The following is a 57,671-nucleotide window of genomic DNA, read 5'->3' as shown; positions in this document are numbered from 1 at the left end:
AAACCATAGCATTTATGGGTGCCAGGTTAAAAAACCTGCGTACACTTGGCGAGCAATCAGCAACAGGTATGGACCGGATAAGAGGGGTACTGGTGTCGTCGGTTGCCCGTGGTTCGGCTGCATCGCAATTTCTTCAGGCTAACGATGTGATATTGATGTGGAATCGCAAGCAGGTTAATAATCTTAAAGACTTATTGGAAGCGAAGAATGCCGCTATTGGAAAAGATGCCGAAGTAATTGTTTTTCGCAACCAAAAGGAATTAAGGCAGCAGATTAAATTAAAGATGCAATAAATATGAATTTGATGAATAGATTTTTTTTATGGGGAATAGTTTTGTGTTTAACCCCGGCGGTGTTTTGCAAGGCTCAAACCGCACCCAAACCAGTTGGCCCTTTGCCAAGCAGCAACCAAATGCGTTGGCAACAAATGGAATCCTACGCCTTTGTGCATTTTTCATTGAATACCTATACCGATCAATCCTGGGGATTTGGAAATGAAGATGTGAAACTGTTCAATCCAAAAGAGTTGGATTGCCGTCAGTGGGCACGCATCTGCAAAGAAGCGGGCATGAAGGGGATTATCATCACAGCCAAACATCACTGCGGTTTTTGCCTTTGGCCATCCAAATACACAGCGTATTCAGTTGAAAATGCACCCTGGAAAAATGGGAAAGGGGATGTGGTTAGAGAAATGGCCGACGCCTGTAAAGAATATGGTTTGAAATTAGGGATTTATTTATCACCCTGGGACAGAAATAGCGCGGATTATGGTAAGCCCGAATACATTACCTATTTCAGGAACCAGCTCACGGAATTGTTAACTAATTATGGCTCCATTTTCGAAGTATGGTTTGACGGTGCCAACGGTGGCTCGGGTTACTATGGCGGCGCCAATGAAACCCGGACTATTGACCGTACCACCTACTACGACTGGAAGAACACCTACGCCCTTATCCACAAACTACAACCCGATTGTGTGATCTGGAACGATGGCGGCGACAGGGGCGATCTGCGCTGGGTGGGAACTGAAGCGGGGTTTGTAGGCGAAACCAATTGGAGCCTGCTTAATGCTACAGGCGAAGTTACCTGGAATATGTTGCACTATGGTTTAGAAAACGGTAACGCCTGGGTTGCTGCCGAGGTAAATACGTCCATCAGGCCCGAGTGGTTTTATCATCCCGGTGAAGATGGTAAGGTAAAAACGCTACCTCAGTTAATGGATACCTACTATCACTCCGTTGGCCGCAATGCTACTTTGCTGCTTAACTTCCCCATTATGCCCAATGGCTTAATCAATAAAAGAGATGAAAAAGCAGCCCTTGAATTTGGCAAAACAGTTAAAGAAACATTTGCTGTTGACCTGGCTAAAATGAAGCAAGCAACTGCTTCTGATATTCGTGGCAACGGCAAAAAATTTGGCGCCGACAAAGCTGTTGATAATAACAACGATACTTATTGGGCGCCAAACGATGATATTACAACTGCTTCGCTAACCATCGATTTGGGTAAGCCAACCTCGTTCAACCGGTTTCTTGTACAGGAATATATTCCGCTGGGCCAAAGGGTAAAATCGTTCACGGTTGAAGCATTAGTTGGCGGCAACTGGAAAGAAGTAGCCAATGCCACTACTATAGGGTATAAACGTATCCTTGTTTTCCAAACGGTAAGGGCCACCAAGGTGCGGTTGAAAATTACCGGTTCAAAAAGCACCCCTCTTATTTCCAATATCGGTGTTTACGACGCCAAGCAGATTTTGACCGCTCCAGCTGTAATCAGGGACCAATCCGGTAAAGTAATGATAATCCCGGCCGACAAAGAATCGCTAATATATTATACCTTGGATGGAAGTGTGCCCACAACGTCGTCGAAGAAATATGCGGGGCCATTTCAAACCGATGGTAAATTGAATGTAAAGGCAATTGCCTGCGATGCTTCGACGGGAAAAAGCAGCCCGGAAGTAGACGAAAAATTTGATCTGCCCCGTAAGGACTGGAGGATTTTAGGTGTAGATGAAGAAAAAGCAAAGGCTATTTTAGATGGAGATCCGGCTACGGTATGGCACCAAAGCCAGGATAAAAAAATGCCGGTTGATTTGGTGATCGATTTGGGAAAAGAAGAAAGCTTGGTTGGTTTTACTTATCTGCCCGATCAGGCTTTATGGAATCCTGGCATCATTACCAAATACCAATTTTATGTTTCACAAGATAATGTGACATGGAAATTGGTTGATGAAGATGAATTCTCCAACATTAAAAATAACCCGGTAATACAAACTAAAAAATTTGCTACTCAAAAAGCACGTTATATCAAATTGAGGGCTTTGAAGAATACCGAGGGTAACGATAATACAGGATATGCAGAAGTGAATGTCATTACAAATTAAACTAAATAGAACAGGTAAATAAAAATGAGTCATGATAGAAGGAGAGAATAATTTTTCAGGTAATCGCTATTGTAAAACAATGGAACTGCGTAACGATCCAGCATTAATTGAAGCCTATAAATTAGCACATGCCAAAGGGGCAGCATGGCCTGAAATAACCCAGGGTATGCGGGACGTAGGAATTATCGATATGGAGATCTATCTTCTTGGAACCAGGCTTTTTATGATTATGGATACCGTGACTGAGTTTGACCATGATAAAGCAATGGCCGAACTGGCCCTTAAGCCTCGGCAAAGCGAATGGGAAGCGCACATGTCGCGATTTCAGGATAGCAATGCAGAAGCAACTGCCGACCAGAAATGGCAACTGATGGAGCGCATTTACAAGATGGATAGTAAATAAAAACAAATAATTTTGATGAACCGGGTGTTTAAAAAGTGGCTTTGGGGAGGCGGGTTGTCGTTTCTTTCTGTTTTATTTTCTGTTGAGGCCTCAGCACAAAATGGCTTAACTCCCTTGTCGGCAAGGGAGAGGGAGAATTTTGATCTTAGTTGGCACTTCCACAAAGGCGATATAGCTATCAAACGTGCTGTTAAAGCTGCCGGTTACGGTGGGCTAACAGATATCAATGTCAAAGTTGAAACCAATAAAGAAGCTGTGATTGCTTATACCGATGTGGATAAAGCATCTGCGTTTAAACCTGAAGACTGGAGGGAGGTCAATCTTCCGCATGATTGGTGCGTGGAGGGAACCTTTGTTAATGACAGATCAATCGGGAGCGCACCTGCTGTAAGCGGATACTTGCCCGGCGGGATAGGTTTTTACAGAAAAGAATTTGAAATACCCGAAACAGATAAAGGAAAAAAGATAACGATAGAGTTTGACGGGATCTTCAGGAATAGTACCGTTTGGGTTAATGGCCAGCTCATGGGTAGGCATCAAAGTGGCTACACACCATCAAACTATGATTTGACTGATATCTTACGTTATGGTAACGAAGGTAAAAACGTTATCCTGGTGAAGGTAGATGCTACCGAATACGAAGGCTGGTGGTATGAAGGGTGTGGAATTTACCGCCATGTTTGGCTCAATAAAACCGACCGGCTTCATGTTGACCGGTTTGGTACTTATGTTACTACAGTGGTTTCGCCCAACGAAGCTGCCGTAACCATAAAAACCACGGTAAAAAACGAATATAAAGCAGCTAAAAACATAACGCTCATCTCTAAAATTGTAGATAAAAAAGGTGTAGTACTTGATACAAAAACATCATCTCAGTTAATTGCGCCTTTGAGTACAACCGAGTTTTCGCAAAAAGGTGCTATCAAAAAGCCCCTGCTTTGGTCGCCCGAAACGCCAGACCTTTATAAAGTACTGACTGAGGTTTCTGAAAACGGGAATATCATCGACACCTATGAAACCACATTTGGCGTACGAACAATCGAAATCAACCGGAATGGAGTGTTTTTAAACGGAAAACTTTATCCCGTAAAGGGCACCTGTAATCACCAGGACTTTGCCGGCATCGGCGTTGCCCTTCCCGATAAAATAAACTGGTATAAATTAAAGCTGCTCAAAAATATGGGCAGCAATGCCTATCGTTGCTCTCATCATCCCCCTACGCCTGAACTGCTGGACATGTGCGACAGCCTGGGTTTGCTTGTGTTGGATGAAAACAGGCTTTTGTCGAGCTCGGAAGAAGGGATAAACGATTTAACCACTATGCTATACAGGGATCGCAACCATCCATCCATATTTATGTGGAGCATGGAAAACGAAGAAGCGATACAAGGCACAGTAACCGGGGCAAGGATACTTGAAACCCTGGTTAAAACTACCCATCAAATTGACCCTACACGCCCTGTTACCGCTGCCATGAATCATGGCCGGAACGAAGGCGGGTATAGCGATGTGCTGGATGTTGTGGGTTATAACTACGGAGATAAAGGATTGGCTTATGTAAAAGATCATGAAAAATATCCCAACCGGATTGAGTTTTGTACAGAATCTACCAGTTTCATATCCACCCGTGGCGAATATCAAAACGATTGGGGGAAAGGTTATGTTTCAAACCTGAGGCTATGGCAACCCAATTGGGGCCCGCTGCCGGGCGAAGACTGGGCCGACATTGTTAAATACCCCTATCTGGGAGGCTTGTTCGTTTGGACAGGGTTTGACTACCGGGGCGAACCTACGCCATACCAATGGCCCTGCGTTACCTCTCATTTCGGCTTTATGGATATATGCGGATTCCCCAAAGACGGGTACTACGCATACAAGGCGGCCTGGACAAACGAACCGGTAGTTCATATTTTTCCGCATTGGAACTGGCCCGGTAAAGAAGGGGAGAGCATACAGGTGCATTGTTATACTAATTGCGACGAAGTAGAGCTATTGCTCAACGGCAAAATAATAGGTAGGCAAAAGGCAGTTCCCTATACTAAACTGATATGGAAGTTGGTATACCATCCTGGTAAACTCGAGGCCAGGGGCTATAAAAACGGCAAGCTGGTAACCAAAGATATTGTTGAAACAACAACAGCCCCCGCACAGTTGGCGATGCAAAGCGATTGCAAGATGATTAAAGCCGATGGTACCGATGTGGCTGTGATACAGGTGGCCATTCAAGATGCCAAAGGTAGGGTTGTGCCTACAGCCGGTAACCTGGTTAAGTTTTTTATAGAAGGCCCCGGGCAAATTATTGGCACAGGCAATGGTAACCCCAGCAGCCATGAACCGGATAAAGCCAGCCAGCGCACAGCCTTCAACGGGTATTGTTTGGTGCTGGTTCAATCCTACAAACAGGCCGGGGAAATCAGGTTAAAAGCTTCTTCCGAAGCGCTTAAAGGGGGCGAGGTTGTTATCAAAGTTAAATGACGTTGAGCTATCAGAATATAGCCGGTCCGGTCAGCAGGGTTTTGCAATAAACCCGGAACCAGGAATATATTCCAGTTTTAATAACTATAACACGTATGAAATTAATTATAAAACTCGGTTTCTTATTATTCATTACGGCTGCGGCTACAGCACAGTCTGTTGAGCAAACGAAGAATACGCTGCATGCCGGTTATGTGTCGCTCGAAGGGCAATCGTTACCCAAAGGCATCCCTGCTGATGCCGACGGCAATGTACGCTGGGTTAGCACGCCTATGCTCAGGCTGATACGCACAACATCCAAATCGGCCAGGGGGACTATATTGCTGATGCCTGGTGGTGGGTACCAACTGTTAAAATTAAAAAACGAGGGTATAAAAACGGCATCGTACCTTAACGCGCAAGGGTTTGACGTGGCTATACTTTACTATCGTGTTGCCGCGGAGCAGCAAACCCGTAACATGGCTTTGCAGGATGCCCTAAAGGCATTTAGGATGCTTAAAGCAAACCGGGCGTCCCTCGGCTTGCGTGGCCTTCAACTGGATATGATGGGTTTTTCATCGGGCGGGCATCTTGCTGCCCGGACTGTACAGCGCCTTAGCCCAAACGAGCAGCCCGATAAGCTGATATTAATATCGCCTGAATATTTGGATGAAACCTTAGCCGGAACTGTTTTCCCGGCGGTTATGCCTCCGCTTAATCCGGGCCCGGTATTGTTTGCCACTTTTTCGGCTAATGATAAAAAAGCCTGCATTGCCAGTTGCAGCGAATATGCTAAAACATGGAAGGGATACGATGGCGAAGAAACTTTTACCTTGCTGCCCGATAGTGCCTATATTTTGGGCACAGATACTAACCCGTTTGATAAAAAACTAAAATTACCGGGTTTACTCCAAACTTTTTTAACAACCACGCCGCCTGTTAAAGTTGAAGATGTGAACCCGTCTTCCATCCCTGTTGAAGGGTATAGCCCAAAACGCCATGCCGAAAAATCAGCAGCCGTTGCGAAAGAAAAATTCGACCTCATTATGCTCGGTAATTCCATTACCAATAATTTTGAAAAATCGGCCTATCAATCCGTATGGAATCAGTTTTATGCTCCTCGGCATGCCATTAACCTGGGCTTTAGCGGTTACCGCACCGAAAACATACTCTGGAATATACAGCATGGCGAACTTGATGGCCAATCGCCAAAGGTATTGGTGCTCGAAATAGGCACCAATAATATTGACGAAAAAAACTATCCAACCCGACATACGGCAGGCCAGCTTGCGGGCGGTATAGCTGCTATTGTAAATGTAGTTCGCCAAAAATTACCCTTTACCAAGATCATTATTTTAAGGTGTTTCCCGGGTTGCTATGGAGGGCCAAACCCTACGTCGCACCGTGCTATTTTAGAACGTGCATCAAACATCGTATCCAAAATGGCCGATGGGGAAAATATTTTTTATTGCGATGTAAACCATGTGTTTTTGAATTTTGACGGCTCCATCAATCGCGACTTAATGCCCGATTACCTGCATCCCAGCCCAGCCGGTGCCAAACTATGGGCACAGGCCATGGAACCACTGCTCAGCAAGCTAATGGGCGATCAATCTTTAGATACCGATGTCCCTGCCAATACCGCCATTGTTCCGGTTATAAAGTTAGAGAATGATAGTTATAACTGGTTTGACCGCCATGCCGAAGTCCTTCGGATTAAGGATTCCATCAATCCGCAAATTGTGCTGATCGGTAATTCTATTACCCACTTTTGGGGAGGCGAGCCAAAACTGAAACATGCCGATGGTACACCCCGGAAACCGAATGGCCCAAATTCGTGGGCGGGTTTATTCGGGCAGTACAGGGTACTTAACCTGGGTTTTGGCTGGGACCGCACTCAAAATGCACTTTGGCGGTTAGACAACGGCGAGGTTGACGGGCTCCATCCACAAACCGTGGTAATTGATATCGGTACCAATAACACCAGCCAGACCGATAATGCCCGGATGAATACCGCACCCGAAATTGTTGACGGGATCCGCGCTGTTTGCCTGCGTGTGCGCTCAAAACTGCCGGGTGCACAAATTATATTAATGGCGGTTTTCCCCCGCGAACAAAATCCGGATAACCCGCGCAGAATACTGATCAACGAAATAGATAAGTTACTGGAAGCCTTTGCCAAAGAGCAACATTTAACCTACGTAGATATTGGCCCTAAATTACTGGCAGCCGACGGTACCTTTCTGCCCGGAATGATGCTCGATTTTACACACCCGACAGACAAAGGATACCAGGTATGGGCCGATGCCCTGCGTCCCTTAATTGCTGAGCCTTGATGGTGTTGATATTGATGAAAATTGAACTTCAATAGGTAGGAGATGATTTAAGCTTATCGCTGCACAACGTGAGGAGATCTTTACAATCAGTGTACTTGTTTCACCATCCGGATATATTTCTGGTCGCAGGCATCAAGTTGAACATAATGGTTCATGGCATTGCCCGAATTTTGGATCATGATCTCGTTGTTTGACCACGAACCGCTTATACCTACCGGCAGTTTAAGCGATTTGGGTTCTTCATCGTCTTTGAGCTGCGAGATATCGCCTTCGTTTAACGCCCAGGGGATGCCTGTGAAAATAATATATCTAACCCCTTGATTGTTTGAATGTGAAACTTTGAGAATACCCTTGTGAACCTTGCCTGCTACGTATAATTTATAATGGTACACATTTTTTACTTTTGTAATGTCTGCATTTATATCGCAGCTATCATCAAAACCCTCTATAGCCCTGGCTAAATAATGCCCTTCAATACTCAAGCCTGCAACGGCGGATTGGGTAATAGCTTTTCCTTTTTTTGGGGCTGTCCGATTGACTTGCCTGTTTGAAAGCGTAGCCATATTTGATGTGCTTGCCAACTTAGCTTCCAATGGCTGTGCCGTAGCACCTAAAAAGGCTGCGTTTAAAATGAAAAGTAAACCTAAAACCTTGATATTGGTTATATACATTTGACGCTTATGTGAGTAATAGCCTATGCAACGCTTAGCTATACAATATGTTTGACTAAAGGCTTTAGTGGCACGGCTATTACTCCATCGCAGGTAAACATTGGCTTCCTATCAGCGTTACAACTATATCCATAAAGCATTGCAACTAAGCGAGTGATGATAATTGATGATATTAAAATAAAATACCTGACTGATTTTGAACGCATAGGAAAAGAGGCATTAACTAATTGCGGTTTTACCTATGAGATGCTGCCTGCCGCCCCACATTTCCCGGAGGGGTTTGAGATGCTGCTCAAAAAAGGTAGCATTAACTATCTGTTATCTTTTTCTACCCATCATCTGGACTTTTCGGACGGCGTAATGGTTTGCTTATCTCCGGACCAGAAAATCCATTATGAATTTAGGGTTTTGCCGCCGCCAGGAAAAGATTTTGCTGAAAACAGGTATGGTTATAACGATAAGGAAATTGAGCGACTGGTACGCGATATTTGTTTATTGTAGCTGTGTAGTAAGATACAGATACGCCAATGGGCGATGTGTTACGATTTTGATTTTACTCGGCAACCATGTAGGTGCCTGTAAGTTCGTTTATTGTTTTTTTAGTCTGGTATATCATCTTATCTGCTTTCAAGTCGCGGCTGGTTTTATACAGCCCATTATCGGTACACCAGTAATAATAAAAGCCATTGGCATAATACATCATACCAACCATATCGTTTTTAGTGAGCCTTTTTTGTCGTAATATTTTACCATTTGCAGCATCGAGCACAAATATACCATTTGCGGCCCCCACGCTGATCTCATTTCCAGCAATCGCCAAAGAGCGGGCTATAACATCACCCGGTAAGGTAGCCTCCCAGTCCGGTTTACCTGTTTTTTTATCCAATAGTATAATCGAGCGGTAGCCATACAGCAATTTATCCTTACTTGTAATAACCTTGCTGCTACCTGCATCTGCGTTTTCCGGAATAGACGTCCATAGCTGGTTCAGGTTGCTGTCAAAGCCAAAAGCTTGGCCATGTTCATCTGCTACATAAATGCAATCGCCGTCAACGGTGGTTTCGTTCGGTATGGGGGTTTTAAAATCTAATGCTTCCAATTGCTTACCCGAATTTGGGTCCAACGTCATCATCCGGTAGCCTAAGTTAAGCACCAGTTTATTTTGAACTACAGAAGGCGAAAAATCAATCGGAATGTTCAGCTGGTGTGTCCATAACACCTTTTTTGATGCCAGGTCTACAGCTTTAATTTCGCCTTGTGTACTGGCATAAATCATTCTGTTTTGATAAATTACCGGATATTGTGAAAAAAAGGCATCAATCACTTTGTCCAGGTCGTAATGATAATAAGCATGGTTTTCGGATAGCTTATCCTGGTAGCTCCAATTGATTTTACCGTTTTGCTTATTTACCTCAATGATATGCTTATCGGTATAAGCCTTGATCAATTTATCGCCTTTTAAGCTGAAGAAGGATAATTCCGTTCTTCCGGTGTCGCCGGGAATGCTCCAGTTCAATTGGTCGGTTTTCAGGTTAATGCTATACAAGTCGTCATTACTGGTGCTAATGTATAAGGTTGACCTGAGCGGATCTTGCTCTTTACACGAAAATAGGCCCAGGCCTATTAGTGCCAGAATGATATATTTAAATTGATGCATCGTGCGGGTATCTATCGTTTGTTCAATTTATAATCGAAAGGGATAGTTTGGCTGTAATCCGTTACATACCAGGTATTGGGGTCGCTTTCCAGTTTTACAAAATCATAAACAATGCCCAGCGGCTGTTGTATATTGCCTATGTTTTCATTTTTGTTGTTAAATGCCGATACCATGCAGGTTACCCTGGCTATTTCCTGATGATGATTTGGTGTTTGCTGGAGAGGGGCGTTATAACACTGGCCCGCCCTGATGTGTGCCTGCCGGGGCCGAATTAAGTTAATAAGTTCTTCTCCATAACGCCTCACCAGCGCCTGCTCTACTTCCTGATCGGTAGGTTTATCAGTTGCCTTCTGCAATTTTGAAAAATCTGTTTTCCTGATACGCTCCAGGTCTTCTTTATAGCTGGGCGGTACATAGCCACCTTGCTTAATTTGCGCGGCCAGGAACACCGTGTCAACCGGCTCCATGGGGGCGGGCAACGCTACATCTGTAATAACAGTATCCGCCGTGTTTAATGCTGCTTTTTGCGCTTCACTTAAATTTTCCGTACGATCATGTCTATTAAACAAGCTTGTTATCATACTATAAAGCTCGCGTACATGCTCCGGCACATGCCGAAAACCAAGCCAGTTGGCAAATGCCAGCATTAAAAGCAGAAAAATGACACCCGCTATAATGGTCTTTTTGAATCGTTGGAAAAAAGATCTTTTTTGGTTCATCATAAAAGGTTGTGTTGATGGTTGAGCCGGAACGTAAGTTAGGTACAACGATAGGCCGTAAATAAAAGCTTTTTGGGTTTAAATTATATGGCTTGGCGTTACGGCAAGCATTTTTGTAATAGAATGGATTTGCTTTAAAAATGTTTCCGGGGAGATGGATTTTGTTGGCAAATTGTTGATATAGAATTAAATAAAAGGCTGAATTAATGTTCCGGCAGCAATCGGTATGATGTTAAATCATGATTGTTTTGGCTGATGCGGTATCATATCCGGATACCAGCAGCAGTAATTTGTTATAGATAAACGGGAAGCCATTCGTGATCTCAACCCTACAATCGGCTTATATACTCCAAAATACCTACAGCAAGGGGTGTTCGATACATCTATGCTATATAATTCGACAATCGTTCTATAGGAGGTTTTGCTGCCTGGTTACATTTGCCTGGTGAGAAAGTGGGGTGATGAGGTTTACTTTTTAAAATTAAAACGTATGATCAGCCAGCGACGATTGGCGAATCAATACGTGACTATAACCTATGATATGATGTTAAAAAAAAATATAATCCGTTGTTTGCTGATTGTTGGATTAACTATTGCCGCTGCCTCTGCCGATGCGCAGATTCAACCCGGCAGCATTCCGCAATATATAGTCCACAACAGAACAGTGGCAGCCTTTCCTATAGTTTCCAACGGCAAGGCTGCTACCATCGTGGCTGACCCCGAAGATTGGAAAGGAGTAATACGTGCAGCAAACGATCTGGGGGATGATATACGTAAAGTGACAGGCATATTGCCTGCGGTGGTGCAAAGCCAAACTTTAAGCCAGGGCGCTATCCTGGTGGGCACTATCGGCAAAAGCCGCATCATTGATAAACTTATTGCTGATGGTAAGATCAACGTTTCATCGGTAAAAGGACAGTGGGAATCTTTTGTGATACAAACCGTAGGCAAAAACCTGGTTATTGCCGGGAGCGATAAAAGGGGCACTATATTTGGCATTTATGATGTTTCTGAAAAAATCGGCGTATCACCGTGGTACTGGTGGGCCGATGCTCCTGTAAAAAAAAGCAGCAACCTGTATGTAAAATCAGGCAAGTATATCCAGGGTTCGCCTAAAGTAAAATACCGAGGTATTTTTATCAATGATGAAAGCCCTTCGTTTTCAGGCTGGGCTAATGCAAAGTTCGGCGGCATCAATTCCAAAATGTATGTGCATATGTTCGAGCTGCTGCTGCGCTTAAAGGCAAACCTGCTTTGGCCGGCCATGTGGGGCAATGCCTTTAACGAAGATGACCCGATGAGCCCTGTACTGGCAGATGAATATGGCATAGTGATGGGAACTTCGCATCATGAACCCATGATGAGGGCTCAGAAAGAATATACCAAGCGAAAGGATGAAATAGGGCCCTGGGATTATACTACCAATGCTGAAAAGCTGCAAAAATTTTGGTATGACGGGCTGGAGCGAAATAAAAACTTCGATAACCTGATCACCATAGGTATGCGCGGCGACGGAGATGTGCCCATGGGTAAAGGGGAAGATGAGGCGAACATTAAAACATTACGCTCAGTAGTAGCCGATCAGCAGGATATTATCGGCAAGGTTTATGGTAAATCCCCGTCGTTAGTGCCCCAGGCCTGGGCTATATTTACCGAAGTGCAACGCTACTATGACGCCGGTTTAAAGGTGCCGGACGACGTTACGCTGTTGTTTTGTGATAACAATTGGGGATACATTAGGCGAATCGGTCCGGAAAAGGAAAAAAACCGCAAAGGAGGATTAGGGCTTTATTATCATATTGATATGAACGGCGGACCGTGGAGCGACCGCTGGATAAATACCACCACACTGCCAAAATTGCACGAGCAGCTCAACCTGGCCTATCAAACAGGGATCAACAGGGAGTGGATCATCAACGTGGGCGACCTTAAACCTAAAGAGCTGCCCATCGACTTTATTATGCATTATGCCTGGAATCCCGACGCTATTCCGGCAAGTCGAATTTCAGACTATACGATAAATTGGGCCGAAGGCATTTTTGGAAAAACACATGCTCAAGAGATTGCTGATATTGTTGCTAAATACGCCAAGTATAATTTGTGGCGCAAACCCGAAGTTCAGGATCCACGCTTATTTAGTTTCGTAAATTATCATGAAGCAGACCGCCAGTTTAAGCTCTGGAGTGATCTGGCCGCTAAAGCGGAAGCGATCGAAAAGCAAATACCGGCTGAAGCAAAGGATGCTTATTACCAGTTGGTACTTTACCCGGCCAAAGCATCTGCTGGCGTTGCCGAGATATACCTGGATGCAGGGCGTAACAACCTTTATGCCCGGCAGGGGCGCGTAAGCGCAAATGACTATGCCAAACAGGCGCGTGATTTGTTTGAACTGGATCAACAATTAAGCAACCGTTACAACGACTCGATTGCCGGTGGTAAATGGAAAAACATGATGCTGGATGTACACATCGGTTACAAGCAATGGTCCATGCCGCGTCAAAACCAGTTACCGGAGCTAAAGGAAGTCAGTCCGCTTGCTTCTCCCGCAATGGGTATTGCCGTTGAGGGCAGCGAACAGGCATGGCCCGGAACCGAAGCCAGGGCGGAACTACCTGCATTTGATGTGATTGGTAAGCAGCGTTATTACATCGATGTTTTTAACCGCGGGAGGGGAGCCTTTCAATTTACAGCAAGTGCCGATCAACCCTGGATTAAATTGACCGCGACAAAAGGAACGGTAGAAAAAGAAATCCGGCTGTATGTTGATATCGACTGGAAATCTATAGCCGATGGTAAAGTTAAAGGTAACGTTAAAATCCAACAGGCAGATACAGCCATAACGGTTGCCATAACGGCTATAAAAATAAATTTACCGCATACCGGGCAGCCTTATTTTGGCGGTTGGGGTGAGTTTTCTATCCCGGCTCAAAAATTTAGTGTTAATGTACCCGGGCGGGATGCTCAATGGATACCCTTGCCAGATCTTGGCCGGTCGGTGGCCTGCATGGGCATTAGCCCGGTAACGGCTCCCAGTGCCAACGCTGAAACGGCTGCAAGGCTTGAGTATGCGATATTTCTGCCCGATACAGGCCTCGTTAAGGTATGCCTCGGTATTTTGCCTACACAGGATGTAAATCCTCAAAGAGGTTTAAGGATAGCTGTTTCGATAGATGATCAGGCACCCCAGATTCTTGATGCGCGTAAAGGATTTCACGATGAGTTTAGAGAATATACCCGGGCCAGCCTCGCTATGTCTCCGGGCTTAAAGCCACTGCCGCCGATCGGAGAAAATTATGCCCTGGTATCACGTGGTAAACCACGCCGCGATGAGGTTTTTGATAATTTGAGATGGCTCGACGTTAAACTGGATGTTAACAAAGCGGGTATGCATAAGCTCAAAGTGTTTATGATAGACCCAGAGGTGGTGTTGGATAATATCGTTATTAATCCAGACGATAAATATCCGAGTTATTTTGGTGCACCGGCTAATGAGCACCAGTAAGGGTTTTGTTCTTAGTTCGGTAAATCCTCGGTCACGCATTATCCCAGCATAAGGCGTTCTTTCCTCGCCTTAAAACGATATCAGGAACCGGTCATCGCTTTGCTATTATAGACCATCGGGACAACTCCCGGTGGGTTTCACGCTCATTAATCTTGCGCCAGCCTTCACCGCAGCTTTTTCCTGGTAAAACAGTTGATCTAATAAAAACTAACTAATCCATGCTCTTTTCGTATTCGTTCTCCATATCTTTAAATGCCCAGGATGCCATAGCCTCTATAACGGGAAGCAAACCTATCCCGGATTTGCTGAGCGTATAGGTAACATACGGCGGAACCACCGGCCTGGCATGCCTGATCACCAAGCGATCAGCTTCCAATTGCTTCAGGTGCTGTATCAGCATTTTCTCTGTAACAGCTGGTATGGCCTTTTTTAGTTCACTGTAGCGTTTGGCACCTGCCGACAGGTGATATAGGATAATGGGTTTCCAATAACCGCCAATTTTTTCCATTACATACGTTACCGGGCATTGTTCCAAAGCAAATTGCTTATTTGCCTGTATAGTTGATGTTTCTTTAATAGCTGCCATGGTTACTTACTTTGGGGTATGTACTTGTATAAAAGTAAGTTCAAATATACCTTTGTTGTGCAATAAAAATAAATCAAATATGAAAATTACCATCGCAGGTTCATTAGGGAATATAGGAAAACCGCTGGCAGAAAATTTGGTATCCGCCGGACATTCGGTTACCGTGATCAGCAGTCGGCAGGAAAGAGAAAACGACATTGTAGCATTAGGGGCCACCGCGGCAATAGGTTCGGTGAATGATGCCGGATTTTTAACCGGTGCATTTAACGGCGCCGATGCCGTATTTACCATGACTCCGCCAAACATGGGCGGAGCACAGGTGATTGCTAATACCATTGATGCCGGTAAAGCTTTTGCAGCAGCCATCAAATTATCAGGGGTGAAGCGCGTGGTGATGCTGAGCAGTATCGGTGCCGACTTGCCGGAAGGGAACGGCCCCATTGCCGGATTACATCACATTGAAGAGATATACCAGGAGCTTGATGGAGTATCGGTAACATTTCTGCGGGCCGGTTTCTTTTACAATAACTTTTATAACGATGTGCCTTTGATCAAAGGGCAGGGCATCACCGGGGGCAATTATCCGGGTACTGTTAGTATGCCTTTGGTTCACCCAAGGGATATTGCCAAAGCAGCAGCCGAAGAATTGCAGCAGAACACCACAGTTAAAAATGTACGTTATGTGGTAGGGGATATTCGTAAACCTAACGATGCTGTCCGGGTTTTAGGGGCCGCAGCTGGGCTTCCGGAATTGCCTTGGATTGAGTTTACAGATGAGCAAAGTTTCCAGGGAATGGTTCAGGCCGGGCTGCCAGATGAAATTGCGGGTTTATACACCGAGATGGGAGCCGGTTTTAGAAAGGGAATGATACAGCAAGACTTTGAAAAGAATGGTTCGCCTGTAAGCGGGCAGATCACTTTAGAAGATTTTGCGACTGAATTTGCCAAAGCTTTTAATTGACCGCAAATTTTTAATCCCTCAACCGGCTTATAATGGCATTAATGTAAGTTGTTGATTTTCAGTGCTAAATTTCTCTCCACCATGTCATTCCGACGGGAGGAGGGATCTTCTAAAAGCGGTAAGTATGCGTCATGTTCGGTGCGCTGGTTATCAATGTGCTATCTTTGCTGAGATAATCAGTATTCATAATTTAGAACATCGGCACGCTCAATCGCCGCGTGAAGGGCTTATTACTTTTTGTCTTGATACAAAAAGTAACCAAAAAAATCAAGACTGCCCGATCCTTCTACCCACAGGCCAGCTCCCGGCCCGGCGTGCAGTCAGGCTTTTGCGCACTTTTCCTATCTGCGCAAAATAGCCTACAGGTTTCAAATGTCATCCCTGTTTTTTTCGGGGTGAGGCCCGGTGGGATACTCATGATGATGCGGATTCAACATCCGCTTGAACGGTAAGCGCATAAAACCGCTTGAATTATGTACATGATATCGGTTAAAGGGTTTGCAAAAGACAACCCTTTAACTCATATTTTTTTGAGAATTTATTTTTGCGACAATGGCGGCTTTTTGCTTGTGATACCAGTAAACGCCGATTTAGTACTTGCTCCAAAGCCTGAACCCTAAGCGCACTACGGGCGATATATCTGCAGTTGGTACTTTATAAGTAACACCATTAAAATCAAGGCTGTTTTCTTTCCTTAAATAAAGATGAAATCCTGGCTGAACATAAAAGCAGCGGCCTAAAAAAAATTGGTAGCTTGCACCTAAGCCAGTGTCTGTGCTCCGCAAATCCTGTTGGTTACCGGTGCTTTTTTGCGTAATGGTAAATTTGTGAAATTCCAGGTAGCTGTAAAGTTCAAGGTTTTTCCATACGTTATAACCGTAGAAGATGCCCGGCGACGTATCATAATACCGTTTAAAGTTTGCCGAAGAATTGTTGATGCCGGCAGGTTCGGCATTGTAGGTACCACCATTTATGATACTTGCTCGCAGCCTGAATTTTTTATAACGGTAGCCTACCGCAAAATGATAGCCGCCTGTAAAAAACATCGGTACCAGGCTTTCAACTTCTATAGCCTGTTTTACTTCGTAATTTGGTGGATTTGGATGCCAGAATGTATTGGTTTGGGCTATGGCGCAGGTAACAGGCAAAAATAATGCGATGAGGGAGATAATGCCTTTTTTCATGTGAAGGTTTGAATTAGGAGTGCTTTGTAAGGAGGTTATAAAGGTGTTTTTACAAGGCCGCTCATGTTATGCAATTTTAAAAAGCGTTACACATTTTTAGGGGTAAATTTTTCATTAACACATGCCAATAGTTAACTTAAGTTGTGTTTGGCCGGATAAACCAATCAACAGGGCGCCTTAACGAAACTGGTTGGGGGTAATTTTTCACATAGCCCGTCCGTAAAACAAATTGCACCGTATCGCTTATCCCGGTGATTTGATTGATGGATTGTTTGTTGTTGGTTTCTTCTAATATTTGTGTCATCGGGTGGATGGCTATGTTTCTGCCCCGCACATCCACAAAAAGCCTTTGCATACGCATTCCTGTTTCAAGCAATTGGTTTACACTACTGCCTTTGCTGCTTATTAATAGCCAACCCGCAGACTGTGATACCTGCCGTTTCACCTGATCAATGCTCTGCTGCCTGAAAGCGCTTTTCATCACATCCGTCTTGTCATAAAAATTGCGCAAATACCAGGCAGTTAAACCTTCAATTTCCATCCCCGCAAGGGTAAGCCCATCACGATAGCGCTCTGTATCTTTACTTGTAAAACGGATCCAGGTAGCCAGTTCTGCCTGCGCCGCATTGCGGTAGGCTTGTTGCCGGTTGGCTTCAATGGTTTGCTCGTTGATGAGTTTGTATTCTTTTGCGGTATTGGGTACAAAGTGGAGAAAGTCTGTCTGCCCGTTTATTAAATAAGCAAGGTCTTCTTTGCTTAATGCATCCACAAGGTATTCTGACCTGATTGTTCTGCGTAGTTTAATTTTTTGAATATCATACTGAGCTGTGTTGCCAGTTTTTGTTAATATCACATTTAGGATATTTTCGTCCTGGTTGGTTGCTGCCAGCATGGTAAACTTACAATAGTAACCCAGGTGGTGAGCAGCATACTCCAGGTTTTGAACAAAAGCGCCGATAGATAAAATAGTTTCACGCTGTTGCGGGTCAACGCCCGGCAGCCATCTGCCTCTGTCGTTACAGATCAACCAATGATAGGGTTGAACATATTTGATGAACCAGGGCTGTGTATTGTGCCCGCTTGGGGCGAGCGAGGCCAAAAACAAAATCGCCTCCTCGTCGGCCTTTAAAGGGAATTTTTCTATTTCACCAGGGTTAATATCATCACGTACCAAATTGCTTGTGTCGCTTGTTAAATAGTAAGCAGAACCTGCAATCAGTACAGCACCTGCCGCAATCCCTAAAAAACGTTTCCGGTCCATCGTTTTGGTGCTAATGCTGTTGGGCGGGGTTAAAAAACTGTTCATGGGATTTTAAGCAGGATGAATTAACATCTGTAAAACTGCCCAATCTTTTTGTTGCATGGAATGATTAGTGTTATGTTAACTAATGATTCCCGGCAGATTGTCCAAAGCTGGCACACGCCAAAGGCGTGTGCCTTAACAGGTTAAATTACATATATTTCATTTGAGCATTTAATACCCCAATTATGATTATGCAACATCAAACCCGGCATCTTTCCAGGCCTTAATGCCGCCATCTAAATGAGCAACATGATCATATCCCATTGATTTTAACGACTGAACCGCCAATGCCGAACGTCCACCTGAGGCACAATGCAGAACAATCCTTTTTTCAGGATTAAAAACGGGTTTATAATAAGGCAAATTTGGATCTGCATAAAACTCAAGCATCCCGCGGGGCGCAAGAACCGAGCCCTCAATTTTACCATTTTGAATAAGTTCTTCGGCCTCCCGAATGTCAATTAAGATGGTGTTTTCACTTTGCAACTCTTTTTTTAATTGCTGCGGGGTGATGTTTTCAATATTCGCTTTTGCTTGGTTTACAAGTTCGATAACTGATTTTATAGCCATAATTATTTTTTTAATGAGGTTACAAACCTATTTAGTTTATTAATTACAGGCATTGCTTAAAAGTTCAAATATGTGCTTATAAAGTTCAGCAATTTTTATCCTTTATTGAGGATGGGGGATAACCGAACTGACCAAGAAACGCCCGGCTAAAATGCGAAGGGTTTTCAAAACCACTTTCAAACGCGGCCTCCTTAACCGATTTATTAGCATTTTGTATTAAATTTCGGGCATGTTCCAGGCGTTTTGTCAGCAACCATTTACCTGGCGTTACGCCGTATATTTTTTCAAACTCACGCTTAAATGCCGATAAACTCATCAAACAAAGTTTTGCAAAATCTTTTAGTTTTAAATTGAAGCAAAAGTTCTCTTCCATGGCAGTTTGTAAATTCAATCCCTTTGGGTTGCTAACTACCAGATCAGCATACAACAGTATTTGGTTATTTAGCGGATTACTGGTTAAAATTAAAATAAGTTCCCTGAATTTCAGTTGCAACAACAGCGGTTCGGGGTTCGGCTTGCCATCAAAATATACCATCATGTTTGCAAAAAAAGCTTCCAGATACCTGTCGCTGTGAAGGTTTAAAACCGGTTCAAGTTTTGCAACTGCATCTTTTTTTCTTGTTGTTGCGTTTAGTTTGTCTTTTAAAACATTGCAGATAAAATCATCACTCACAAAAAATAACAGAAGGCAAAATTTGGCATCAAAAAACTGTTCAATTATACAAGCGCCTTTTCGCACAAATACAAGTGAGCCTTCTGTTAAATCATAAATGCCTGATGAGGTATGCCACACTTTGCGGCCTTTAGCTACGTAAACAATATAATTATGGTGGCTCCAAATATCCTGATATTTATTTTCTACACCACAGTTAAACATGGTGAACAAATTATCGTCACACTTTAGGCTTTTAAATACAGGTGCATTATCTGAAATGTAATCATAAAAATTAAACATCATCATTTAGCTGTGCAATGTGCATTCTCAGTATTTTTTTATGCTACTCATTAAAATATTCGGCTTGAGTAGTTTTAACGGTGAATTGATCTCTGCCAATTCTTATTCCATTAACGTCACTAACTTTATCTATTTTAATATATAGGTTATCAGTTCGTGATTTTTAGTTAAATGTAGATAAAAAATTGCAAGTCTGAATTTGCTGTTAAATACAACGCTTGCGGTAGCGGGGGCGGGCATTCTGCCTATTCCAGGCCACGCACCATAAGGCGATCAGTTTTTGTGCAAGCCGGTGCCGGTTATGCTGGATATAGAAGATTTCCGCGAAGATGCCTTTGTTGGAGCTGATGCAACCGGTCAGCCAATCATACTTCGTGACGCTGAAGATAGTCTTTCGGAAAGGCTGGGCCAGCTTAGTGTAGTGTGGATGCCAAATTATACAGATGGCCCGTTCCCAACCTTCCGCAATAAATTAACGCCAATAAAATAAGGTAGCATAAAAGGAACCGCAGGAATGGATACAACGAAATTTAACGTACCAAATGGCTCCGGCAAGGTAGGCGGCAATACGTCAAATAAAAAAAATACCAGGCTTATTCCGATGTAGATATGACAAGCGGCCGGTTTAAACCAGCCTGCTTTTTTTAATGATAGGACAAAAGCTGTTGTTGCGATATAAACAAGCGCAGCCACCATCATATTGATATAGAAAAACTGATTGCGCAGCGGCAATACCCACTCAGGTGTTTTTTCTATGGCCGATGCCGCCATGATGCGGTATAGTTTAGTCAAATAAAAACCCCAGAAAGACATATCAATCAAATAAATTGGTATGGCAATTTGAATAGCTATGAAGCCAAGCAAGGCGTAAAAATTACCCGGTGTGTTTTTTAACTTTTCTCTTAATATGGCATATCCAAAGGCAATGAGCAGACCCATTGCCAGCAGAAAATAATACCTTGTTAATTGTTCGTTGGCAGATGCCACCCATAGTTTAGGACTTTCATAAGGAGGCGCACCTAAGCCAGCAAACATGGAAGAAAGCATGGTAGGTATAATGAAAAATAGCGCACATGCAGCAATGTGTTTCTTTTCTACATCATTTGTTTTGATCACAAAAGCGCCAAGAACCCACATTGCTATGATCATTAAAACAACATTGACAAGCCAAATTGGTAAATAGATCTTATAACTTACATAGCCGATACCCAGGCCAAATACGATTGTTAAAATTGGAACAAGCGTTAGATATAGCTGGCTCAAATTGCGTTTAAATAGTTTTGATGGCATAATGATTGAAAATAAAACGTTTAAAATTATTTTCTCGAAAAAATAACCCATTAAGAGCCATAAGCTAAGTTACAAACTTGTAATTGTAAAAAATATACAAACTGATTTATTTTCGCTGTTTATCAGTTTATTATAATTATTGTTAGAAATATTTAAATGGCCGACGATTGCTAAAAAACAGATGATCAATTAATGGAATAAGCAGACAAAAAACTAATCATCAAGTACCTCTATAACCATGACCAATGTACCGCGGAAGAAAACCGCAGGGTACAGGAGTTACTGCAACTCCCCGCTGCCGCAAGCGTGCTCACTTGTGATCATCATGAAAAGTAGCCAACATGCTATGAGGTCCGCGGCGTAAATGGATTTGTAAGTTGTTCAATCCGCACAGGTGAGCACGCTTGCGGTAGCGGGAGGTGAATGGATTTGCAAGTGTTAAATCCACAAGCACCTTGCGGTAGCGGGGGGCTTGTATAATTATTTATATGCCCAGGAAATAATCGACAGTTAAAACTCTTTGTGTATGTTAACTTGTGGGTAATAAAAAGAAAAACTTACTTCCCTCGCCAATTTTGCTTTCTACCCCTATTTCGCCGCCTTGTGCCTCTATAAAATCCTTTGCAATTGCCAACCCCAAACCAGTACCCGGCACAGAGAATTCAGAGCCCGGCACTTTAAAATATCTTTCAAATATTCTCGGCAGGTAAATCTCCTCTATCCCCTTTCCGTAATCCTTCACTGAAAATTCGATCCTGCCTAATGAACTTTTTTTAACCGTAACATCAATTATTGATGATTGCGGACTGTATTTAATCGCATTTGTTAAAAAATTAATTAATACCCAAGCAGTTTTATCAGGATCGGCCCAAACTTCAGGCACGTTTTTGGAGCATTTTACATGAAGGGTTATTTCTTTTTGTTCGGCAATAAACCGGATGGCTTCGCAAGTGTAATTAATAATGTTTTTAGGGTCGGTGCTTCCAAAATTAAGCAATAGCTTGCCAGTTTCAACCTGTCCCATATCCAGCAATTCGCTCGTGATCTTTAATAACCGGTTACTATCGTCATTAATATTATTAATAAGTTCCTTTTGGGATTTGGTAACTGTTCCGTATCGCTTATCTTCCATTAATTTTAAGCTCATTTTAAGTGATGAGATCGGTGTTTTTAGTTCATGCGAGATGGTAGCTATAAAATTGGTTTTAGCCTCATCAAGCTTATAAAACCGGGTGATGTTTTTTAGCAATATAAAATATCCTTTTCGTTTTAAACTGCTTTTATGCTCTTCTGTTGAACCCTCATTCGGAACACCTATTTCAAAAAGCTCTTTTGTAAAATAACTAAGTTCTCCATCCAGGTATAATTTCAGGTCATTTAGATCTTCCGTTTTGTCGGTTAATGTACGGAACAGATCATTTTGTGAGGCCACTTCTTCGGTAGAACTGCCAATAATATCCTTTTCCTCCACACCTAATAATTTAACTGCAACCGGGTTTATAAATAAAATCAGTTCATTTTCATCGAAACCAATAATTGCGTCTGTTACATTTTTTACAATGGTTTCAATCCGTAGCTTTTCCTGTTTTATTTTAGCCTGGCTGCTGTTTTCGTAAGCAAAAAGTTTTGCCGCCATTTGATTAAATGCATCAACAAGGCTATAAAATTCATTTTTAGATGAAAACAGGAGGCGCTTATCGTAGTTTTTATTTGCAATTTCTTTAATTCCTTCAGTAAGATCGTTAATAGGTTTGGTAACATAATCTGGAAATATAAGCAGGAAGAGAAACGCAATTATTAAACAAATTGAACTGATAAGTACCACAATTAATATAGCCAAGTTCGCCTTGTTTTCCGCCATTTTGTTTTTGTTCTCCATGGCGTCAATATTAACCTCCATGATGCCGTAAGAGGATTTTTGCATTTTAATCCGTAGTGCGGCAGCAAGAACAGGGTTACTTAAAGACTTTCGAAAACGCCTGAAATCGGTATCAAGTGAATCTGCAAGTGCTTTTTCTCCTATTTCTGTTATGTCTGCCTTTTCCCTCTTGATATTGTATTCAATTGTTTCAAGCTCATCGTTATTGGGAAGGCCTGGAAGATCGAGTACCTTGTTGATGTTTTTTGTGAATACGATTGAGGTTTCATTATTTCTTAAAATCGCTTTTGAATTTTCTGAAAGCTTGTATATATAATAGGCAGCCAGCCCTGAACTTAATAAGGAGATCAGGAAAAGGAAACCAATGCCCGCACGTAAATTGTTTTTGATACTCATAGAAACTAAATACCGCAGGCAAGTAATATGCCATAGAATATATAAAATCAATTAAATAAGCAAATTGCTTATAGTCAATTGATTATGTTAAAATTGCTCATTGCTGTTTACCTGATAACTTCCCAATCCGATAGATAGGATAATCAATTTGATAGGGTATGACTGTTGGTAGCCGCTAACAATAATTCAACTTGCTTCCTCAATGTCATTTTGAGAAAAAGCCATATCAAAATGAAGGTGTTTTATTGGCAAAAAATCTCAGTAAGGGTATAATAAACCTTAATTTATGCATTAAACGCAGTATTTTAAAATTAGGCATGTTTTTGGCAAGGGGTTGGTGATCTGTGCAAAAAACAAAGCTACAGAACATCAATTACCCCGGACAATAATAATATATGTTATGCTATCAACGATACTGATTTTGGAAGATGAAAATAAATTCGGGGGCTTATTATCAAGAATTATAGAGGCAGAAGGCTACAATGTTTTACAGGCACAGTCTGCAAGGGCGGGTTTAAAGCTCATGGATAGTCATGACGTAAGGGTTGTAATAAGCGATGTTAAATTGCCAGATGCCAATGGCGTTGACCTGGTGAAACGGATTAAGGATATACATCCCTTTGTAGAGATAATTAACCTGACTGCATTTGGTTCTATCAAGGATAGTGTAAGAGCTATAAAAAACGGTGCGTTCGACTATATTATGAAGGGCGATGATAATGACCGTATTATCCCTATCGTAAACAAAGCGGCCGAAAAAGCCAATTTACAATTCCAGATTCATCAGTTGGAAAAGAGGCTAAACCACCATCATACCTTTGGTGATATTTTGGGGAACTCGCCCGCTACTGCCGAAGCTATCTTACTGGCGCAAAAAGTGGCACATACACCCACAACCGTGTTATTAATGGGTGAAACAGGTACGGGTAAAGAAATATTTGCACAGGCAATACATGAAGCAAGTGATCGGAGTAATAAACCGTTTATTGCTGTAAACTGCAGTTCATTCTCAAATGAGTTATTAAAAAGTGAACTATTTGGGCATGTGGCAGGTTCTTTTACCGGCGCATTAAAAGACAAAAAAGGCCTATTTGAAGAGGCTGACGGGGGCACACTTTTTTTAGATGAAATAGGCGAAATGAATTTGGAACTCCAGGCACGCCTGTTACGGGTTTTGGAAGACGGGACCTTTAATCGTGTTGGAGACTCAAAAAGTATGAAAGTAAATGCGCGCATTATTGCCGCTACCAATAAAGACTTAAATTATGAAGCTGAAAATAACCTGTTCAGGCTTGATCTGTATTATCGCCTGGCTGTATTTACTATTCATCTGCCTCCGCTACGCGAGAGGAGAGAGGATATCGAAGTCTTGGCCAAACATTTCTTGAATGAATTTTCGACTAAGTTGAACTGCAAAGTGAAAAAGATGGACGATTTTTTTTTAAACGTGCTAACTCATCATCATTGGAAAGGCAATATACGCGAACTTCGAAATGTAATGGAAAGAGTTGTCATTATTGCCGGTTCAGATACACTGACTTCTGATTTGCTTCAATTTGATTTTTTTACCGACGATCATGACAACTTCAGTTCGGCTCTTAACCTGTCAGGCATAGAAAGTCAATATATCCGTAAAGCAATGGCCCGTTCAAAGGGGAATAAAGCAGAAGCTTCGCGATTGCTGGGGATCGGCTTATCCACTTTATACAGAAAGCTGGAAGAATATAAGCTCTAAAAAGAGCTACCGGTAAGCAATTTGATTGGTTGCTTTGTGAGTGAGCCCGCCTGGTTACTTTAGAAGTAATCGGCGGGCCTTTTTTATTCCCAAAATGAGAAGGTATTCAAATAGATTTCTGTTTTTTACCGCTTTGGGAATATTTTTATTACCAAAACCATAAAAAAATCGGTTTTAGTCCCACATTGATTTTCATATTTTAAATTTCTCGTTTTTCTTTTCTTACCTCTGGCCAATAAATCATTTTTCTGCTTCATTGTGAGAATTTAACCTTCCCAGGTTGACAAGGTTTAATGATTATGGATAATTATATTTTTTTATAAGTTTCTCATTATTAGTTTTTTATTATGAAAAATTACCTATTGGCATTATAGTGGCATAGCTGGATTCGATATAAAATCAAACCAATTTTTATTAATTATTAAAAGCATGAAAAAACTACTTACACTCATTTTACTACTCGGATCTTTTTGCAGAGTATCAGCGCAAATCAGTGCTGCTACCACGGCTATGTTTGCAAAAAGAGATACCGTTGCTGAAAAAGCAAAGGCGGATTCTATTAAAAAAGCCATGGATAATGCCGCGCCTTTGGCTTATGCCGATTTTTCGTGGCTTAACGGAAATAACCGGCAATCGTCAAAATTACTGGATAACGCCTACTTTACAGGCGATTTTACTTTCGATGTAAATTACACCCAATCCAACAATCACCCGAACGATAATTTGGTAACGGGATCAACTGCCTTAGCACGCAACGGCGAGGTTGACTTATCAATGATCGCTATTGGCGGCGATTTCCATTATGACCATATACGCGGCCGTGTGATGTTGCAATATGGTACACGCGCTACAACAGTGCCACGAAATGATTATAGCGCCTACAGAGGTGAATATGACCTGCCAACTGCCTATCGCTACATAAGCGAAGGTTATGCCGGTTATCATTTTGACGCAATGCATGGTATCAACGTTGATATGGGTATTTTCATGTCATACATAGGTTTGATGTCTTACAACAACTTTGAGAACTGGTCTTATCAACCATCTTATACTTCCGACAACACACCATGGTTCTTTAATGGTATCCGCGTTCAGATGTTTCCCAGTGTAAAAACCAAACTCGAATTTTGGTTTATCAACGGATGGCAATCCTATGGCATGTTTAATAAAATGCCAGGCCTCGGTTTTGCATTTGTAAACCAACCTAACCAACGTACTAAGATCATCTCCAATAATTATTTTGGAACAGATGTTGCCGGCGCGCCGGATGTGAAAAGGTACCATACCGACAACTCGATCGAATATTTATATCTCGATCGTGCAAATAAAACAGGCCCCGGTATCAAACGTATGGCATTCTCTGCCACTGCCGACTTCGGCTTTCAGAGTGGTACAGCTCCCGGAAATGTAGTTTACTCGGCCTTTGGGGCAAACGCCTCTAACTTCCTGAGCGCTATGGTATATAACCGGATGTGGTTTGGCGATCAGGCTAAATGGGGTTGGACCATAGGTGGCGGGGTTATGTCTAACCCAAGCCATTATTTATCAGTAGTACCTCCCGGGCTTGCTACCGACTCCTTTATAGCCGGTTCCACACCCGGTGCGAAAATGGCCGGTTGGGATGCCTCTACCACCCTGGACTATAGTCCCAATCAATTTATGACACTTCGTCTTGAATTTGTGCACCGCTTTATGAACATCCCTTATTTTGATGGGCCAAACGGCGTTACAACAGGGCCGGGTGGAAATGGTTATCAAACTAACCCTCAAACCAGTTTCAATACAAACTCATACATCCCAAACCCGCCAACCATAGTTAACGCATCGGGCCAAACAGTAGCTAACCCCAATTTTGTTCCGTATGATTTAGTAAACTCTGATAGCAGGGTTATAGTTGCTTTGATAGCAAGATTTTAAAACAATACAATCAAGTCCCATTAGCTGGAAATGGCACTTGATTTCTAAAAGAACGGAGTCCCGGCAAATTCCAGGGTCTACAATAATTAACAAAACGTTTAACAATAAAATTAAATCAAAATGAAAACTTTAAAATTAATAATAGCTCTGCCATTGATGGCATTATTTATCCAAAATGCTGCCGCCAATGGCCAAAGCACCGGACTATACCTAACAACCCAGGATTATTTGAACCACAAGTTAAGTTATAACGCGAGTAATGACCAAATTAAAGTAAACGGCTTGTTGGGCAGCAGTAAAGTGCTGTTAGTTCACAATGGTGAAAAGCAAGCAATAGCCAAAGGTGAAGTATTTGGATACCGCAAAGACGACAAAGATTTTCGTCTCTTTAACAAAGGTGAGTACAAGATACTTTCGAGTAATGGGATCATTATCTATAGCAAAACATCATTGGTGCTGCAGGGAAAGGGACCAAAACCAATTGAGCTGTTTTACTTTAGCGAAAGCGCCTCAAGCCCTATCTTATCACTAACCATCGCTAACCTGGAAAGTGTTTACGCTAAAAATCAAAAATTTATGTACGCAGTGGAGAGTTTGTTTAAAAGTGATAGTGAGCTTTCATCGTACGATGCTTATAACAAACAATTTAAGTTGGCGTACCTGTATACAGAAAACACAAAGTAACAAATACTGAAATTGTTACGCGCCCGCAAATAATCGCTTAAAAAAACGAACGGTGTATTGAGGTTTAAACCTTGATGCACCGTCATTTCCTGGAATCAGCAAACTGAATCAGCTCAGAAAGGGAACAGAAACTGCAGAAAGCGGCACAATTAAATTAATAATAATTAACGAACAGCAAAGCCCATAACGCATGACAAAAGTTTACATCAAGTTCTCCTAAAATACAGCCTAACCGGCAATAAAACCCCTATCTAACTCTAAACGACTCAGGTTCAATATATTTTATGATTATGTTACTCAAACGCCCTTTCATTAATTTATTATTTATCGGTTTGTTATTTTTAAGCTGCAGGCTTTTTGGCCAAAGCCCGGCGGGCGATACCGTTAAACTAACCGTTAAACAGGCAGAAGACCTGTTTTTGAAGAACAATCTTCAATTGATAACCCAGCATTATAACATAGGTATAGCCGAAACCCAGGTGATAACGGCTAAACTGTTCCCCAACCCCGATTTCAGCGTTGCTACAGCCTTGTATAATACCCAGACCCATAAGTTTCTTGATTTCGGTAAGGATAGTTTAGGAAACAGCCAGGCTGAATATACCGGCGGTATCTCTCAATTGTTTAGAACTGCGGGGAAACGGAATAAAAATATACAGTTGGCTAAGATCGGCGTTGAACAGGCGAGGTATCAGTTTTTTGATCTGTTGAGGACACTGAAGGCTTCTTTGCGCAGCGATTTTTTTACAATCTATTTTCAGCAGGAATCCGCCAAAGTATATGCTACCGAGATCAATACCCTCCAAAAAATATTGAAGGCGTACAAGGAGCAAAATGCAAAAGGCAACGTTTCTGAAAAGGATGTTTTGGGCATCCAATCACAATTATATTCATTGCAGGCCGAACTGGCCGGCCTGGCAGCGGGGATAGATGCCTCCATAAGCCAGCTCCAATTACTGATCAAGGCAAAGCCCGGAACTTACATTGAAGCGGAATATAACTATGACCTGGATGGTAAGGATATTTTGACCACCGTGCCGTATCAGAAATTGCTTGATTCGGCCTATAACAACCGCTACGATCTGAGATTGGCTAAATCGGCCGTAACATACAACGATATGAATTTAAAATATCAACAGGCCCTTGCCGTCCCTGATTTTAACCTGTCCCTGGGGTTCGATAGGAACGGCGGAACCGTGCCGTATTTCACCAATCTCGGTATCGAGTTCAATTTGCCGTTGTTTGACCGCAACCAGGGCGGTATTAAACAGGCGCGAATAACCATAGACCAAGGCAAAGTGCAATTGCAAGCCCAGCAAAACCAGGTGGAAAATGATATAGCCGTTAATTATCTAACCGTTTCGCGTTATGAAAAACTCAGTAATAGTTTCGACCCCAAATTTAGGGGAGATTTTACCCACCTGATACAGGAGGTAGTTAAAAATTACGAAGTACGAAACATCGGGCTGATAGAGTTCCTGTATTTGTACGACTCGTATAAAACAAACGCGGTACAGTTAAACAACATCCAACTCAGCCGCGTCAATGCACTTGAGCAGCTCAATTTTGTTACCGGAACGCCCTTTTTTAATCAATAATCACCTTATAATTTACCGATATTCACATGAATAAGATCATAAAAAACAGCATAGGCACGCTAACTGCATGTCTTATCCTTTTTAATCTGTTTTCCTGCAAGTCAGATGTGCAGACCAGCGAAGAACGTAAGCCATTTGTCATACCTGATTCATTACTTCCGAAGCTGGCAATAGATACAGTAAAAACAACCAACATCAGCTATGCAGTTAAGTTTAACGGCATTGTAGATTATAATACCGATAAGGTTGCCAATATATTCCCGATGGTGAGCGGCAATATACAGGATATCCGTGTAATGCCAGGCGATTACGTTCACGCAGGCCAGGTATTAGGTACCATTAAAAGTCCGGAGGTAGCTAATTACAATGTAGCGCTAATTACAGCCCAATCAAATGTTCGGCTGAATGCCAAACTGCTGGACCAGCAAAAAGACTTGTTTAAAAGCGGCCTGGCTTCGCAGGTTGATATCACCACCGCAGAAGTGAATTATGAACAGGCGGTCGGGGCCAAAGTAGCGGCAGAAAAAATATTGGCCATAAACGGTAATAATAGAAACGGCGATTTTGAGATTAAATCGCCCGTTAATGGTTTTATCGTGCAAAAAAATGTAACCAACGATATGACTGTACGCACGGATAACGGGGGCAATATGTTCACTATTTCTGATTTGAAAGACGTATGGGTACAAGCTAATGTTTACGAGAGCAATATTAACAGCGTGCATGAAGGAGATCCGGTTGACGTAACCACCAACACATACCCCAACAAGATTTTTAAAGGCAAAGTAGGTAAGCTGATGAATGTGCTTGATCCCACAACCAAGGTAATGAAAATGAGGGGGGTGCTTGATAATCCGGGCTATGCGTTAAAACCGCAAATGTTTGCAACCGTCTCAATTAGTAACACTGTGAATAAAAAGGCCACATCTGTATCCAGCGGTGCTCTGATTTTTGATAATAGCCAATATTACGTAATTATTATAAAAGGTAGAAATAATATAGCGATCAGGCCGGTTGAGGTTATAACCAACAACGGGACAACAGCTTATATTAAAAGCGGGTTAGCGCCTGGTGACCGGGTAATAGGCGCGGATGCGCTGCTCATTTACTACTACCACTCTTTAAATAGTTAAACAGCCTATTATTAAATAATCCATAGATTATGAACAACTTTCTAAGAGGCCTTATTGGCTTCTCCCTAAAAAACAAATACCTCGTTTTATTTCTTTCCGGGGTATTAATTGTAGCCGGGGTAATAACTTTTAGGCAAATGCCTATACAGGCTTACCCTGATGTTACCAGTACCCAGATCGTGGTGATCAGCCAATGGCCGGGCCAAAGCGCCGAACAGGTGGAAAAGCTGGTTACTATCCCTTTGGAGATCGCCCTTAACCCGGTACAGAAAAAAGTGAGCCTGCGCTCGATCACAGTTTTTGGATTGAGTTTGATAAAGGTAGAGTTTGAAGACGGCGTAGCGGATCCTGAAGGGCGGCAACAGATTATGAATTTATTAGGCAATGCCGATTTGCCAAGTGGAGTAAGCCCTTCGGTACAACCACCCACAGGTCCCACCGGGGAAGTATTTAGATATACCCTTAAAAGTTCTGTAAGAGACCCGACTGAACTAAAAACTATGCAGGACTGGGTAATAGACAGGCGGTTAAGGGCCGTTCCGGGTGTTGCTGATGTCAACTCTTTTGGCGGAAAAACAAAGATGTATGAGGTAAAAGTCGATCCGGGAAAACTCGCCAGCTTAGGAATAACCCCATTAGATGTATTTACAGCTTTACAAAAAACCAATGTTAATGTTGGCGGCGACGTTATCAATCAAAATAACCAGGCCTTTGCGGTACGGGGGATCGGTTTATTGCAGGATATCCACGATATAGAAAATGTTATTGTCAGTAATAATAACGGCGTTCCGTTGCTGGTGAGCGATGTGGCTACAGTAGCCCTGTCAAATGTGCCCAGGCTTGGCTGGATAGCGCGCGATAACGCGATAATCCGCAAAGATGGCAAAAGAGAAACAGCGGACGAGGAAGACGTTGTACAGGGCATCATCGTGATCCGTAAAGATGCAAATCCGACCGAGGTAACCAACGCCGTTAAAGAGGAAATCGACAATATAAACAATAATGTATTGCCTGCCGATACCAAAATGGTGCCTTTTTACGACAGGACCAATCTGATAGACTATGCTACCCATACCGTATTGCATAACCTGATAGAAGGTATTTTGCTGGTAACGCTACTGGTTTCGTTGTTCATGTTCAACTGGCGAACAACGCTCATCGTTGCTATCATTATCCCAATGTCGCTGCTTTTTGCTTTCATTTGCCTGCATCTAATGGGCATGTCAGCCAATTTGCTTTCGCTTGGCGCTGTCGATTTCGGGATTATCATAGATGGGGCCGTGGTGATGGTGGAGGGTATGTTTGTTGTGCTTGATCATAAAGCCCGTGAGATTGGGGTGGACCGTTTTAACAAAATGGTTAAAACGGACTTGATCACAGATAATGGCACCCAATTTGGTAAAACTATCTTTTTTGCCAAAGTGATCATCATTACCGGATTGTTGCCAGTGTTTGCCTTTCAGCGGGTAGAAGGAAAAATGTTTTCGCCCCTGGCGTACACTCTTGGCTTTGCATTACTTGGCGCTTTAATTACCACGCTTACCCTGGTGCCGGTGCTTATTAGCCTGCTGCTTAATAAAAACGTACACGAAAAACGCAACCCATTTGTACATCATTTAACGGCCATCATGCTATCGGGTTTCACAAAAGCCTTCAAATACAAAAAAACGGTGGTTACGTTATCCTTAGTCGCAATGGCCATCGGCTTATATAGCTTTAGGTTTTTGGGCAGTGAGTTTTTGCCCAAACTGGATGAGGGCTCGATATGGTTAAGGGTGGAGCTGCCCTATAGTATATCACTCGACAGATCAGTAGAACTGGCAAAACAAATACGTGAAAAATTGCTGACTTTTCCGCAAATACAAGCTGCGATATCACAAGTTGGAAGGCCCGATGACGGAACAGATGTTCAGGGTTTCTACATTGAAGAGTTTAATATAAAGCTCTACCCCGAGGATGATTGGAAACCAAAGATCACGAAGGACGAACTCATCAAACAGATAATCGCGAAATTTCCAAATCTTGACCTTAACTTCTCACAACCTATTGAGGATAATGTGGATGAAGCGATTTCGGGTGTTAAGGGTTCTATTTGCGTAAAAATATACGGCGACTCATTAAGTTACTCGGAACCTAAAATAGGGGAGATTTATAAGATATTAAAAGGCGTGAGGGGTATGGACGATTTGGGCATCATAAAAAACACCGGCCAACCCGAAGTGGATATTACCCTTGACCAACGAAAGATGGCGCAGTATGGCGTAGCTACTGCCGATGCAAACACCATAATTGCTATGGCTATAGGCGGCCAAACGGCTTCCACTTTATACGAAGGTGTAAGGACATTCGACATCAGGGTCCGTTTCCCTGAAGGATATCGGAAAACACCTGAAGATATAGGCAACCTGCTTGTGCCCACAGCAAGCGGGACAAGAGTGCCAATAAAGGAAATAGCAACAATAACAAAAAAAACAAGCCTTTGTTATTTGCTCAGAGAAGGGAACGAACGGTACGCCACCCTTAAATTTGCAGTGCGTGACCGGGATATGGGCAGCACCATTGCCGAAGCTCAGCAAAAAGTAAACGCGAAAGTCAAATTGAAACGGGGATACCGCATGGTGTGGCGAGGCGATTTCGAGAACCAGCAACGCGCAGAAAAACGCCTTTCGCTAGTGGTGCCGATAAGTTTGGCACTTATTTTCCTGCTGCTTTTTGTCATGTTCCGTAACTTTAAAGACGCCTCATTGGTATTCCTGAATGTACCATTTGCTATTGTTGGTGGTATCATTGCCCTGATGGTCACCGGAACCAATTTCAGTATTTCCGCGGGTATCGGCTTTGTTGCCTTGTTTGGTATTTGTATTCAGGATGGGGTATTGCTGATCACCGTTTTTAAACAAAACCTGGAAATAATGAAAGGTCAGCCACAATCATTATACACAGCTATTAAGTTGGGCGTAAATTCGAGAATAAGGCCCGTTATGATGACGGCGCTTATGGCAGCAATAGGCTTATTACCTGCTGCAATTTCGCACGGTATTGGATCTGAAAGTTCAAGACCCCTGGCAAGGGTTGTAATTGGAGGTATCCTTTGTGCGATGGTATTCAGTCTTTGGGTTTTCCCGCTCATATTCGGATGGGCTTACAGAAAATCTGACGAAACTACCAGGTAAAATGAATAAAGAATAGGTAAAATATTATTCGTATTTGCAAAAGATGAATTTAAATGTAGAATTGATGGATTGCTATTCCTTATTCACCTTTGCCGCGAAGATAGCCCACCGCCGGGATAAAAAGTAAAGGTATACAAGCAGGGCGACTGTTTTTTCGCAACTGCTGGCCTAGCGCGGGTGAACCCCAATAAGATAAATCGCCTTATCAAATGGGGTAATCATACAATCTATAATTTGTTGTATAAGATTTGCAATGTAATCTGTATTTTAAAAGTGGTGAGCAAAAATTAAAACCCAGATAACATATTGAATATCAAGTCGGTTTAAGAGGCAAGCAGTTCCCTCCCTCACCGCGGAGAAAATAAAGCCTGGCAATTGTCGGGCTTTGTTGTTTTAGGTAATAATCAACAACCATTTTGAGTGTTCTAATCTCATAAATGTGATCGTACTGAGTAGAATAAAGAAATGTAAAAAGTTACTATCTTGCAATTTAAAATCTTGATTAAATCACAATGAAGATTGTTTTTAGTATTATAGTTCTGGTACTGGTAACCACAACGAGCTTTTGCCAAGATTTGAATGAACAGTTATATAAAGCTGTTTCTAACAAAGATTCACTAAGTGTCCAAAATCTTTTGATTAAAAAAGCCGATGCTAATTTCAAAAAGAAAACAGGTGGCTTTTTGGAAATCAGTATGCTAATTTTGGCTGTTCAAAATAATGATTTGAGCGATGTGAAATTGTTAGTTGGCCGTGGCGCCGAAGTTGATTGGCGGGATGCGTTTAAAACAACAGCTTTAATGTACGCTGCAAACAAGGGCAATAAGGACATCGTAATCTATTTAATAAAAAGTGGTGCTGATGTCAAGGCCAAAGATGAACAGGGCAACTCTGTCCTTAGCGCCGCTGAAGAAGGAAAAAACGATGAAGTAATAGGTTTAATTAAAAGTCTGGTTAATAAAAAATAGGTTAAAACAGATTGATTATTGCTTATTTAAAACATCGCTGATAACGGCCAAAATAGCAGATAGGTGTTCTAATCGGCTCCCTTTATCCCGTGTCGCTACGCAAGCGCCCTCGTCTTGTGGTCATCATGCTAAGTAACCAGTATGGTTTATGAGGTACGCGGCGTGAATGGATTGCAAGTGTTAGATCCACAAGTGAGGACGCGGTAGCGGGGGCTTGTGGATTTTCAAGCGTTAAATCCACAAGCGAGGACCTTGCGGTAGCGGTGGGCAGCAGACAGAAAATAGACGGGTCGTGTATAACTATAACTACGTTTCTGTTGCTTAAAGTAAAGCCAGATCTCACTGATTGAATCAAACTTTGTGATCTTCGCCGTTACTTAAATAAAGAAGTTTTGAATAAGGATTTCGATTAGTTATCTTGGTGAAATTAACCTATAACTTATCTAATGCGTGATTTTCTGAATAGCCGGATCAGGGTTTTTATTAAAGGATTACAAAAAAAGATCGTCCGGCTTGAACTTCGGTTATCCAAAGAAAATCCGGATAACCCAAGATGTTTCGATGACCTTACACCGATTGACAATGCGGATGAGCAATCGGTGTACTTAGACGCGCTGCAATGGGCCCTGACAAACCCGAAAATAAAAAATATCGCGCTAAGCGGCCCGTATGGCTCTGGTAAAAGCAGTATCGTCAAGACTTTTGAAAAGAAGAACCCCGGGTACCATTATCTAAATATTTCCCTGGCCGCGTTCCAGGAAGATGATATTCGTACAGCTTTACCCGGAGCTGAAGAAAAGAACGCTGTTCCCGCAGAACTCGGGAAGGTTATGGAAACTAAAGTCGAATCAAATGAGGTGTCTAGGACCAAAGAAAAAAGGGCCGAAGAACAGCGGCTCATCGAGTTAAGTATCCTGCAGCAAATGTTCTACCGCGTCAAGGAAACGGAAATCCCGGACTCCAGGTTCAACAGGATCCGAAGCCTGAGCAGATTGAAGCTCACCTACTTGGTTTTTATCGTGATTATCTTCACCCTTTCCATATCGATCGTTTTTTTTCCGAAATTCTTCGATCGTTTTTCCGGGTGGCAGGCACTCTATAAAAATAATACGAATTTGATCCTGTTGGCAGCTGTGCTTTCCCTAATATCCGGCACCATTGAATTCCTGATCTATATTTTCCGGTTGTTTAATACCTCTAAATTCAATAAGCTGAACATAGCCAGCGGATCCATTGAGATCAACCCGAAGAGTGAAACTTCCATACTGAATAAACATCTCGATGAGATCCTTTATTTTTTCGAAGTGACCAGGTATAACGTGGTCGTGATCGAAGATTTGGACCGATTCAACGATCCGGAGATATTCACCAAACTGCGTGAACTGAACATTCTGGTCAATAATTCCCGACAGATTAACAGGCGGATCATCTTCATTTACGCGATCAAGGATGATATGTTCAGGGATAAGACTAGGACGAAATTCTTCGATTTTATTATACCGGTCATCCCAGTGATCAATTCGTCCAATTCATTCGAGATTATGTTGAGGAAGATCAGGAACCCGGGCCTGTCACTTCAGATCTCTGAAACGTTCCTGAGCGATATCACGCTCTACGTGGATGATATGCGTGCCCTGAAGAACATCTTCAACGAATTCATAATTTATAAAGACAATCTCGAAGGGATCAATGTCAAACACGAAAAGCTACTCGGGATAATTATTTATAAGAACATATACCCGGATGATTTTGCCAGTCTTCATCGGGGCGAAGGATTGATCTACAGGGCATTTGTGAAGCAGGCGGACGTTGTCGGTCAGATCACAAAGGGCCATTTGGAAAAGATCGATGTTCTGGATCAGAAGATCTGCGACCTGAAATTGATCTCTCAGAAGAATACGAACGAGCTGAGAGCCTCTTATCTTTTCGAAATTATGCTCAGAGTCCCGAACGCAACCAGCCTGAAAATAAAAAACGACAACATTTCGTTTCAGGACCTCCGGTCAGACCCCAAGCAGTTTGCGCAATTAACGAAGGTGGCGGATATTAATTACTACTATACGAACCAACACAGCAATCAGATCCAGAGTACGAATACTGGTATAGCTTTCCAAACGATAGAAAAAACGGTGAACAGTGAATATACCTATGCGCAGCGACTGGATCTGGTCGAAACCATGTTACAGCATGGTTCCGGAGAGATCGTCAAAGAGATCGAGCGGTTACATGGTGAGATGGAAGCGGTCCAATCGATGCCGCTTCGTGAATTACTGGAAGCTTATCCGACATCAGTAGATCATTTCGAACCCGAATTCAGGCAAAGGAAGCTGCTGGTTTATCTTATTAGGGAAGGATATATCGATGAGATGTATCCTTCCCTGATCTCATATTTCTATGAAGGTAGCCTCCTAGTGAAAGATATGGAATTCCTGATGTCCGTCAAGAACAGGGAAAGCCTGCCCTTCACTTCTCCGCTGGACAAGCTGCCCGCGATAATGTCGAGGCTACGAACGGAAGAATTCAAACGGGAAAGTATACTGAACTATAATTTACTGGATTTTCTGCTCCGCAACGAAAGCTTATATAAAGCCCGGTTCGATCTTTATTTCCTGATGCTGGCCAGCGAGCATCCGAAATCAGTAGCTTTTATCGACGGTTACATCGAAAACGGCAGAGAGTTGCCTCGTTTCTTCAATCTCATCTGCCGCGCCTGGCCGAATATCTGGACCTACATTTATAACCATTATCAGGATAAAAAAAACGCCTATCTGAAACTGATTATTCAATATGCTGATAGCGAAGATTATGTGAATCTCGATCATAATGCGCTGTTATCTTCGTACATAACCGAAAAGGCGGACTTCCTTGATCTGCTGACCGGCGAAGGAAGCCTGCCCAAAATGCGTTCCATCATCAGCGAACTGCAGATCAAATTCAAGCGGCTGACGATACCAGAAGCTACCGATGAGCTTTTTACCTTCGTCTATCAGAATGATTACTATGAGCTGAACAGGAATATGATCACCCTGATCCTGGCACGAAAGGGTACCGAAACGGAGTTTGACCAAACCAGCAGTAATTATACCGCCATACAACATTCCGGTTGTGAAAATCTCATCGCTTATGTAGATTCAGATATACAGCGATATGTTGATACGATCATCCTTGGATCCCCTCTCAATATTAACGAGGCCGAGCACTGGATCGTCGAATTAACGGAAAAAGATGAGTTAAGCTTGGAAAGTAAAATTCTGTTGCTACAGCAGCAGGAACATATCTTTGATGATATCGTGGTGGTGGAGCCGGAATTCTGGCCGGAGCTGATTGCGGCGTCGAAAGTTAGGGCTACATGGCAGAATATGCTGGAGTATTTTGAAACTACCGGCGACCTAGACCGCGTCTTGACCGGGTTTCTGAACGCCGAAAAAAATTACACTGAGTTGTCTTCGAAAAGAATAGACACCGTGTCCGGTAAACCGAAAGATTTGCTTTACAAAATATCGCGTTTACTCGTCCTATCAACCGAAATTTCGGAGCAGGCTTACCCTTATCTGGTCCGAAGTATCCCTTATTATTACCCCGCTTCCTTGAAAATTACAACGTTGAGCGCGCAAAAAGTAGCGGTGCTGATCCTGCTCAAAACCATCAGGCTCACCAAAGAATATTTCAACATCGTCAATGATCAGTTCCCCGGGAGCCGGGCGGATTTCCTCATCAAAAATATCGAGGAGTTCCTCAAGCTGCCCGAAGATTATCCGGTAACCGCCGAGGACTTTGTAAAGATACTCAACGCGGAAGAGGTATCAGAAAAACAAAAGCTGAAGATCGTTCCGCTCGTTGGTGCCGATCTTGTCGAGGAAGAAAAGGAACTTGCCGATCAGCTTATGCTATTACTGATCAAAAATACCACGCTGGCCGTGGAGGATGATCTTCTGGAGAACGTGCTTCGGTACGGCGCCCCGCCGCACCGAAAAGTGAAGTTGTTCCAAACTAGTTTAAATAAATTCAGTCATAGCCAGATCACTGCTTTTTTGTCTGTATTAGGGCCGCCCTATTCCGGTATCGCCATTAAAAGAAAGCGTCCTTTGCTTGTTGAGTCCGATGAAAACGTCGCCATTGTCACCCAGCTTAAATCAGTTAAATACATTTCGAATTATAAGATTGAAAAGGAAGGTATCAGGGTCATTACGAAAAACAACTAAGATACTTTTCCTGATGAAGTAGTGCAGATTGCCGGATTCGGCTAAGCCAAAAGCAGATTTGGATAAATCGTTTCACCAGAATTGATGGTTCTTAGCTCTTTCAGGAAGTCCGTGCTTAATATTGGGGTAGAAGTGTGCTGTTCTCGTGTTGAGGTTTTGAGCTTTGGCAGTTTTCCTCGAAATGTCTGACCCAGTCGCTGATATGCTGCTCCCCGCTACCGCAAGCGTGGTAATCAACTAAGTAACCAACACGCTATGGTGTACGCGGCGTGACGTATTTGTAAGCTTTAAACCCACAAGCTAAGACGTATGCGGCAGCTTAACATCTGTTATCTTCTTAAAAACTACAGTTAACCTAAGATGGACGAATTGCGCATATTATTAAGTAAAACGATAAAATGCCCGTTAGCGCTGGGGCAAAGCCCGGCTGATGATTGATTTCTAGCACAGGGCCGTGTGGAGCTTTGGAAATATTTGGCTAAGAGCTTATTAAACTTTTGAAGATGTAATTAATATGATAGGCGAGATGTGGGGAATGAATCAAAATAGTTAAATTAAGGCCTTTAACCAATGTACCTAAATGAAACGAGTTACCTTCCTGCTGTTGTTTGCGGCTATGCATGTGGCCGCTCAAGATCATCGTGCTTTGCAAACAGGCAATTTACCTGCGCCGGTAAGCTTTACATCGCAACAAGATAAAGAGAATATGATGCAGCAACTGGGTATTAAGGCGATGAGGCCCGGCCCCAGTGGTGATGAAAGTGCGCCAAACCATGCCAATATTGATGAGGGCCTGGCTAATCCTTATCCTGATTATCCGGACGCGCTCACCTTAAAAAATGGCAAAATGGTAAGTTCGCCCGAACAGTGGTGGAAACAAAGAAGGCCCGAAATAGTGGAAGATTTTGAGCGCGAAGTTTACGGCAGGGTTCCTAAAGTTGTACCCCCGGTAAACTGGGAGGTGAAGGTGACCGATAATGAGTTTATTGGTTTTACCCCGGTTATAGCGAAACAACTAATAGGGCATGTAGATAACAGCAGCTACCCCCTTATCCAGGTGAGTATCTCCATGACTTTGGTACTCCCCGCCAATGCCAAACGCCCGGTACCTGTATTGATGATGTTTGCACCAAGTGCCCTTCCGGCCCCTGCACAGCCATCTAAAGAGGAGCTGCAATTAATTAATGATGCCATGAAGGAGTTGCTGCAAAAAACAAACCCTAATTTAAAAACCGTTTTTGAACGTTACCCGGCATATCAACCTATTGCTCCACAGGTTTCGGGTTTTAATCCGTTTGCGCCGCGCCCTGCCGGCGATCCGCCTACGGCACAACAACTGATTGCTGATGGATGGGGCTATGTATTGATTGATCCGGTTAGCGTGCAGGCCGATAACGGCGCAGGTATCACCAAAGGTATTATAGGTTTAGTGAATAAAGGGCAGCCGCGTAAACCGGATGACTGGGGCACTTTAAGGGCATGGGCATGGGGCGCATCGCGCGGGATGGATTATTTACTCAAGGAGCCTATGGTTGACGGCAAGCATATAGGTATTGAAGGGGTATCGCGCTATGGTAAGGCTGCCTTGGTGGCTATGGCATTTGATGAGCGGTTTGCCATGGTGCTCATCGGCTCGTCGGGCCAGGGCGGTGCCAAACCCAGTCGGCGTAACTTTGGCGAATCGGTAGAAAGTTTGGCAAACGGCGCTCATTACTGGATGGCCGGTAATTTTATGAAATATGCCGCTTCGGAATCTGCCTTCGGATCCAAAACTGCTAATGATTTGCCGGTTGATTCGCACGAACTGATTGCCCTGTGCGCGCCGAGGCTTACTTTTATAAGCTATGGTGTACCAGCGCAAGGCGATGCGCGTTGGCTTGACCAACAAGGCAGCTATATGGCCGGTGTTGCTGCAGGCAGCGTTTTTAAATTGCTCGGCGCCCGGGATTTTGGCGTTTCGAACAACTATAAAACAGAGAAGATGCCTCCGGTAAACACGGGTTTGTTAGAGGGGCAGTTAGCGTGGCGGCAGCATGACGGAGGCCATACTGATGCACCTAATATCAAATACTTTATTCAATGGGTAGATAAATTGATGGGCCGTTAAACATTTCTGCAATTTTGAATTCCTAATGTAATTATGGATTCAGACCATGCGGGGCGGCACTTTTATGCCTCATCAAAACGATTTTCACTTTGCTTTTTTCAGCGGCAATCACGGTATTATTGAACAAGAAAACCCGAAACGATGCCATTTGCTACATCGTTTCGGGTTTGAGAAATTGACCCTTTTTTCGAGTTTATTGATGAAAAACTTCAGCGAGTTTTTTATCTAAATCTTCTCCCCTTAAATTTGGGGCAATAATCTTACCAGTTGGATCGATCAGGAAATTTTGCGGCACGGAACGGATATCGTAAAGCTTAGCCACATCATTACTCCAGTATTTAAGGTCGGATACCTGTGTCCATGTCAGGCCGTCTTTTTTAATTGCCTCCATCCAGGCATCATGCGCCCCTGGGCGGTCAAGCGAAACGCCAAGCATTTCAAAGCCTTTGTTCTTGTATTTGGCGTAAGCCTTTACATAATTGGGGTTTTCTTCACGGCAGGGGCCACACCATGATGCCCAAAAATCCAGCAGTACATACTTACCGCGAAAATCCGTTAGTTTAACGGCCTTGCCAATGGTATCATTTTGTGTAAATACCGGTGCCAGGCTTCCAATTTCTGTCGAGCGGGCGCTCATCATCCTTTTTAACAGATCCTGGCCTGCTTTAGTATTACGCACATCGGCAGATAAGCTTTTATACAAAGGCTCAACTACAATCACATCAATTTTTGACCCTCCCCATTGGCTCAAAGCCTCAACGCTCGCGTACGAATTTGGATTTTCTTTAACATATTGCAATAGCGCTGCCTTATAAACCGCAACGGCTTTGCTGTAACGGGGCTTGTATTCAGCCTGAAATTCAGGTGTCTCCCTCTTGGCCATCATGGTCAAAATATTTTCCTTAGTCAGTTCCATTATGCTATTGGTTGGCTGCATCATAAAGGTTCTGAACTTGTTATAATCCTCGTTAGTTTTAGTACCTGTTACCACTGCATATTTTATAGAATCTTTAGCATCGATTTTAATTGTGCCTTTTTCTAAGTAAAAATTTAACTGATCGGGCAAATGTCCATTGTTATATCCAACTCCCGCATTGTGGCACCATAGCCTGGCGTCTACAGGGTACGGAGGTATAGTTCCATGGAACGTACACATACCATTCATCACCCGTGCCGTATCCGAGGTAGTTTTTCCGTTAAGCTCGTATATGATACGGGCCAGCGTATGATCGGGAGCTTTATCTGCCTTCAGCTTTACAGTATATTCAACATTTTGCGCCCATGCTGCAATCGGCAACATCAACAAGGCTATTCCTATTATCTTTTTCATTATATAGTTGTTTATAATTAATTATTTGATCACTTCGTTCAACTTTTCTACCAGGTCTTCTCCGCGCAAATTTTTAGCGATGATAATACCATTCGGATCAACCAGTAAACTTTGAGGGATTGCACTAATGCCGTAAGCCACGGCAACTTCGTTTTTACGACCTTTCAGGTCGCAAACTTCTACCCAATCAAAATGATTGTCTTGGATAGCATTAATCCATAAATCTTTTTTATCATCTAAAGAAACACCGATCACTTCGAAGTTTTTATTTTTAAACTGATCATAAGCTTTGTGGATGTAAGGGTATTCCATACGGCACGGGCCGCACCAGCTTGCCCAAAAATCAACCAATACATATTTACCTTTTAATGATGATAGGGAAAAAGGTTTACCGTTCACGTCGGCTTGGGTAAAATTCATGATAGGCTGGCCGATGGCAAACTTTTTAACCATAGCAAGGTCATGCAGCATCTTTTTACCTTCTTCAGAGTTTTTAAATTTAGGTGCTAAAGCATGAAACATCAGTTCAAACGATTCCGGATCCTGAATGACTACGGCATGGCTTTTTACAATATCATAAGCTACGTATGAGCTTGGATGTGCTTTTATAAAATCGATACTAATCCGTTCAAACTGCTTGGTAAACGCGGCCTGTTTTTGCTTTAGCACAGCAATTGAGTCAGGATTTTTGGCGTGGTATAAAGCCAGATTAGTAGGGCCGGCCGCCTTTTTTAATGGCATCAAACTATTTTCGTACGCCATATATTCAGCTTGTACGGGGTTGTCAACAACAGCCGAGTTTAAATTATTGCCTGTTATAGTGGTGGTACCTGGGGTTAAATAAAATGATTGGCCATCGGTTGCTGGAACAATATCACCTACCTTATAATTATGAGGTGGCGGCGGGTTAAACGATCTTAAATAAAGGTTAACCTTGTAGGGCCGGGCAATGGTACCTTCCAGGTGAAACGCACCATTTTTTACAACGGCTGAGTCTCTTATAAAAACCTCTTTAGACGGGCTGTAACTAAACAGCACCTTCATGTCTTTGGTTAAGCCATTAATTTTACCATTGATCACATATTTTTGCTGCGCATTGGCACTAATAGCTAATGCTAACAGTATAACCGATGGTAATAAGTATTTGCCAATTTTTTGAATACCAAATACAGGCGGCCAAACCGCAGAAATGTTCTTTTCCATGTTTATTGATTTTTAGAAATGAAAAGATTAAGGTGGAAGCCTGTTAAAGTTTCCACCTTAAATAATTAATTATAACCAGGGTTTTGAGAGATATTAGGATCGAGTGTTATTTCTGCCGTCGGTAAGGGATATAAAGCTGCTGTTGGTTTCCAGAAAGTTGGTTTAGCCGCACCTAAAACCGCATTGATGGTTCCCCAGCGTTTTAAATCATACCAGCGGTGGCCCCATTCGCAATTGAACTCAATTTTACGTTCCTGCACAATGGCAGCCATCAGATCGGTTGTGCCGGTAACTGTGGTAGCTGCTAAACCGGCCCGTTGCCTTATCATGTTAATGTCAGACTGTGCACCGGTCGGGTTATTTTGCATTAAACGAGCTTCCGCCCTGATTAAAAATTGCTCTGCAAGCCTCAAAACGGTATAATACTCAGCATTGGCGCTAAGTGTTACATTTTTATATTTTGAGGGATAGGTATAATTAGTACCCTGGTACGCAACAGAGGTAGTCCAGGCGGCTTTACGTGCATCGCCTGGCTCAAAACTATTGATTAGTGAATTACTTATATAATAGGTAGGTATCTTGCTTGTTTGGCTAAATATACTTGAGGCGTAGTAAGTATAACCATTGCCGTCATTATACAACTGCCATATAGCCTCGGCCGGGGTGCTGCCTGCGGGAGTAAAAATCTTGGTAAGATCGGTAGGTAAAGTAAATAAGGAGTTATTGATGATGGTGGTAGCTTGTGCCTCGGCGTCGGCCCAGTTTCCGGTATACAGGTCAACCCTGGCCAGCATTGCGGTTGCTATCAATTTGTTTACGCGTGTTCTGGCACCACCAGATATGGTTGTATAGTCTGCCGGTAAGGTAGCCTGTGCAAATTTCAGGTCGGCAATTATTTGAGAATAAATAGTGGCAACGGGCGTTCTGGGCAAAGTATTATTTACACCAGGATCGGTATTCAACACCAAGGGTACGTCTCCAAATGAATTTACCAAATAAAAATAAGCAAATGCACGTATAAAACGGGCCTCGGCAATAGCCTGGTTTTGGAACCGAACTGAAATAGCGCCATTACCTGTTACGCCTGCTATCAGGGCATTGGCATTATAAATAGCACTGTATGATTGATTATAGATAGCCCCCGTACCATCATCTGACGATAAAATATTATTATTAATGTAAGGATCATTTAGCGGACCGATGTATTGTAATTCATCGGCAGTAAAGCCGGGAATTGTTGACAGGCTAAAGCGATACGGGCTGCTTTGCAAAGCTAAACCATTAACATACATACCCGCTATTGCCGCCTGTATGGTAACGGAATCGGTAAATACACTGCTTTGCAATATAGTTGAACCCGATGGATTTATATCTAACAATTTTTTACAACTGTTAAGCGAACTCAACATGAAGCAACTGATAACTAATACTGTTATTTTATATACGGCACCATATTTTATATGATGGGGGTAATTGTCTTTTTGATCTTTTTTCATGATTAAACTTTAAAAAGTAATTTTAACACCTGTTACAATCATCCTTAGTGTTGGTTCTGCAATGCTCGACAATGTTTCCGGGTCATAACCCTTGTAATGGGTAAAGGTTAACAGGTTTTGTCCGTGTAAATAAACCTGGAATGTTGACATCCTTAATTTTTTGGCCCATACCTGCGGAACATTGTAGGATAACGACACGTTTTTTAAGCGAAGAAACGAAGCATCCTGAATAGCAGCATCCGACTGGGTGTAATAAGAATAAAAGTTAGTTGGATATGCGGTGCCGAATGTAGCCGAGTATTTGAATGGCAGATCGAGAATAGATTGCGCAATATTATTGGCGGTACCAGGGTAACCTAAAAGATCGCCGCGTTGGGCTGTCCGTTTAACAAACTGGAACAGAAAATCCAAGGTGAGGCCTTTGTACGAAATCGTATTATCCAGGCCCCCATAAAATTTAGGATCGCTGTTACCATCAATAATATAATCGCCAGTGCCGTTTGCTAAATAAGCTGCAGTAATTTTGCCATCGTTATTAACATCCTGCACGGTAGCTACACCGTTTACAATGCCTGTTGAGTGATAAACAAAACGTGTATTGAGTGATTGGCCAATCACGTAGCTATTGGCATAACTTGGATTGTTAGCTAAATTAGGAAACGCTGCTAACTTGTTTTGCGGAATAGTAAAATTTAAAGAGGAAGTCCATCTAATACCTTTATTTTTGATATTAACAGTTGTTAACTCCAATTCTAAACCCTGGTTTTGTACAATTGCGCCGTCAGGCAAATTTGCAGCACTTAAACTGCTAAAGCCATCATGCGGAGGTAATGGTGTAGTTCCAAGCAGATGGCTGGTACGGTTGCGGTAAGCATCTGCCGAGAAAAATATCCTGTCATGCAAAAATCCTAACTCCATCGCTACGTCTAACTTACTGGTTTGCTCCCATTGTAAATTGGGGTTGGATATAGATGTTGGGGCAAGGGCGGTTGTTGGCCCGTAAGAAAATTGTGCTGAAGAATAGGTACTCAGGTAAGAATAATCTTGCAAAACCTTGTCGTTACCTACCGAGCCGTAACTCGTTTTCAATTTACCAAAGCTTAACCATGTTAAGTTTTTAGCAAAATTTTCTTTAGAGAATATCCAGGCAAAGGCCCCGCTTCCAAAATTTCCGAAAGGCTTATTTGAGCCGAAACGTGATGAACCATCGCGACGAATATTTGCGCTAACCAGATACTTATCATCCCATGCGTATTCTGCGCGGGCAAATCCGGAATCGTATTTATAATCAGTATACCCTGATGTTTTTAATAATATTGTTGTGGCATTTAAACTGTTTACCAATTGTATATTGCTATAAATTCCCAATATATAATAGGGTTGCACAGTTTGTGTTTCTTGCCAGGTACCACCCACAATAGCTGTTAATTTACCTTTGCCCCAAGTGTGTGTATAAGTGGCCTGAGGTTCAATAATATACGTTTTAATATAGTTATTCCCCAGCGTAACGCTTGGAGTTGGATTAAATGCCGGGTTAGCGGCTGCTATTGGTGCAATATATGTACTATTAACATTGTCATAATTATAGCCTGCATTAACCTTTAAATCAAGGCCAGGTATTACCATATAATGCAAAGTTGCATTGGTTACCATGTTATTAGATTTTAGTGCATACGTTGCATTGAACGGTGCCAATGGATTGGTGTAACCTCCCGACCAATTGTAGGCACCTGTATTGGTATAAATCGGGAAGTTTGGCGGCAAACCGTAATTACCTGTACTTAAGGTATAATTAGGCACTGCATTATTATCTACATTGTAACTTACAGAAACTAACGCACCGAATTTGTTATCGTGGCTGTGGTGCTGCATATTCAAATGGAACTGTACCCCATCGTCTCCGGCATTAGTTGGCAGTATGGTAGATTCGTGGCGGTAATTGCCTCCAAATAAAAACTGGGTAAATTGGTCGCCTCCCGAAATATCAAATGTTGCCTTGGTTTGATGCTGGGTATTACCCATTACTAATTTGGTAAAGTCTGTATAAGCATGTTGATCGTACACCGTCAGATCTGATGCATTTGAAGCAGTTGGTACAACCGTGCCATTGCTTATGATTGCATCATTGGCAAAAGCCTGGCGCCTGATACTTAAATATTGATCAGTGCCCAACAACGGAATAGTATGTGTTACGTTACCAAAACCACTGCTAAAGTCTACGTTCACCTTGGTATTGCCAGCCTTACCTTTTTTGGTGGTAATTAACACCACGCCATTGGCGCCCCTTGAACCATAGATTGCCGTAGCATCAGCATCTTTTAATATATCTATAGTTTCAATATCGGTAGGGTCTATCGTGCTTAAAGGGCTGATTGATGGAGTGATACTAAAGGCACCAACGGTACGTTCTACCGGTTTACTGTTGAAAGGAATACCGTTAATAACATATAATGGAGCACCGGCATCAATATTCAGGTTAGCAATACTATTCTGACCCCTGATCTGGATATTAAACGGAGCGCCTGCATAACCTGAAGTTTGCGTTATAAAGGCGCCGGCAACACGGCCTTCTAAGCCGAGTATCGGGTTAGATACAGGTTGTTGATCAAGTTCCTTGCTGGTCACCTGGCTCACAGATCCTGTGCTTAAACGGCGTGTAGTAGTTTCGTAGCCTACTACCACAACCTCGTCCAGTTTGGAATTACTTATTTCTAAAGTAATCGTTCCCATTTCGGCCTTAACATTGAGTTCTTTAGATAAAAAACCAATAGAGCTAATTACAACTACCGCTTTATCACTTACGCCTTGCATAAAAAAATTACCGTTTACATCTGTTGTAGTAGCCTGGCTTCTATCTTTTAGTAAAACGGTAGCACCTGGAATAGGCAAACCTTTATCATCCGTAACCTTGCCGTGAATAGTGATGGGGATAGCCAGATATTTGATGATTTTATCCATCAGGCCCTCGGGCTTTTCCTTAATTACTATCGTCTTGTCGATAATGGTATAGCTAAAGGGCTTCCCTTTTAATACTTCGCTCAAAGCTTGGTCCAGGGTTGCATCTTTAAGATCGACGTTAGCAGAACCAGCTTGTTCAACCAGTGTATTGTTAAAAAATAAAGCATATCCGCTTTGTTTTTTAATGCTTTGCAACGCTTTCTTTAATGAGATCTCATTGCCTTTCAGGGATATTTTCTGGGCGAGTGTTCCGGCAGAAACCTGAAGAAAAGCGATGGTCGTGATCAATATTGTGAGTTTCATCGCTAAAATGAATTGATGTGCAGGGTATCTACTTTTTACATAAGTTTCCCTGCAAAAGTTTAAATGCATACTTTTGTCATGTTTGGGTGAGTGAATGAATTTCTGTCGCAAGAATTTTAAAAGGTGACCCAACTTATTGGCCGGGAGTATTAGAGCACTTCCGGTTATTTTTTTGGTACCTGTTTTGAATAAGTAATTTTAATATTACATAGGCTACGGGTTTAAAGTGTGATCAATCATTATCAATATTTCAAGATGTTACAATTAATTTCCGTCCTTCTATCCGGAAGTGAATACCACCCTGTTCAAAAATTTGCAATACATTAGCCAGGTTGGTGTTTCGGCGCAGGTCACCCGCAAACTTGTAGTCGGTTATTTTGCCTTCATAAGCTACTTCCACATCATACCAGCGTGCAACCTGGCGCATCAGTGTCTTCACATCAGTATTATCAAAATGAAATAAGCCATTTTTCCATGCTATGGCTTGCTCCACATCAGCTTCTTTTACGTTATAACCACCACCCGCTAAAGCCGCCTCCTGGCCCGGCAATAGCATGGCAGCGTATCCCTGAGCGGTTAATTTAACTTTGCCTTCGAGCAACGTAGTTTTGGCTGCCGGCTCGTCAGCGTAAGCATTGATATTGAAATGTGTGCCCAGTACTTCTACAGTTTGCCCATTAAAAACTACCCGGAAAGGCTTGGCTGCATTATGCGCAACCTCAAAATAAGCCTCGCCTGTAATTTCTACCCGGCGCTCATTGCCAGTAAATGCTGTTGGGTATTTAATGGAAGACGCGGCATTCAGCCAAACGCCGGTACCATCCTCTAAAGTCAAATGATATTGGCCGCCTCTGGGCGTGGCCATCGTATTATAAGTTAATGCCTCGCTAACCTGAACCGCTTGCGCTGAGTTGTAAACAACGTTACCATCTGCCGTTTTATTGATGGTAGCACCACCTTCTGCAGCCAGCTGGCCGTTCTGGGCTCCGGTTAAAACAATTTGCCTGCCGTTGCCTAAGGTAAGCACGGCCCTGTTACTGCCCGGCATTATTACTGCAGCCTGCGAGTGGGTATTGTTTGATACTGTATTTTGACGGGTGATGAAATACGCACCAACTGAAAGGCATAGTAATAAAGAAGCTGCCGCGGCTATGCGTGGCCACATCCGCACCGGTTGGCTAACATCATGGCTACTCTCCTGTATTCCGGCTTTTGCAAAAATGGCCCGGTGTATTCTGGCTTCCAGTTCTTCTTCGGTAAAGTCTCCTTTTACCTCGTGCCTGGTATCATCAAATTCATTGTACCAACTATCAAAGTCCACCTTTTCCTTTTCGGAAATTGTGCCGAACAACCACTTCCTGGCTAATTCTAATAAGTTTCTATCCGGTTTTTGTAAAGACATTCAGATGCGCTTTATTAGATAACCGTTTATAAAACAAAAATCCCTTAGTGGGTGCTTGGTTTTTTTACAAAAAAAATTAAAAGATGGATTTTACGCCAGTGTTGGCGAAAATGCTAGAGAAAAAAGAAAATTTATAGATAAATAAACAGAATAATACTAAATAAACTTCCAAATGCAGTACGCATTGTTTTTTTTGCTCTTGAAAGATGAGCTTCTACCGTTTTTTCTGAAATATTTAGCTTTTCAGCGATTTGTTTTTGCGAGTAACCCTGTTCATGTTTTAAACGGAAAACCAATTGGCACTTTTCGGGCAGTCCATTAACCGTCAATTGCAATTTTTGCTGTAGTTCCTGCATGTCCAGCTGCCTTAGCGTACTGAGATCTGCTTCGGCATAGGTAGCTAATAATTCCTTATCATAAGCTGAAGCGGTTATGCGTTTACGCATAACATCCAATATTTCAAACTTAACCGCCACCGCAAAATAGTTATTGAATCCCGTAGTCAAACGGAAATCAGCATGCTTGCGCCAAAGGTTTAGAAAAATATCCTGAACGATCTCTTCCGCCTCATTCTCATCACCAAGGCGCTTACTGGCAATTATATAGATCTTTTTCCAGTAGCGTTTATAGATTTCGGTAAACGCACGGTGATCCCCTTCTCTGAGCAGAGCTGCCAATTCGTTATCGGTGTAGTTGATATAGGGAATCATTCCGTTTGCAATAACGAATATAACAATAATTTAATACTAAGTTAAAAGCATAGCTAAAAACTCAATATTTCAAAACCAAGCGATTATTTTAAACTAAGCCATAGTACCAACCGTTACCGGTGCGGCCTCCTCAGCAGGCTGACCGTATCGGGGTGCGATTTTCAGCCCGGAACTTGCTCTGAGGTTTAAAATGAAGGATCCGGATTTTACCCGCAAGCGGAAACAGTCATTCAGTGGTATATTGCTCTTGATTGTATTTTTAATTTTTTAAGAAAAAGCCCGGTAATTGAAATTGGTGGCTTTGTACGTCATTTAAATCAACATCTTTCTTCTGAAAAGAACAGGCATTTTACCACAAGCGTCTTTATGCAAAACATCACCCTGCTGATCCATCCCTGGATATCCAAAATTACTCATCATACTCCGGTATTGGAATTGCTTATCCTGGTATGTATATCCGCGGTTGTAGTGCGGCACATCATGACTTATATCGTTGGCTCAAACAAAAAACTGTCCGCTGTCTCCAAAGCGAATGTTGTTGTTGAGGATGAACACGACTAATGATGCGACTATAAGTTATTGCTTATGAGTTTTTTTCTGAAACTTGGTTACCCGCAACGGTGAAATTTGATGTGTCTCTATCCTATCCCCATAACAAGGTGCCAACTTATCCTATCCCTTATTCGCACAACAATAGTTAATTCCAGGTTAATTTATCGTTATATTCGTTATCTGAATACAAGTGGCGAATTATAATCTATATACCGATCAGCAATTAGTGTCTTTATTAAAGGATAATGACCAGGTTGCGTACACTGAAATTTACGATCGCTATCAGGGCCTGTTGTATATTTATGCCTGTAAAATTACTAAGGACGAAAGCGAGGCTGAGGACATTGTTCAGGAAGTGTTTTTCTACCTTTGGGATAAACGGGCTGCCATTTTATTCAATACTTCCTTATCGTCATACCTTTATAGCGCGGTACGGTATAAATTTTTTAATTTGCTTGATCATAAAAAGGTGAGGGCCAATTATGTGGAATCGTTGCAGCGATTTATTGAGATCGGAAATATAGAAGCCGATTATGCTATTCGAGAGAAAGAATTAACGATCCTTATTGAAAAAGAAATCTCTCTTTTGCCAATTAAAATGCGCGAGGTGTTTGAGCTAAGCCGGAAAGCCCAGCTTTCACATAAAGAAATTGCCGAAAAATTGAGAATTTCAGAAAAAACAGTAAAAAATCAGATTAATAATGCCTTAAAAGAACTTAGAATGAAGCTTGGTGTGATGGCTTTCTTGCTTATTCTGACCAGATTTTAGTCTTTCTGAAAAAAAAGTAAAATTAACCTGGGCCCTAACCTCGTTTCAACTTACATGTATCAAATCGCAATTGCGGACAGGGATACATGGAACAAAAATACGCACCCGGAGAATTAATTAAAAAGTATAACGAAGGTACCTGTAGCGAGGAGGAGAAAGCCATTGTTGAAAGTTGGCATTTAAACGACCTCGCCGAAAGTACCTTTGTACCATCGGAAGAAAGCATCAGGTCTTTGAATACTAAAATGCGGCAAACCATTATTGCCCATTCTCAATCTGCCCCCATCGTACGCAAATTATGGCCACGCATCGCCGCGGCCGCTTCAATTTTATTATTCCTTTCTGTTGGGGCATATCTGTACTTTAATAAAGCTGAAACAAAGCAGCAAACCGCCCAAAACCAAATACAGGATATAACGCCCGGCACTAACAAAGCAACTATTACCCTGGCTAATGGTAAGCAAATTGTTTTAACAGATGCAAAAACTGGCTTATTAGCTAATCAGGGCAGCGCCGCCATCAACAAAACCGCCGATGGGCAAGTTATTTACAATGCTTCAAAAGCATCCCCAACCGGGAGAGATTTAGAGGGGGCTACTTATAATACCATGAGCACTCCGCGCGGTGGCCAGCATGGGCTCATTTTATCGGATGGAACAAAAGTATGGCTCGACGCGGCTTCTTCCATCACGTTCCCCGTGGCCTTTACTGGGAAAGATAGGTCGGTGAAAATTACCGGCCAGGTTTATTTTGAGGTGGTGCACAATGCTGCCCAACCATTCCGGGTAACGGTAAAGGGGCAAACCATTGAAGATTTGGGCACCCATTTTAATATTAGCGCTTATGATGATGAGCCCGCTGTGATAACCACCTTGATTGAGGGCAGCGTACAGGTAGCTACGGGTGAACAAGTGGCTTTATTGCAGCCTGGTGAGGAAGCTTTGGTTGGCAACGGAACTCATAAAATAGCGGTACATCAGGCAAATGTTCAACAAGCCATTGCCTGGAAGGATGGTTTGTTCCGTTTTAACCAAACAGAGCTAAAAACTATTATGCGGCAAATATCGCGCTGGTATGATCTGGATGTAATTTACGAGGGAAATGTGGTTAATGATGCCTTCGATGGGCAAATTCCGCGGGATGTTAAATTATCCCAATTGTTAAAAATACTGGCCTCCAACCAGATACACTTCCAGGTTGAAAATAGAGGAAATAGTAAAACGCTGGTTATTAAACCTTAAATAGAACAATTAACAAATTATTTTATCGACTTAAAAAAATAAAGAAACATGGAAAAATAAATACAAGCAAAACAACAAAGGTGCTTAAGAAACTAACCGGAAGTGCTGGAAACACTCCCGGAGAAAGTTGGGGCACCTAAAAAATTCTATTCGACTGAAATTATTACGCTAACCCCTAACCGTACAAAAGTATGAATTTAAACTTATGTGCTGAAATTGCGCACACAAGGCGATTTTTTGCATCTCAATTATTCAAGGTCATGAAGCTAACGGTATTTATTATCACCCTCGCTTGCCTTCAGGTATCCGCTAAAGTTTACTCGCAAATCAGTCTGTCTGAAAAAAATGCGTCACTGTCAAAAGTCATTAACATGATCCAGCAGCAAAGCGGGTATTCCTTTTTTTACAAACACAGTTTATTGCGCGATATCCATATTTCTGCCGATTTAAAAAATGCTACGCTGGCAGATGCGCTGAATAAAGTGCTGGCAGAGCAGCAATTAACTTATGAAATAATTGACAAGAGTGTAGTGATCAAAAAGAAAGAAATTTCGTTTTTGGATCAATTGATCAATGCCATTAAAGCCATAGATGTTCATGGAAAAGTGGTTGACGAAAAAGGTGAGCCATTGCCGGGCGCAACCATATTGGTAAAAGGGAGGAATTTGTTAACTACGACCAGCATAGCCGGCGAATTTAGTTTAACAGGAATTGATGAAAAAGCCGAGATCACGATATCATCAGTAGGTTATAAAATGATAACCATTAAAGCCGCTAAAGAAATGGGAACTATCCGGATGGAGGTTTTGATATCGGCGCTCGACCAGGTACAGGTTATTGCCTACGGTACTACCACCAAGCGCTTGAATACCGGAGATATAACTACCATTAAAGCCGATGATATTGCCAACGAACCTATATCCAATCCGTTAATGGTTTTAGAAGGTAACGTGCCTGGTTTAAATCTTAAACAAGCCAGTGGCCAAACCGGGTCGGGAGTAAATATACAGATCAGGGGATACAATTCTATCCAGCAAGGCAGCGCACCCTTATATATTGTTGACGGAGTGCCTTATCCGGGTTCGTCCATAGGCACATTTAGTTTTGGAAATGGGGGCCAAAGCCCGCTTGAAAGTTTAAATCCATCGGACATAGAATCCATTGATGTACTAAAGGATGCGGACGCAACGGCAATTTATGGTTCAAGGGGTGCCAATGGTGTGATCCTGATTACAACCAAAAAAGGGAAAGCCGGAAATACAAAATTCAATGCGACTGTTTACCAGGGCAATGCGGATGTATCCCGGAAACTTGACCTTTTAAATACGCCGCAGTATATCCAGATGCGCCAGGAGGCATTTAAAAACGACGGAATTACCCCCACAGCTGTAAATGCCCCCGACCTGGTATCGTGGGATAACAATAGATACACAGACTGGCAAAAGATGCTGATTGGTGGTACCGCACATCATACCAATGCCAATGCCTCTTTATCGGGTGGATCTGAAAATACACAATATGTATTTAGCATGAACTATAACCGCCAGACCTCGGTTTTGCCGGGAAGTGAAGCTGAAACGCGTGGAGTAGGCCGATTCAGCATCAACAACAAATCTAATAACGGCAAATTCAAGATGTCGGTAAGCGGAAGCTACAGTGTGGACGATAATGAACTTCCTCAAATAGATTTAACAAGGTATATTCTTTTGGCACCAAATGCACCGTCTTTATACGATCAAAACGGCAATTTGAACTGGTCTGAAAATGGAGGTTCCTTTACCAATCCATTGAGTTTTCTGCTAAAAAAGAATACTTTAAAAACGGATAACTTTTTGGGGAATCTCAGTTTAAGTTACGAGGTGATCCCTGGCCTGTTCTTGAAAACCACGGCGGGTTATAATCTTATCCAACTGGGTTATATCTCTTTAACGCCGTTAGCTTCGCAGGACCCGTCAACATCCAGAACCGCTACAGCTACTTTTCAGGATGTTACCGGCAAAAACTGGAACATAGAACCCCAGTTAGAATATATTGTAAGCTTAGGCAAGGGTAAATTAGACGCCCTTTTTGGAACAAGCATTGAGGACAATGTTCAAAACGTCAATAATATCCTGGCAACAGGTTTCCCCAGCGATAATGTATTAACAGCAGCCGAGTTTGCTACCACGGTAACCGCCCAAACGTCGCTGGTAGAATACCGGTATCAGGCTTTATTTGCCCGCTTAAACTATGCCTGGGATAATAAGTACCTGCTGAACATCACTGCCCGTAGGGATGGCTCATCGCGGTTTGGGTCTGATAAGCAGGTATCGAACTTTGGAGCTGTGGGAGCAGCATGGATCTTTAGCGACGAAAATTTCATCAAAAAATCGGTTCCGTTTTTAAGTTTCGGAAAATTGCGCGGCAGCTATGGTGTTACCGGAAATGATCAGATAGGCGATTACCAATACCTTGATAACTACAGCTCGGCCCTTGCCTATCAAGGCCAGGTGAGTTACACCCCATCCCGCTTGTTCAATGCGGATTATAGCTGGGAGATTACCAAAAAACTGGAGGGAGCCATTGAGTTAGGTGCCCTCTCTAACAGGGTCAACCTGACCGTTGCCTATTTCAGGGACAGGAGCGGTAACCAGCTGGTTAGCTATACCTTGCCCGGGCAAACCGGTTTTACCAGTATACTGGCCAATTTTCCTGCCCTGGTGCAAAATTCCGGTTGGGAATATACCCTGGCAACTACTAATATCCACGCAGCTAAATTTACATGGAGCACATCTGCCAACCTTACCGTTCTGGAAAACAAATTACTGGCTTTTCCAAACCTGGCTACATCAAGCTATGCCAGCAGCTTAGTTATTGGCCAGCCTACAACTATCCAAAAGTATCTTGTTGCACAAGGGGTTAATCCAACAACCGGCCTTTATCAGTTTAACGGCACATCCATTCCAACAAACGAAACCAGCGTTACCAACACCACGCCTAAATTTTATGGGGGTATAACCAATAGCTTTACTTATGGTAACTTTGATCTGAGTTTTTTATTCCAGTTTGTTAAACAAAACGGAGTTAGCGAATTTGGTGCATTTCCATACGCACCGGGCGTTTTAACAACAGGTGCTTTATCAAACCAACCCGCATCTGTGCTTGCAAGGTGGCAAGCTCCAGGGGATGTTACAAGCATACAAAAATTTACCACGTCAAATACGGCATACACTTATTTAGCATACTCCGATGCTTCTGTTACCGACGCCTCATTTATCAGGCTCAAGAATATTGCATTTGATTACCGGTTACCTGCAAATTTAATGCATAGAATCAAACTCAACTCGTGTAAAGTTTTTATACAGGGCCAAAACCTGCTAACCATTACCCGATACAAAGGGCTCGACCCCGAAACCGCAACCTTTAACGGGCAAGGCTTTTCGGCGGGCCTGGTATTGCCTACTTTAAAAACACTGGTTATTGGTATTCAAACATCTCTATAAAAAGCAGCAATCATGAAATTATTAATTACAAAGCCAATTAGTATAGTTTTAGTGCTAGTTGTTTCCATATTTTGTCTGTCGTCCTGTAAAAAATACCTCACGGTAGATGCCCCTAACAATAAGCTTTCAACGGCTTCTGTATTTGGCGACAGTACCAGCGCCTCGTCGGCCATAGTTGGTATTTACAGCACCGTAGCCGCTTCCAATACTTCGTATCTGGCCTATTTACCACGAACGGCAAGCTTGTGTTCGGATGAATTGAGCAACAATGCCACCAGGACCGGAGATATGGTCGACTTCGGCAACAATACCATTTCGTCCACCAATGCAACTTTAAACAGTATGTGGGTTGGCCTATACTCATCCATCTATCAGGCTAACGCGGTTATAGATGGTGTAACCAACTCTTCCGGTATCACACCCAGCGCAAAAAATACGCTGATCGCCGAGTCCAAATTTATCAGGGCCTTTTGTCTTTTCTACCTGACGAATCTATGGGGAGACGTCCCTTTAACTGTTTCAACAGACTATACGGTTACGGGTTCATTGGGGCGTGCTCCATCAGCCGGTGTTTACGCTCAAATCATCAGCGATTTAACAGCTGCACAAACCTATCTGCCGGTTACCTATCTTACAGCTACCCGGGTGCGGCCCAACAAGTGGACCGCTGCTGCATTACTGGCCCGCGTTTATTTATACCAGCAAAATTGGCAAATGGCCGAAGCTACATCCAATAATATCATCAACTCAGGCTTATATCCGCTTTCGGCCCTGAATGCGACATTTTTAGCAACGAGCCAGGAAACGGTTTGGCAGATATACCCGGCATTCAATGTTTTTTATAATTCTTTTGATGGAAACTCCTATGTGACTTCAAGTGCTTCAGTGATACCGAATTACCTTTTATCGCCAAATTTTTTATCTTCCATAGAAACAGGCGACCAAAGGAACATTAATTGGATAGGCACCCAGGTTGTTGCCGGTGTTACCTATAAGTATCCTTACAAGTATAAAGTCAGAAGAGGGTCAACCCCGCCAACGGAATACAATGTGATATTCAGGTCTGCCGAGCAGTACCTGATCAGAGCTGAAGCAAGAGCGCAACAAGGAACTAATTTAGCAGGTGCGGCCAGTGATATTAATGTGGTAAGAACCCGGGCGGGCCTACCCAATACCACAGCAAGCACCCAATTAACATTGCTGAATGCCGTTTACCAGGAAAGACGGGTTGAGCTTTTTGCCGAATGGGGAACAAGATGGTTCGACTTGAAGCGCACGGGCCAGGCAGATGCCGTATTAAAAATCGTAAAAAACAGTACCTGGAAATCAACCTCCGTTTTATGGCCTATTCCAAGCCCGCAGTTATTGAACAATCCTTACCTGGTACAAAACCCAGGGTATTAAATACACACTACAGCACAGGCATCTTAAACAATGCTTGTGCTGTTTTAAATTATAA

General features: G+C 42.6%; 38 protein-coding genes (1 of these 38 running past the window's edge). 22 read left to right on the top strand and 16 right to left on the bottom strand.

The genetic code is table 11. From position 1 onward, the window contains the following. The 5 genes from MUCPA_RS38610 to MUCPA_RS36905 form a co-directional block, all read left to right on the top strand. Positions 1-293, top strand: the final stretch of a protein-coding gene (locus tag MUCPA_RS38610) for a right-handed parallel beta-helix repeat-containing protein (protein ID WP_217220440.1). Its footprint begins 1,177 nt before the window's first position; only the last 293 of its 1,470 coding nucleotides appear in the window; its start codon lies beyond the left edge, outside the window; it ends in the stop codon at positions 291-293. Between the two features lie 11 nt (positions 294-304). Further along, positions 305-2,383, top strand: a complete 2,079-nt coding sequence (locus MUCPA_RS08975) for an alpha-L-fucosidase (protein ID WP_008505875.1) — start codon at positions 305-307, stop codon at positions 2,381-2,383. Positions 2,384-2,414: 31 nt separating this feature from the next. Next, positions 2,415-2,786, top strand: coding sequence for an L-rhamnose mutarotase (locus tag MUCPA_RS08970; protein WP_008505873.1), 372 nt, complete (start codon positions 2,415-2,417; stop codon positions 2,784-2,786). Positions 2,787-2,801: 15 nt separating this feature from the next. Beyond that, positions 2,802-5,261 (top strand): beta-galactosidase GalA, encoded by a 2,460-nt coding sequence (gene galA / locus MUCPA_RS08965; RefSeq protein WP_008505871.1) that lies wholly within the window; start codon positions 2,802-2,804, stop codon positions 5,259-5,261. Positions 5,262-5,356: 95 nt separating this feature from the next. After that, positions 5,357-7,576: a GDSL-type esterase/lipase family protein gene (locus tag MUCPA_RS36905; protein ID WP_008505868.1), complete on the top strand. Its 2,220-nt coding sequence runs from the start codon at positions 5,357-5,359 to the stop codon at positions 7,574-7,576. 86 nt (positions 7,577-7,662) lie between these two features. Here MUCPA_RS36905 and MUCPA_RS08955 read toward each other — a convergent pair whose 3' ends face one another. Beyond that, positions 7,663-8,247, bottom strand: coding sequence for a hypothetical protein (locus MUCPA_RS08955; protein WP_008505867.1), 585 nt, complete (start codon positions 8,245-8,247; stop codon positions 7,663-7,665). 153 nt (positions 8,248-8,400) lie between these two features. Here MUCPA_RS08955 and MUCPA_RS08950 point away from each other — a divergent pair, with 153 nt between their 5' ends. Further along, complete coding sequence (locus MUCPA_RS08950; protein WP_157543851.1) at positions 8,401-8,748, top strand: hypothetical protein; 348 nt, start codon at positions 8,401-8,403, stop codon at positions 8,746-8,748. 52 nt (positions 8,749-8,800) lie between these two features. Here the strand turns inward: MUCPA_RS08950 and MUCPA_RS08945 are convergent, their stop codons facing one another. Together MUCPA_RS08945 and MUCPA_RS08940 are read right to left on the bottom strand one after the other, a co-directional pair. After that, positions 8,801-9,904, bottom strand: a complete 1,104-nt coding sequence (locus MUCPA_RS08945) for an outer membrane protein assembly factor BamB family protein (protein ID WP_008505865.1) — start codon at positions 9,902-9,904, stop codon at positions 8,801-8,803. A gap of 11 nt (positions 9,905-9,915) precedes the next feature. After that, positions 9,916-10,626 carry a hypothetical protein gene (locus MUCPA_RS08940; RefSeq protein ID WP_008505864.1) on the bottom strand — a complete coding sequence of 237 codons (711 nt, stop codon included), beginning with the start codon at positions 10,624-10,626 and terminating at the stop codon, positions 9,916-9,918. A gap of 538 nt (positions 10,627-11,164) precedes the next feature. Here MUCPA_RS08940 and MUCPA_RS08935 point away from each other — a divergent pair. Beyond that, positions 11,165-14,125, top strand: coding sequence for a glycosyl hydrolase 115 family protein (locus MUCPA_RS08935; RefSeq protein WP_217220437.1), 2,961 nt, complete (start codon positions 11,165-11,167; stop codon positions 14,123-14,125). Positions 14,126-14,336: 211 nt separating this feature from the next. Here the strand turns inward: MUCPA_RS08935 and MUCPA_RS08930 are convergent, their stop codons facing one another. Next, complete coding sequence (locus MUCPA_RS08930) at positions 14,337-14,711, bottom strand: winged helix-turn-helix transcriptional regulator (protein WP_008505862.1); 375 nt, start codon at positions 14,709-14,711, stop codon at positions 14,337-14,339. A 79-nt stretch (positions 14,712-14,790) separates the two neighbouring features. Here MUCPA_RS08930 and MUCPA_RS08925 point away from each other — a divergent pair, with 79 nt between their 5' ends. After that, a complete protein-coding gene (locus MUCPA_RS08925) occupies positions 14,791-15,672 on the top strand; it encodes an NmrA family NAD(P)-binding protein (RefSeq protein ID WP_008505861.1) in 882 nt (293 codons plus the stop codon). 590 nt (positions 15,673-16,262) lie between these two features. Here the strand turns inward: MUCPA_RS08925 and MUCPA_RS08920 are convergent. The 6 genes from MUCPA_RS08920 to MUCPA_RS08895 all read right to left on the bottom strand — a co-directional run bounded on the left by MUCPA_RS08920 (position 16,263) and on the right by MUCPA_RS08895 (position 23,249). Further along, a complete protein-coding gene (locus tag MUCPA_RS08920; RefSeq protein WP_008505860.1) occupies positions 16,263-16,856 on the bottom strand; it encodes a hypothetical protein in 594 nt (197 codons plus the stop codon). 136 nt (positions 16,857-16,992) lie between these two features. Continuing rightward, entirely contained in the window at positions 16,993-18,162 is a 1,170-nt protein-coding gene (locus MUCPA_RS08915) for an Acg family FMN-binding oxidoreductase (RefSeq protein ID WP_008505859.1), read from the bottom strand. A gap of 186 nt (positions 18,163-18,348) precedes the next feature. Then, positions 18,349-18,729, bottom strand: a complete 381-nt coding sequence (locus tag MUCPA_RS08910; RefSeq protein WP_008505858.1) for a rhodanese-like domain-containing protein — start codon at positions 18,727-18,729, stop codon at positions 18,349-18,351. Positions 18,730-18,814: 85 nt separating this feature from the next. Further along, entirely contained in the window at positions 18,815-19,690 is an 876-nt protein-coding gene (locus tag MUCPA_RS35840) for a helix-turn-helix transcriptional regulator (RefSeq protein ID WP_050982053.1), read from the bottom strand. 429 nt (positions 19,691-20,119) lie between these two features. Then, positions 20,120-20,974 carry a hypothetical protein gene (locus MUCPA_RS08900; protein WP_157543850.1) on the bottom strand — a complete coding sequence of 285 codons (855 nt, stop codon included), beginning with the start codon at positions 20,972-20,974 and terminating at the stop codon, positions 20,120-20,122. Between the two features lie 529 nt (positions 20,975-21,503). Beyond that, positions 21,504-23,249, bottom strand: a complete 1,746-nt coding sequence (locus MUCPA_RS08895) for a sensor histidine kinase (protein ID WP_008505849.1) — start codon at positions 23,247-23,249, stop codon at positions 21,504-21,506. Positions 23,250-23,649: 400 nt separating this feature from the next. On the opposite strand from MUCPA_RS08895, the gene MUCPA_RS08890 reads away from it, so the two are divergent. From MUCPA_RS08890 to MUCPA_RS08850, 9 genes are all read left to right on the top strand, one after another. Beyond that, positions 23,650-24,984, top strand: coding sequence for a sigma-54-dependent transcriptional regulator (locus tag MUCPA_RS08890; RefSeq protein WP_008505847.1), 1,335 nt, complete (start codon positions 23,650-23,652; stop codon positions 24,982-24,984). A 429-nt stretch (positions 24,985-25,413) separates the two neighbouring features. After that, the gene (locus tag MUCPA_RS08885; RefSeq protein WP_008505846.1) at positions 25,414-26,901 is read left to right on the top strand and encodes an outer membrane beta-barrel protein; all 1,488 of its coding nucleotides are present in this window, start codon (positions 25,414-25,416) and stop codon (positions 26,899-26,901) included. 120 nt (positions 26,902-27,021) lie between these two features. Then, a complete protein-coding gene (locus MUCPA_RS08880) occupies positions 27,022-27,585 on the top strand; it encodes a hypothetical protein (protein WP_008505845.1) in 564 nt (187 codons plus the stop codon). A 290-nt stretch (positions 27,586-27,875) separates the two neighbouring features. Continuing rightward, positions 27,876-29,183 (top strand): TolC family protein, encoded by a 1,308-nt coding sequence (locus MUCPA_RS08875; protein ID WP_008505844.1) that lies wholly within the window; start codon positions 27,876-27,878, stop codon positions 29,181-29,183. 26 nt (positions 29,184-29,209) lie between these two features. Further along, positions 29,210-30,316 carry an efflux RND transporter periplasmic adaptor subunit gene (locus MUCPA_RS08870; protein ID WP_008505843.1) on the top strand — a complete coding sequence of 369 codons (1,107 nt, stop codon included), beginning with the start codon at positions 29,210-29,212 and terminating at the stop codon, positions 30,314-30,316. A gap of 29 nt (positions 30,317-30,345) precedes the next feature. Further along, complete coding sequence (locus tag MUCPA_RS08865) at positions 30,346-33,489, top strand: efflux RND transporter permease subunit (RefSeq protein WP_008505842.1); 3,144 nt, start codon at positions 30,346-30,348, stop codon at positions 33,487-33,489. A 512-nt stretch (positions 33,490-34,001) separates the two neighbouring features. Next, a complete protein-coding gene (locus MUCPA_RS08860) occupies positions 34,002-34,457 on the top strand; it encodes an ankyrin repeat domain-containing protein (protein ID WP_008505839.1) in 456 nt (151 codons plus the stop codon). 446 nt (positions 34,458-34,903) lie between these two features. Then, entirely contained in the window at positions 34,904-38,659 is a 3,756-nt protein-coding gene (locus MUCPA_RS08855; protein ID WP_008505838.1) for a YobI family P-loop NTPase, read from the top strand. 580 nt (positions 38,660-39,239) lie between these two features. Further along, on the top strand, positions 39,240-40,766 hold the full coding sequence (locus MUCPA_RS08850; protein ID WP_008505837.1) for an alpha/beta hydrolase family protein: 1,527 nt from the start codon (positions 39,240-39,242) through the stop codon (positions 40,764-40,766). Between the two features lie 193 nt (positions 40,767-40,959). On the opposite strand, the gene MUCPA_RS08845 is transcribed toward MUCPA_RS08850, so the two are convergent. From MUCPA_RS08845 to MUCPA_RS08820, 6 genes are all read right to left on the bottom strand, one after another. After that, positions 40,960-42,096 carry a TlpA disulfide reductase family protein gene (locus MUCPA_RS08845; protein ID WP_008505834.1) on the bottom strand — a complete coding sequence of 379 codons (1,137 nt, stop codon included), beginning with the start codon at positions 42,094-42,096 and terminating at the stop codon, positions 40,960-40,962. A 21-nt stretch (positions 42,097-42,117) separates the two neighbouring features. Further along, a complete protein-coding gene (locus MUCPA_RS08840; RefSeq protein WP_008505833.1) occupies positions 42,118-43,299 on the bottom strand; it encodes a TlpA disulfide reductase family protein in 1,182 nt (393 codons plus the stop codon). A 65-nt stretch (positions 43,300-43,364) separates the two neighbouring features. Further along, positions 43,365-44,795 carry a RagB/SusD family nutrient uptake outer membrane protein gene (locus tag MUCPA_RS08835; protein ID WP_008505832.1) on the bottom strand — a complete coding sequence of 477 codons (1,431 nt, stop codon included), beginning with the start codon at positions 44,793-44,795 and terminating at the stop codon, positions 43,365-43,367. Between the two features lie 9 nt (positions 44,796-44,804). Beyond that, positions 44,805-48,056: a SusC/RagA family TonB-linked outer membrane protein gene (locus MUCPA_RS08830; protein ID WP_169316161.1), complete on the bottom strand. Its 3,252-nt coding sequence runs from the start codon at positions 48,054-48,056 to the stop codon at positions 44,805-44,807. 250 nt (positions 48,057-48,306) lie between these two features. Then, complete coding sequence (locus tag MUCPA_RS08825; RefSeq protein ID WP_008505830.1) at positions 48,307-49,458, bottom strand: FecR family protein; 1,152 nt, start codon at positions 49,456-49,458, stop codon at positions 48,307-48,309. A 131-nt stretch (positions 49,459-49,589) separates the two neighbouring features. Further along, positions 49,590-50,168 (bottom strand): RNA polymerase sigma factor, encoded by a 579-nt coding sequence (locus MUCPA_RS08820; protein WP_008505829.1) that lies wholly within the window; start codon positions 50,166-50,168, stop codon positions 49,590-49,592. A gap of 366 nt (positions 50,169-50,534) precedes the next feature. On the opposite strand from MUCPA_RS08820, the gene MUCPA_RS08815 reads away from it, so the two are divergent. The 5 genes from MUCPA_RS08815 (at position 50,535) to MUCPA_RS08795 (ending at position 57,616) form a co-directional block, all read left to right on the top strand. Then, positions 50,535-50,729 carry a hypothetical protein gene (locus tag MUCPA_RS08815; RefSeq protein ID WP_008505828.1) on the top strand — a complete coding sequence of 65 codons (195 nt, stop codon included), beginning with the start codon at positions 50,535-50,537 and terminating at the stop codon, positions 50,727-50,729. 181 nt (positions 50,730-50,910) lie between these two features. Then, positions 50,911-51,489 carry an RNA polymerase sigma factor gene (locus MUCPA_RS08810; protein ID WP_008505827.1) on the top strand — a complete coding sequence of 193 codons (579 nt, stop codon included), beginning with the start codon at positions 50,911-50,913 and terminating at the stop codon, positions 51,487-51,489. Between the two features lie 86 nt (positions 51,490-51,575). Next, entirely contained in the window at positions 51,576-52,730 is a 1,155-nt protein-coding gene (locus MUCPA_RS08805; RefSeq protein WP_008505826.1) for a FecR family protein, read from the top strand. A gap of 260 nt (positions 52,731-52,990) precedes the next feature. Further along, positions 52,991-56,212, top strand: coding sequence for a SusC/RagA family TonB-linked outer membrane protein (locus MUCPA_RS08800; protein WP_050982052.1), 3,222 nt, complete (start codon positions 52,991-52,993; stop codon positions 56,210-56,212). Positions 56,213-56,224: 12 nt separating this feature from the next. Further along, the gene (locus MUCPA_RS08795; protein WP_008505824.1) at positions 56,225-57,616 is read left to right on the top strand and encodes a RagB/SusD family nutrient uptake outer membrane protein; all 1,392 of its coding nucleotides are present in this window, start codon (positions 56,225-56,227) and stop codon (positions 57,614-57,616) included. Positions 57,617-57,671: the final 55 nt, after the last annotated feature.

The organism is Mucilaginibacter paludis DSM 18603, from assembly GCF_000166195.2.
GTDB classification, from domain to species: domain Bacteria; phylum Bacteroidota; class Bacteroidia; order Sphingobacteriales; family Sphingobacteriaceae; genus Mucilaginibacter; species Mucilaginibacter paludis.
Note: the sequence above shows the minus strand (reverse complement) of the source record. Positions and strands in the feature narration are given on the sequence as shown.

Bases quoted from the DNA above. Each gene is read 5' to 3' on its own strand.
- MUCPA_RS08975 (WP_008505875.1), top strand. From the start codon at position 305: ATGAATAGATTTTTTTTATGGGGAATAGTTTTGTGTTTAACCCCGGCG.
- MUCPA_RS08970 (WP_008505873.1), top strand. From the start codon at position 2,415: ATGATAGAAGGAGAGAATAATTTTTCAGGTAATCGCTATTGTAAAACA.
- galA (WP_008505871.1), top strand. From the start codon at position 2,802: ATGAACCGGGTGTTTAAAAAGTGGCTTTGGGGAGGCGGGTTGTCGTTT.
- MUCPA_RS36905 (WP_008505868.1), top strand. From the start codon at position 5,357: ATGAAATTAATTATAAAACTCGGTTTCTTATTATTCATTACGGCTGCG.
- MUCPA_RS08955 (WP_008505867.1), bottom strand. From the start codon at position 8,247: ATGTATATAACCAATATCAAGGTTTTAGGTTTACTTTTCATTTTAAAC.
- MUCPA_RS08945 (WP_008505865.1), bottom strand. From the start codon at position 9,904: ATGCATCAATTTAAATATATCATTCTGGCACTAATAGGCCTGGGCCTA.
- MUCPA_RS08940 (WP_008505864.1), bottom strand. From the start codon at position 10,626: ATGATGAACCAAAAAAGATCTTTTTTCCAACGATTCAAAAAGACCATT.
- MUCPA_RS08935 (WP_217220437.1), top strand. From the start codon at position 11,165: ATGATGTTAAAAAAAAATATAATCCGTTGTTTGCTGATTGTTGGATTA.
- MUCPA_RS08930 (WP_008505862.1), bottom strand. From the start codon at position 14,711: ATGGCAGCTATTAAAGAAACATCAACTATACAGGCAAATAAGCAATTT.
- MUCPA_RS08925 (WP_008505861.1), top strand. From the start codon at position 14,791: ATGAAAATTACCATCGCAGGTTCATTAGGGAATATAGGAAAACCGCTG.
- MUCPA_RS08920 (WP_008505860.1), bottom strand. From the start codon at position 16,856: ATGAAAAAAGGCATTATCTCCCTCATCGCATTATTTTTGCCTGTTACC.
- MUCPA_RS08915 (WP_008505859.1), bottom strand. From the start codon at position 18,162: ATGAACAGTTTTTTAACCCCGCCCAACAGCATTAGCACCAAAACGATG.
- MUCPA_RS08910 (WP_008505858.1), bottom strand. From the start codon at position 18,729: ATGGCTATAAAATCAGTTATCGAACTTGTAAACCAAGCAAAAGCGAAT.
- MUCPA_RS35840 (WP_050982053.1), bottom strand. From the start codon at position 19,690: ATGATGATGTTTAATTTTTATGATTACATTTCAGATAATGCACCTGTA.
- MUCPA_RS08900 (WP_157543850.1), bottom strand. From the start codon at position 20,974: ATGCCATCAAAACTATTTAAACGCAATTTGAGCCAGCTATATCTAACG.
- MUCPA_RS08895 (WP_008505849.1), bottom strand. From the start codon at position 23,249: ATGAGTATCAAAAACAATTTACGTGCGGGCATTGGTTTCCTTTTCCTG.
- MUCPA_RS08890 (WP_008505847.1), top strand. From the start codon at position 23,650: ATGCTATCAACGATACTGATTTTGGAAGATGAAAATAAATTCGGGGGC.
- MUCPA_RS08885 (WP_008505846.1), top strand. From the start codon at position 25,414: ATGAAAAAACTACTTACACTCATTTTACTACTCGGATCTTTTTGCAGA.
- MUCPA_RS08880 (WP_008505845.1), top strand. From the start codon at position 27,022: ATGAAAACTTTAAAATTAATAATAGCTCTGCCATTGATGGCATTATTT.
- MUCPA_RS08875 (WP_008505844.1), top strand. From the start codon at position 27,876: ATGTTACTCAAACGCCCTTTCATTAATTTATTATTTATCGGTTTGTTA.
- MUCPA_RS08870 (WP_008505843.1), top strand. From the start codon at position 29,210: ATGAATAAGATCATAAAAAACAGCATAGGCACGCTAACTGCATGTCTT.
- MUCPA_RS08865 (WP_008505842.1), top strand. From the start codon at position 30,346: ATGAACAACTTTCTAAGAGGCCTTATTGGCTTCTCCCTAAAAAACAAA.
- MUCPA_RS08860 (WP_008505839.1), top strand. From the start codon at position 34,002: ATGAAGATTGTTTTTAGTATTATAGTTCTGGTACTGGTAACCACAACG.
- MUCPA_RS08855 (WP_008505838.1), top strand. From the start codon at position 34,904: ATGCGTGATTTTCTGAATAGCCGGATCAGGGTTTTTATTAAAGGATTA.
- MUCPA_RS08850 (WP_008505837.1), top strand. From the start codon at position 39,240: ATGAAACGAGTTACCTTCCTGCTGTTGTTTGCGGCTATGCATGTGGCC.
- MUCPA_RS08845 (WP_008505834.1), bottom strand. From the start codon at position 42,096: ATGAAAAAGATAATAGGAATAGCCTTGTTGATGTTGCCGATTGCAGCA.
- MUCPA_RS08840 (WP_008505833.1), bottom strand. From the start codon at position 43,299: ATGGAAAAGAACATTTCTGCGGTTTGGCCGCCTGTATTTGGTATTCAA.
- MUCPA_RS08835 (WP_008505832.1), bottom strand. From the start codon at position 44,795: ATGAAAAAAGATCAAAAAGACAATTACCCCCATCATATAAAATATGGT.
- MUCPA_RS08830 (WP_169316161.1), bottom strand. From the start codon at position 48,056: ATGAAACTCACAATATTGATCACGACCATCGCTTTTCTTCAGGTTTCT.
- MUCPA_RS08825 (WP_008505830.1), bottom strand. From the start codon at position 49,458: ATGTCTTTACAAAAACCGGATAGAAACTTATTAGAATTAGCCAGGAAG.
- MUCPA_RS08820 (WP_008505829.1), bottom strand. From the start codon at position 50,168: ATGATTCCCTATATCAACTACACCGATAACGAATTGGCAGCTCTGCTC.
- MUCPA_RS08815 (WP_008505828.1), top strand. From the start codon at position 50,535: ATGCAAAACATCACCCTGCTGATCCATCCCTGGATATCCAAAATTACT.
- MUCPA_RS08805 (WP_008505826.1), top strand. From the start codon at position 51,576: ATGGAACAAAAATACGCACCCGGAGAATTAATTAAAAAGTATAACGAA.
- MUCPA_RS08800 (WP_050982052.1), top strand. From the start codon at position 52,991: ATGAAGCTAACGGTATTTATTATCACCCTCGCTTGCCTTCAGGTATCC.
- MUCPA_RS08795 (WP_008505824.1), top strand. From the start codon at position 56,225: ATGAAATTATTAATTACAAAGCCAATTAGTATAGTTTTAGTGCTAGTT.